Origin of the sequence: Bacillus hominis (genome assembly GCF_018332515.1) — a bacterium.
In the GTDB taxonomy this organism is placed as follows: Bacteria; Bacillota; Bacilli; order Bacillales; family Bacillaceae_G; genus Bacillus_A; species Bacillus_A hominis.
On record NZ_BOQD01000172.1, the window covers coordinates 1 to 46,211 of the forward strand.

Consider the following 46,211-nt stretch of genomic DNA (forward strand, 5'->3'; position numbering starts at 1 on the left):
TTAACGGGCAGTAAAACTCCCACCTCAAAATTCAGGTGGAGCAAAGAAGTTAGGTGGGAGATCAACTGCCCGTAAACGCCCGATTGGTGAGGGCTGATAATCAGTGGGGGATGAACAAACCCCCCACTGATTAAAGTTTCACTTTATACTTCTTCTCGACTCGTTCTTATACAAGAAAATAGTAATAATCGCAAGCACTATAATAACTCCCAAAGTAAATACTCTGTAGTTCGAGATAGTAGCAGTACCAATTAACAAGGCAGGTATAACAGCCGTAATTAAGCCACCAAACATACCGACAAACGATCCTACACTTTGTTTTACTATTTGAGTTTCTGATACCCAATCATAATAACCAAATCGATTATTAATAAAAATTCCCCATACTGCCGAAAATAATGAATATGTTATTGGTGTTATGACGATTAAAAGAGAACTCCAAACATCTAGTTTTAACCCTATTATCAGTAATACGGCACTAATGAGTGATGCAGGTATACTCAATGAAAGATTCATAAGAATTTTACTGTCATAAATCATCTTTGGCGCTATAGGCAACGACTTAATAATCCATACATTTTTTCCTTCTAAAGACAATGACACACATGTTGTACACGTCATCGAAATCGCTGCTGCAATAGCAAATGGCGCAACCTTCTGCAACAGGATCTCAATTCCAGGATACGCTATTAATTGACTTGGTCCTACTACAACTATAGCCAATGAGAAAGCTATGGCCATCACGACTCCCATTCCACTATTTATGACATACACTGTAGAAGAGAAGAAACGTTTCAGCTCTTTTTTATACAATGCGACCAATACACTTTCTTTTCTCAAACTATTAATCTCATAATTTGAAAGCATATGATAAGTGGTAATCCCTGTGTTTATTTGCTTATATTTTAACGAAAGTATTTTTACAAAAAGATAATACCAAATAACCGATATCCCAACGAATAGGACGAAAGCTACAATATCAGCATTAACAATTGCTTTTTGAAACATGTTAGCTAATGGATACACTTTAGTTAGTTGCTCTGAAACAATTGCACCAATCCCATTCATATCATTAAGGCTATATTGAGCATTTCCGTTTTTCAGCATGAAAAAACCGAATGTAATAATTACTATAAAACTTAAAACCGTAGTTATTTTATTCGTATTTTTAAATTTAGAAGCGATTGCCGTAATCATAGCTCCAAAGATCGCTGCGATTGTTGTTGGGATTAAAGACGCTATAAACATACTGATGAACCACATAAAGTAAAAAGAAACTGATGGCCTCTCATGTATGTCATAAACAACTCCCATTGGTAGCATGATTATGATTGAAAAGAGTGTATTCAGCAAATATAAATACAAAAACCTACTTGTAATAACAGTACTTACACGAATCGGTAATGACATTAAAAGATCGTAGTCCTTAAAAGCAAAAATTTCTCCATTTGCCTTAAATATAGTGAAAAACAACGTCAATACACTGCTAATAACTAGTGCATAAACTGGAATAATTTCGCTCATTCCTAGCTTCACCAACCCATATGCTGAGGCCCCACAATATAGCATTAACATGACACCAACTAAGGCAAGGGATGCTGTTAGCAAAATTTTATTCTGCTTCTTTTTCTTATCTTTTTCGTATTTAAAAGTATTTAAACCGAGCTGCGTTATCAACCGAATTTTCAAAAGACCTAAACTATTAATATTCATTAGCAAGCTCCTTCATAAAGAGCTCTTCCAATGAGCCTTCCTTTATTAAAGAATTTACTTCCCCTGAAAGTGCTAATTTCCCTCTATTAATCATGGCTATTTTATTACATAACTTCTCAGCCACATCTAAAACGTGCGTAGAAAAGAAAATCGCACTTCCCTTTTCACAAAGCTCTTTCATAATACCTTTCAATACTACGGCTGCCTTTGGATCAAGACCAACGAAAGGTTCATCTAAAACTAATAATTTCGGTTTATGCAAAACCGCCGATATAATCGCTACTTTTTGTTTCATACCGTGTGAATAAGAAGATATTAAGTCTCCCAAGTAAGGTGTAATCTCAAAAGCATCCCCATACTTCTGTATTTGTTCTTCCCGATCCCTCGCAGACACTTTAAACACATCAGCAACAAAGTTCAAATATTGAATTCCTGTTAATTGTTCATATAAATCTGGATTATCAGGAATGTACGCCATTACTTTCTTACATGCAATCGGATCCTTTTTTACTGAATGTCCATCAACAAAAATTTCGCCCTCTTCAAAATCTATAACTCCTACTAACGACTTAATTGTTGTACTTTTCCCCGCACCGTTATGTCCAATAAATCCAAAGATATCTCCTGCTTGAACAGTAATATTTAAATGATCTACTGCTTTCTTACCACCTTTATATGTCTTGCTAAAATTTATAATTTCTAACATGTGATTTCCCCCAAACCATCCCTCGGATTAAAAACGAAATATTCAGACTGAAAAACCTTTAATTTTACTCAGTAAGTTTTTTATCCTCACTGAGTATTAGAACCTGTTAACACATAAAAACTATAAATATTAAATTTGATTAGTGTAGTTCAATCGCTTATTGCTCACAATTGCATTTCTTTTTTATAAATAACATAAGAATATAAATTCGTTATGATAACAGCAACTACTATAATCCCAAGCATCATATAAGATCTCCAATCAGCCGGAGCGAAAACACTTATAATCATAATAATTCCTAAAACCACAAATACTTTTCCGCTAAATCGATGTGTTTTCCGCCATACTTCTTCATTGCTTAACGTCCAAGGATTACGCATTCCAACGAAAAAGTTTGGCTTACATTGCGGTAAATAATTACCCATTACTAAAAATAAAATACCCACTAATAATTCTGGAACCCGATTAATGAATAAGTTATATCCTAGTCCACTTGTAATAATATCTATATTCCCTACAAATAGTAGCAGGAGTATCCCGTTATTCATCATCATAAAAGCTTTAGAAAATTTTTCGTAATTTGCTTTCCTTGGATCAATCTTTGGTATCACATTTAGAAATATATATAACGCAATCATAATTCCAACCATAGAAATCATTCCGTAAAGTTTAGAAGAATAGCCATCTACCTTACCACCACTCCAATGTGTCGCGATTGTATCCGGCAAATGAGGCCAAGCAAACGCCCAAGCTAAACAAGTTGTAACAATTAATATAATTGCAAAAAGATGTTTTTTCACCTTTCCTGCACTCCCCTGTTTTTAATTCACTCATTCTATCCTAGTTCTTTTTATAAATAAAATATGACTTTATTGTTAATCTGAAGATACATATTCATCTGACTCCAACCACCATAAATTATATATTATTCTATTAAGATCCTATCTCTTTCTTATAAGCCACATAAGAATATCCCATCGTTAGTCCTACGGCACCAATAATAATTCCAACTATTAAGAAAGCTTTCCATGCTGCCGGTGCAAAAATACTTAAAATCATAATAACCCCTAGTACAACAAACACCTTTCCGCTAAAACGATGCGTCTTTCTCCACACTTCTTCGTTACTTAACGTCCACGGTGTTTTTATACCTACAAAGTAATTTGGTTTGCACTGTGGTAAATAGTTTCCCATGACTATAAATAAAAGACCAACAAGAACATACGGCGTACTATTCATCGGAATGTCATAACCTAATCCTACCCCGATTACAAGCACATTAACTAAAAATAACACTATTAACACGCTAGAAGTTATTATCATATAACTTCTAGAAAACTTATCATAATTCTTTTTCTTAGGATCAATTTTAGGAGTGACTGTTAATAAAACATAAGTGAAAATCATAATTCCAAGTAGCAACAGCATTGCATGAAACTTGGAAGCAAAACCATTCACACCTTCAGTGCCCCAATGAACTGCCATTGTATCTGGTAAATTTGGCCATGCATATGCCCAAGCTAGACCAGTTATAAAAATTAAAATAATTGCGACAAGATGCTTTTTCATTTCCCCTCTTCCCCCTTATTCGTAAACGTAAACACCCAAGTCAATAAATCTTGAAATACAGTTGTGTTCAATGAGTACACAACGAATTGCCCTTTCTTTTCATCTTGAATAAGTTCAGCATTTTTAAGCGCACTTAAATGATGTGAAATACTTGGCTTCGTCATATTGAATTGTTCGGCAATTTCCCCAGCGGTTAGATCGCCTTCTTTTAATAAATCTAAAATTTTTCGCCTTGTTGGGTCTGCTAATGCTTTGAATGCTTGATTCAATGTCTTTCTTCCTCTCACTAATTAGACATTTAGATATTTATCTAAATATTAAACTGATTACCGATATTTGTCAATTGTATCCAGCGCCCTTTTTACTTTTCACGCTTTTGACCTATACTGCTTACTAGCTTATATTTCAACATAATGAAAAGACTTGAAACACATGATACACTATAGTTACAATTGTTTTTTTGAGGAGGAATATACATATGTATAAAATTTTAATCGTTGAAGACGATCCAAATATTTCATCATTACTGCAATCTCACATTCAAAAGTACGGGTACGACGCTGTTGTTACTGAAAACTTTGATGATATTATGGAATCGTTTAACGCAGTGAAACCACATCTTGTTTTACTTGATGTAAACTTACCGAAATTCGATGGTTTCTACTGGTGCCGTCAAATTCGTCATGAATCTACTTGTCCGATTATTTTCATTTCGGCACGTGCTGGTGAAATGGAACAAATTATGGCGATTGAAAGTGGCGCGGATGATTACATTACGAAACCGTTCCACTACGACGTTGTAATGGCGAAAATTAAAGGGCAATTACGCCGTATTTATGGTGATTATGCACCAAATATTTCTGAACGTATCGTTGAAGTAGAAGGGCTAAAATTATTCCCTGAGCGTCCAGAAATTCATTTTGGATCTGAGCAAGTTCTTTTAACAAAGAAAGAAGCGATTTTAGCAGAAATGTTATTATCTAAATTTCCTCGTACAGCGAGTCGTGAAGATTTATTAGCTGCCCTTTGGGATGACGAAAGCTTCGTTGAAGAAAATACATTAAACGTAAATATTACGCGCCTTCGTAAAAAGTTTAATGAGCTTGGTATTGAGAACTCTATTGAAACAGTACGTGGACTTGGGTATCGTTTTAACACAACTTGGAGTGAATAAACATGAAGCTATTTTTACGTGATCATTTTGCATTTTTTCTACTATATGTATTAAACTTCGGAATTATTTTCGTTCTCTATGATGCAGTAGATGGATTTCAAAATAATAAGTTTTACTTCGTTGTTTTAAGCTTATACTTATTTATTTGCTTCCTCGCTTATCGTTACGTTCGCAATCGTAGAATGTACCATAGATTAAGTGAGCAGCCCGAAAAAATGGAAGACGCATTTATTGAAAGGGCGAGCGCTCCGATGCCTCATGGTGTAAATGAACTCGTACGTACGCAGTACCGTCTCTTCCAAAAAGAACTACAATCATATGAAGTAAAACAACAAGAACATCAATTATTCATTAACCATTGGGTGCATCAAATGAAGACACCTGTTTCCGTCATGCAACTTATGGTGCTCGAAATGGAAGATGAACATTTAATTCCAAAGTTTAAACAGGAATTAGATCGCCTGAACCAAGGGCTTGATATGGCTTTATACATGGCAAGATTAAATAACTTCCATGAAGACTTCCATGTCGAGACGATTTCATTAAAAGATACTGTAACAAAAAATATTAACGGCCTAAAAGAACTATTCATCCGTAATGGCGTCTTCCCTGTTTTAGAAGTTCATTCTGATTTAAAAGTTACTTCTGATGCGAAATGGTTAAAATTCATTATCTATCAGTTAATGACAAATGCTGTTCGTTACTCTGGTGAGCGCGGAAAGAAAGTATTCTTATCTGCTTATCGAAACGGAAAAGATATTATTTTAGAAGTTCGTGATGAAGGCGTAGGTATTCCGCAAGAAGATATTCGAAGAGTATTTGAACCATTTTACACTGGGAAAAATGGTCGTACATTCGGAGAGTCTACTGGTATGGGACTTTATATTGTAAGTAAAATTTGTGATTATTTAGGTCACTCTGTCAAACTAGATTCTGAAGTTGGTAAAGGAACGACGATTAAAATCATCTTCCACAACGCTGCAAATAATCAAGCAGAAAATACGGAGAAGGTGACCGAAGCATGATCGTAACATATGCTAGCAAAATGTATGAGAACTTACTCTCATACATTTTTTGCAATAAGACTACATATTGCCCTTGTAACGAGAGGTATGTATTATGACATTTTGGCAATTTGCATTTAAAAATGTAACGCGCAACTCGAGAGCTTATTTTGCCTATTTTTTAAGCAGTGCCTTTTCCATTGCTGTTTTCTTTTCGTTTGCCGTTTATTTATTCCATCCGAAATTACAAAACTTCACTATGATCTCTGAAGTTTCAGGATTAATGATATTTTCAGAAGTAGTAATTGTATTCTTCTCTTTCTTCTTTTTACTATATTCCATCGGTACCTTTTTAAAAGTTCGAAAAAAACAATTCGGGGTTTTAACCGTTTTAGGAATATCGAGAAAACAATTACACCGTCTCGTTTTCATGGAAAATATGTTAATCGGTATTTTATCCATCTTTTTCGGCATGCAATTTGGACTCGTTTTTTCACAATTTTTCTTATTAGTGACCGCGAAAATTACGCACGTACCAGGAATATATTTATATTGGCCCACAAATGCTTTCATTTTAACAACGATTGTATTTCTTAGTCTCTTTATCGCTGTATCTTCATTTACACCGATGCTAATTCGTACGAAAAAAACGGTACACCTTTTAAAAGCTAATGGTGGGAAACAAAAAGAAAGAAAACCATCCATATTTATCTCTCTATTTGGTGCTATCTGTTTATTAGGTGGTTATATTTTAGCTGCAAACCCTAAATATTTCGTCGCAATAAATCCACAAGTAGGCGTTATATATATGGTTTCAAGTATTTTTGTGATCCCGGCACTCGTTTCAATTGGAACGTATTTCTTCTTTTCACAAATTAGTTTCTTGCTCATTCATCTTTTGAAAAAGAGACGAAAGTTTTATATGAAGCGTATTAATATGCTTTGGATTTCAGACTTGGCTAGCCGCATTCGGTCAAATATTAATATGCTTTTCATTGTAGCTATGCTATCTACAATCGCATTTACGATGATTACATTTTTATATGGATTCGGGAAATTTATGAAACTTGATGTTGAACGAAACTCACCATTCACATTTTCTTATTTCTCATATGATGCCAATCCATTTACTACCCAGCACTTAGATTGGCTCGAAAAGCAACTAGAAGATGGGAAATTCTCTTACGATAAAATTAAAGTAGATTTATACGCTACACCTGTAGAAGCGGAAAATGGTACAGAAATTTATTATGACACATATGCCATAAAGCAAAGTGACTATAATAAGCTTGCTACGTCATTACAATTAACACAACTATTTATGAATGATAATGAAACATATGTATTATCTGGAGCGGCATATGTCCCATTGTTTAGTGCATTCGACCCAAATTACAATAGAACACATATTACACTCGCTAACATAAATTATAAGCTACAAGTAAAAGGGCTCGAAATACATAATCCGCTCCCTTCTACTTTTGCCTATGAAACGTTAGTATTAACTGATTCTGTCGTTAACAATTTGCCAAATAATACAAAACATATAACAGCCTATAATTACAACGTAGAAAATTGGGAGAGTACGTATGCCATTGCTGATGAATTGATAAAACGAGTTGATAAAGACCGTGCGAGCGTTGAGTACGAAGGAGCACTCATTCGAGTTTTCGAAGCAAGTAATTCCCTATACAGAATCAAATCAGGAAGTGCTTCTTACTTCCTAATTGGAACATTCCTCGGAATCATTTTCTTTATTGGAGCCGGCAGTGTACTGTACTTCCGAATGTATACAGATTTAACGAATGAGCAAGAAAAGTATGTAACGATTACGAAGATTGGCCTAACAGAATCAGAAATGAAACGTTCAGCGACCATTCAACTTGGGATCTTGTTTTTTGTTCCGTACATTATGGCTTCCATTCATACGATGTTTGCGACAAAGATGCTACAAGATTTTATAAATTTATCTTTGTTTGCTGAAATTACGGTTGTACTTGTGATTTTTGGAACGGTTGAGATTATCTTTTTCCTATTAATTCGTTCACTTTATATGCAAAAGTTATCGCAACATATTAAGTTTTAAATAATAAAAAGGTGAGCTTTATGAAAAAAGTATGAGGGAACCTCTCCCCGCACTCTTTTCACTTTAACTCTATTAGGAGGTTCAGGCGAATGACATTTTGGCAGTTTGCATTTAAAAACGTAACAAGGAACGCCAGAGCTTATTTCGCCTATTTTGTAAGCAGTGCGTTTTCCATTGCAATTTTTTTCTCATTTGCAGTTTACTTATTTCACCCTAAATTGCATACGACAGACGTGAATTATGCTCTAAGCATATTAATGACAATTTCAGAAGTTATCATTGTGTTCTTTTCATTTTTCTTTTTACTCTATTCAATTGGTACGTTTTTAAAAGTACGAAAAAAACAGTTTGGGATTTTAACTGTACTTGGTATATCTCAAAAACAATTAAAACGACTCATATTTATAGAAAATATGTTAATCGGTGTTCTTTCCATATTTTTTGGCATTCAACTTGGACTTGTTTTTTCACAGTTCTTTTTATTAGTTACCGCAAAAATTACACATGTACCTGGTTTATATTTATATTGGCCAACTGGAGCCATTGTTTTAACTACGATAATTTTTATCGGGCTCTTTATTCTCGTATCATCTTTCACACCGATGCTCATCCGTACGAGAAAAGCTGTACGACTTTTAAAAGAAGGAAAACAACATAAAGAAAAAAAAGCATCCGTACTTATTTCTCTCTTTGGCGCGATATGCTTACTATCTGGATATGCGTTAGCAGCAAATCCACTATATTTCATGTCTCTAGGCGACATAATTGGAGTTTTGTACGCCGTCTCTAGTATATTTGTCATTCCATCACTCATTGCAGCTGGAACATATTTTTTCTTTTCACAAATTAGCTTCTTGCTCATTCGCATATTAAAGACAAGAAGAAAGTTTTATATGAAACGTATCAATATGCTTTGGATTTCCGATTTAGCAACGCGTATTCGAACGAATATTAACATGCTCTTTATTGTAGCGATGCTATCGACGCTCGCTTTTACGATGATTACATTCTTATATGGATTCGGGAAATTTACAAAGTTTGAGGAAATTAGGCAAAACCCTTTCCCGTTTACGTATTTATCTCATACTGAAAATACGTTAGCTGATCAACATTTAAACTGGTTAGAGCAAAAATTTAATGAAGAGCACTTTACTTATACAAAATTTAAAACGGATATATATGAAGTATCTTCGGCAGAAGAGAACCCGCAGCTCTATTATGCCATTAAACAAAGTGACTATAATATACTTGCTAAGGCGTTAAACTGGGAACATCTCAACGTGAAGAATAATGAATCTTATATCCTTATTAAAGACATAGATGATCAATTCATTGGAACAATTTATGATAAAGAAAAGAAAAATACTCTTACGCTTTCTCAAAACTCTTTACAGCTACAAGTGAAAGAATATAAAAGTTATAACCCTTTCCCAAATAGTTTAATATCACACTTACTCGTACTATCTGATGAAAATGTAGAAGCATTATCAACTATTTCGAAACAAATGAGTGTATATAACTTTAACGTTCCGGATTGGGAGAAAGCATATAATATTGGCTCAGCGTTTATAACAAAAATCGATAACGACAATGCAGCGATTCAAGCAGAGCATCCACCGTTCCACGCAAGTGAAGCAAGTGACTCTCTATACAAGACAAAACTAAATGTTGCTTCATTTTTCTTAATTGGAACTTTCCTAGGTGTTATTTTCTTTATCGGCGCTGGCAGTGTTCTTTACTTCCGGATGTATACAGATTTAACAAATGAGCAAGAAAAGTATATAACGGTTACGAAAATTGGCTTAACAGAAGATGAGATGAAACAATCTGCTACCATTCAACTTGCGATTCTTTTCTTTGTTCCTTACATTATGGCATCGATTCATACGATGTTTGCGACAAAGATGTTGCAAGAAATATTGAATCTCTCATTATTCGCTGAGATTACGGTTGTACTTGTAATCTTTGGAACAGTTGAAATTCTATTTTTCCTTTTAATTCGTTCCTTTTATATGCAAAAATTATCACAACACATTAAGTTTTAAGAAATAGAAAGGTGATTATTATGGAAGAAGTATTACACATCAAAAACGTCTCAAAAGTGTATGAGGGGAAAGTCCCTCATACCGCTTTAAAAAATATAAATTTACACGTGGATAAAGGTGAATTCGTTGCGATCATGGGGCCGTCTGGAAGTGGTAAATCTACGTTTTTAAACGTTATTTCCACAATCGATTCACCTACTTCTGGAGAGGTCGTAATTAACGGAAAACAACCACATACATTCCGTAGAGAAAAATTAGCGATTTTTCGTCGCCAAGAATTAGGATTTGTTTTCCAAAACTTTAACTTACTCGATACGTTAACAATCGGTGAAAATATCGTGTTACCTTTAACGTTAGATAATGTTCCTTTAAAAGAAATGGATCAAAAACTCGATAATATCTCAAAAAAACTTGGAATTGATCACATTTTAAATAAGCGTATTTTTGAAGTTTCAGGAGGACAAGCACAGCGTACTGCTGTAGCACGTGCTGTTATTCATCACCCTTCTCTCTTACTAGCTGATGAACCGACAGGAAACTTGGACTCAAAGTCAGCTATTGATGTAATGGAATTATTTACGAAGCTAAACAAAGAAGAAGATGCAACAATTTTAATGGTTACGCACGATCCATTTGCAGCAAGTTATTGTAACCGTGTTATTTTCATTAAAGATGGCGAGCTTTACAATGAACTGCACCGCGGATTGTATCGTGAGAAATTTTATCAAGAAATATTAGATGTTCTAGCATTATTAGGAGGAAGACGTGGATGACATTTTGGCAATTTGCATTTAAAAATGTCTCGCGTAATTCGAAAGCATATTTCGCTTACTTTGTAAGTAGTGCGTTTTCTATTATGGTTTTCTTTTCATTTACTGTATACGCGTATCATCCGCGGTTACAAATTATGAATAAATTGCAGGAACAAGATCCGCTCATGAACTTAGCTGGCATGGCACAGTTTGTTATCGTTTTGTTCTCGTTCTTCTTTCTCTTATATTCTATCGGGACATTTTTAAATGTCCGGAAACAACAATTTGGCGTTTTAACTGTTCTCGGTATTTCACACAAACAATTAAAACGGCTTTTGTTTACTGAGAATATGATTATTGGAATACTAGCTATCTTTGCAGGTATTCAAGGCGGCCTTGTGTTTTCTAACTTTTTCTTACTCGTTACTTCTAAATTAACAAATGCAAAAGGCCTCTATTTATATTGGCCAACAGAAGCAATTATCGTTACAACAGTAACTTTTATTATTTTATTTTTCATCGTTTCTACATTTACACCGATGTTCATTCGTACTCGTAAAACAACTCGATTAATTAAAAATAATAAAAGTGAAAAAGACGAAAAAAGACCATCTATACTCATTTCATTATTTGCCTTAATTTGTTTAGGGCTATGCTATTATATCGCCGGTTACCCACAAGGCTACGTAACAGAAAAAAATGTACAAAACGGCTCTGTAAACCTTATTATTTTATCTATTTTACCGCTCGTAGTAGTCGGAACGTATTTATTCTTTTCACAAACATTTCTCCTCTTTATCTTTATCTTAAAGAAGCGGAGAAAGTTTTATATGAAACAAATAAACATGTTATGGATTTCAGATTTAGCTAGCCGTACGCGTAGTAATATTAATGTGCTCTTTATCGTTTCTATGTTGTCAGCACTTGCATTTACAATTATTATTGGGCTATTTGCTGCTAATAATAATACGAAAGCATCGACATTAGAACGATATCCTTTCCCCTTCACATATACGTCCGAAGATGAAAATCCATTTGAACAAAAGCACATTGCTACAATTGAAGCGGAGCTTACAAATGCTAATTTTCAATACAATAAGCATAAGGTTACAATGTTAAAAGATACCGCTTTAAAAGAAGACATTACTCTTATGAAAATGAGTGACTATAACACACTTGCGAAACAATTAAAGAGATCGGAAATAACCCTTGATTCTACACAAGTTTATATTATTTCTCAGTACTCGCCAGAACTCTTAAATCTTGTATCAAATCCATTTGCAAAACAAAATACAATTACACTCGGATCAAATAAAAAGGAATTTCATATTAAAGGATTTATTAATAAAGGGATCGAACCAGCCTATGCATTCCCACATATAATTGTTGTACAAGATTATGTATTTGATAATATGATTCCTCATATTGAAACGACTATAGTTTATAACTACTTCGTTGAGAACTGGGAAGATGCAAATGTTCCGACGAAAAATATATTAAAACATGTTAGTAATGATGCCGATAGCTTCTATAAGGCATATAAAGATACAGAATCGGCTCCTAACACCCCATTTAATATTCATATAGCTACTGATGATCTAAACTACAGTAAAGGAAATTCAATTGCTTTTTTCTTTATTTGGACATTTCTTGGCTTTATTTTCTTTATCGGGGCAGCCAGTGTTTTATACTTCCGTATGTATAACGACTTAACAACTGAAAAACAAAAGTACATTACAATTACAAAACTCGGCTTAACAGAATCAGAAATGTTTCGTTCCGCAACGATTCAATTAGGAATTTTATTTTTCATTCCTTATATCGTTGCTGGTATTCATACAATATTTGCGATTCAGTTTTTACAAAGCATGTTTTCTTTCTCTTTATTAAAAGAATTAATCATTATACTTACGTTGTTCGGGATTATCGAGATTATTTTCTTCTTCTTAATCCGTTCTCTGTACATTAATAAATTATCACAGCATATCAAGATATGAATAAAATGGCCTTGTGCGTATTGCACAAGGCCATTTTCAATAGTTTTTAATAATTAGCAGTATCCACCATAGCCGCCGCCATAGCCACCATAACCGCCGTAACCACAACCACCGCCTCCGCCGAAGCAGCTAGCACCGATGATAATTAATAAAATAAACAATACGATTAGAAGCGCAAAACCGCCTCCGCAACCACGTCTGCGGTCACAATCATCATGTCTGTGTTCACAATGTTCGCCCATTATTCTATTCCTCCTTTAGTATCATTCATAACAAGTTCAACTTGCTCTAAATGAGGGGATTCCATTTATATTATGTTTTCAGGGCAAATAGGAAGCTTGGCATTCCTAAAAACGGGCTTGTTTTGAGAAATAGGCTAAAAAAAACAGGAAATACCTTTAGCGAGGCACCTCCTGTTTTTTTTATAAATATGTTCAGTAAAAATATAAAGCAACATGCCATCTCACACAAAAAAAGAGGGAGTACTTCCCCCTCTTTACTTCCTATATATCATAATTAACTACATAATGCTGCATTTCTGTATTGTAGTAGCCTTCACTATATTCAATTACTTCGCCAACTTCATCGTAAGAATAGCGCATACGTTTTAATAATGCAGCGCCTTCTTTTTCACCTAACGCTTCTGCAACGAAACTAGGCGCAAATCCAACTGCGAATTCATCTCTGAAGTTTTCTAAATGTATACCTCGGTCCTCGACTAAATCGTAAAGCGATTGTAAATCAAAGTCCGATAAATCTGTACTTGCCATTTGCGCTGAGAAGTAGTGCGTATAATGAATATACGGCGCATCATTTAACGCATATAATCGTTCAATACGGAAACTCTCTTTACCGAATAATCGAAACGGCACTGTTCCTTCTTCATTATGAACCACTTCTGCCTTTAGCAATTTCTTTTGTACTTTATATCCTTCTTCCACTAACACTTCAGTAAATTTCTTACCCTTCGACAGTTTTGTCGCAGAAGTATTACGAATCACTTTCGTTCCTTTACCACTCTTCTTCTCCAAATATCCTTCTTGAGCGAGTTCTTTAATCGCATTACGAACTGTAATTTTGCTCACTTTGAACTCTTCCTCTAATTGTGGTTCAGAAGGAATATTCGTATGAATCGCATATACACCATGTAATATTCGATCACGAATAATATTTTTTATTTGTAAATATAATGGTCCTTTTTTTCTCGTTACGTTCACCGTTACACCCACTACCTTTCTACATCACCTACTGATGCCGTCATCGCCCGAAGTATATCTTTCTCTGATGACATTGGCGTATCACCGACGATTGTATGTGCAAGCATTCCAGCTGCTGACGCAAATGAAACAGCTTTCTCTGGTGCAAACTCTTCTATCTCGCCATGAATAATCCCGCTCGTATAAGCATCTCCAGCACCTATTCTATCATATACAGAAAACGTAAGTGTTTTTGCAAAAGTGAACGCCCCATCTTTACAAATAAATCCACGAAGTGAATGTGTATTATCGCTATTAATAGAGCGATGTGTACCAGCAATTGTAGCGATATGATACATTTCAGCGACCTTTGGAATGAGATCCATCAGTTGTGCTTCTCGCTCTGTCTCTTCTGTTTTCATTCCAAGAACGAACATTGCATCTTTTTCATTCATCATAACGATATTAGCAAGTCCAAGCATTTCTTCATAATGTGGTTTCGCCTGTTCATATCCATCTTCTCCCCAAAGCGACGGACGATAGTTGCAATCAAAAACGACGGTGCCTCCATTTTCTTTAACTGCTTTCGCTAAAGATTTCATATGATGACGCACAGTATCATTCATTGCAAGTGTAATTCCGCAAAAATGGACGATATCAATTTCCTTTGCGATTTCTTCAAATTGATACATCTCTTCACATGCCGTATTGAAACTACTTTCTAATCGATTCGAATATGTAACGCGGCTTGCCCGTGCGCCAAATCCATTTTCTAAAAAGTACATGCCAACATATTTACCGCCTCTTGAAATAAATGAAGGGCGAATACCTAATTTTTGAATGTGCGATACCGCAGCATCTCCAACCGAGTTTTCCGGTAAAGTTGAAACAAGAAACCCTTCATGCCCGAGATGAGAAAGGGCCGCTGCAACGTTCACACCTGTACCAGAAAATGAGTAATTTAGAGTGTTAGCTTGCGACAACAATTCATATCCTGGTACTTGCAGGCGCATCATTACTTCGCCGAATGCTGCAATTTTCTTACGCATATTGATCAACTAACTTCTTCACTACCGCTAATAATTCACTTACATCTTCTACTTTCGTATTACCAGTTTCTTTATCAATAATAGAAGAATACACATGCGGGATAACTTGCTCTACGTTTGCCTCTAACGCAATACGTACAATTGTTTCGAAGTTTTCTTTATCAATTCCGCCCGTTGGCTCTAATGCAAACCCTTCTTCCGCACAAGCTTTCACAACCGCGCGATATTCTTCTTCATGAGCTAAACCTTTCATTGGGAAGTATTTCAATGAATTTCCGCCCATATCACGTACAAGTGCGATTGCTGTTTTAATTGGAACGATTGCTTTTTCTTCCCCAGCCGCACTAATTGGTCCAGTAGAAATATTTACATAACCTACTTTTCCTGTTGGTGATACTAAACTATTAATCCAGCTATCTTTTCCGCCTAGATTTGCGCGCGTTGCTCCAACTGAAGGGAACACTTGGTTAATATGACTGCCAGGATAATGCTTCGAAATTTCAGCTACAACTGCTGCTTGGCGATTATCTCCTGCACCTAGTCCGATTGATACAGCGTCATCAATTTCTTTTCCGTATGCTTTCATCGCAATTACTGCTTCTTCTACTGTTGGATAATCTTTTGATAACACACCAACGACTACATAACCTTCTGCTGCTTCAAAAATATCTTTCGCATTTTCGATATCGTTCGCTAATACATTTAATGCTACGCGGCCTTTATAAAAACGTTTTTGAATGGTTGTCATTTTAGTTTCCCCCTACAATTTCTCTCATTTTTTCTTCAATAACATGTATATCATCACCTTGAAGTGGACGGGGATCGATATCAAAGAATCCTTGTCTTACTCCGTAATCACGTGTGTAAATTGCGATTTCCCCTTCGCGTAATGCTGTCACAACGTCTTTTGCTGATTTATTTAATTCTTGCTCGTTAATATGAATGCGTGCTCTAAAGATTGCTCTTCCTGCTTCATCTTGAACGATCGTTACATTTACACCGTTTAATTCTTTCAGCGGCATAAGTACTTGTAACAGCTCTTTTTCTTGCTGGCTCTTATCTTCTTTTACTCCGTACTCATCAAGCGCTTGAAGTAAACCGAAAGTCGTCTCTTTCCCAACTTTCATACTTCTTCCGATGCAATGTAATTGCACTTTCAGCCATTCAATATATTTTCGTTTACCGCCGACAATACCAGAAGTAGGTCCTTCAATCGCTTTTGAACCGCTATAAATGGCTAAATCTGAATACTTCACATATTTTTGAATATCTTCTTCAGCTGCTGCATCGACGATAAGTGGTATGTTATTTCGCTGCGCTACTTCCCATGCCTCTTCAACAGAAATCATATTTTTTTGCACTGCATGATGTGATTTCACATAAAGAATTGCCGCTGTATTTTCACCGATTGCATCTTCAATATGTTCTGCTTTCCCTTCATTTGCGTAGCCAACTTCTACAAGTTTCCCGCCGCCTAAATAAATCATCGTTTCAACAGGAGCACCGTATTGAACGTTATGACCTTTTAACATAATCACTTCGTTTTTCGCGATGACCTCTTGATGAAGTCTTTCACTTTTACGTCGATTTCCTTCTGTAACAATACCAGCGATAGAAAGCGCAATTCCGCTCGATGCTGAGTTCACAACGACCGCTGCCTCTGAATCTAGAATTCTCGCAATATGGTCTCCTGCTTTATCTACTAAATCTGCAATTTCCACATAATTTTGTCCACCATGCTTCATCGCATCCATAACTGTATCTGTCGGAGCAGATACACCTAAAATACTCATTCTACCGCTCGCATTAATAACTCTTTTTAATCCGTACTTAGCATTCAATGAATAACCCATTGATTACAACCCCCTTCGTATCAATTCTTCTTTCAGCAATGCGCTGATCCCCTTCTGAATCAATTAACGTAATCGGTTCATCTTTCACCGTAAATAAAGTTAAGTTTGCAATATCTCCTTCTTGAATACGACCAAGCTCTGGTTTTTTCAGCCACTCTGCCGCATTTTTCGTCACCGCATCAATTACCTCTTCTAGCGGATAACCTAAGTAAAGGAATTTCGAAAGAACGTGAGCCATACTATACACTGGACCGTGTATACGATTCTTCCGGTAAATATCTGTACTAATTGTATTAAAGGCAATACCATGACGCTTCGCTGCTTCTGCTACTTTAAAAGAAAAACTAGCATTACCGTGACCAACATCTAAATAAACACCGCGATTCACTGCATCTAGTAACACAGGTAGCGGTTTGCCTTCTTCATCAAATAAATTATTTTCTTTCCCGTTTAAGTAATGTGTAATCACATCATCTTTTTCTAAAAGAGGTACAACTTCCTCAATGCGAGGAGGCGCTGAACCGATATGTACCATAATCGGTAATGATGTTTCACGAGATAAAGAGCGCGCCACATGAAGTGGTTCAATTCCACTATCACAAACGACACTCTTACTCATTCTCGCTTTTAAACCAACGATTACATCTTTATACTTTTCTACTGCTTCTATTACTTTCTCTTTATCTATCCATTCCATATTGGATAATTCATCAATTCGTTTTAATCCAATTCGAGAAATATTTAAAAAGGCAAATAGATTTGTCTTTGCCTGCTCTCTACTTAAAACTAAATCTGCAATACGATCAGCACCACAGCTACCCGCATCAACAATTGTCGTTACCCCTTGCTTAACGCCAATTTCATCAACCTCATCGCCATACGGATCAAACTCTGGAAAAGCATGAACGTGCAAATCAATCCAACCACTCGATACGTAAGTACCTGAGTAATCAAGAACCTTTCCACCCTCGCCAGTACCAGCTTTCGTCACCTGTGCGATTTTATTATTTTCAACTACAATGTCAATCTCTTCCCCGTTCACACGTTTCACATTACGTAGTACGAATCGTTCTGTCATTGTATTTCCACCCTTTTCTATAAGAAGCCATAAGAATACGCTTACATTAAAGTTTCATTTTATATCTCTTTCACACGTTTAGCGTAACACAAAAAAAGAGAGAAGTAAATATAACGTTATAATGTTTAAAAGTAATTAAAAAGCTATCTACTTCAGATAGCTTTCTTCTCTATTCCTGAACCGTCACAATAACCCCATCCATATTGTTCCCTGAAATTTCATACTGCTTATTTGCTGGAACACTCACTTTCATATTCCCTAAAACTTTATAATAAGAAACCGTGTATTTCTTACCTTCTACTTCAGTTGAAATCTCTTTTTCCTCTTTTAAAAACTCTAAATATTCCTCTAGTGTGAAATTCTTTTTTTGCATAATAGCACTATGAGGTAAGCCGACATAACGAATGTGCCACGGCTCATATTGAATGCCTGTAATGTTACTTTTATTTTTCGGATAACGTAAAACAAATCCGTGCTTCCATACATTATCTTCAATCCATTTTCCTTCAGGCGCTTTCTCCATTTTCTTTTGAGTAGACCCAACGTCCAGTGATAATCCTAAATTATGTTCACTATATCCTGCTGGAAGTGCATAGTCAGAGCCCATTTTTTCATATAGCTGTCTTTGCTCTTGGAAATCTCTATAGCCACTACTAATCAAAAAATGGTTAACACTTTCTTTTCCAGCCGCATCGACAACGTTCAAAAACTTTTTTACAACATCCTTTGATAAGCGCAGATTTCTATCAAATATTACATAGCCTCTCACTAATTCACTATTATGATTTACATTTATAATATCAGACCTAATACTATCTTTTTTTACTGGATAATCTTTGTTAACTAATAATAAATCGCCCTTATAAATTTGTTCCTTCGTAATCTCTTTCTTCTCGGTGTTTGCCGCCTTTACTAGCTCATCTTTTCCGACAATTTTAACGTTGATTTCCTTTTGAAATAACGGTGATATATAAAAGCCTACACATACTGTGCATGCTGTAAAAAGAGAAATAAATACCCACTTTTTCATTTCTAGTTCCTCCTTAACGTAACTTACGTATAGAATAGAAAAAACTATTAAAATAAAAGGTGGGGTAAAGTTTAAATTTTTATTAAATTGTTAAGCTCTCTTCTTTTGGCAACCTCACTTCAAATATCGTTCTAATTACATTACTTTCAGCAGTGATTGTCCCATTATGCTGCTCGACAATATTTTTAGCGATAAATAGTCCAAGACCTGTTCCGCCTCGGTTCTCGGTTCTCGCTTTATCACCTGTATAAAACATATCAAAAAGATAAGGTAAATCTTCTTCTGGAATGCTATCTCCATAATTCATAATTTGTACGACAACTTCTCCATTATCAACATACCCATTCATATCAACAAATTGCCCATCATATCCGTAACGAACGGCATTTGTTAACAAGTTTTCAAATACTCTAGCTAACAATTTCCCATCACCGTGCATCGGTAAATGAGGATCCACATTCAATCTAGCTTCTAAATGATGTTTTTCTAATAACGGATACAATTCCTCCTCTAACTGTATAAGCAACTCACTTATATCAATCGGTTTTTTATCCAGCTTTAGCATGCCATAATTCATACGTGTAATTTCAAATAGCTCATCTATTAAGCTTTCGAGCCTTTGCGATTTCGTAAAGGCAATCGTAGAAAAATGTTTAATTTGTTCCTTCGTCAAATTCTCATCTTTAAGAATTAAATCTAAATATCCTAACACGGATGTTAATGGTGTTCTTAAATCATGAGCTAAATTCACAACGAGCTGATCTTTACTACTTTCAGCAAAGTCTCCTCGTTCCACTGCTTCTTTTAATTTTTCACTCGCAACATTTATTTCACGTGCGATATTTCCAAACTCATCATTTGATGAGACTTGAACTTGATTTGTAAAATCTCCGTTCGCCAAATGATGAATCCCGTTTGAAATCTCATCAAAATATTTTAAATACGGCCTAGTAAGGAAGAAGAAAAACATAATAGACAGAGGGATGAAAATAATTAAAAAGAAATTAATATCCCCAATTTGTCTTACCATTGAACGAAATTGAGCTAAAGGATCCTCATAACGAACTACTAATTTATAATAGATCCGTAATCCTTCATAAATTAAATACGTTACGCCAGCAGCTAGTATCATACTTAACGCAAATAGCATAACCATCTTCGAACGAAAGCTTCTCATCTTTTTAGCCATTGAAAGTATACCCTACTCCCCATACCGTTTTTATTAACTTATTCTTTCTTTTATCTTCTCCAAGTTTTTTCCGCAACGTACGAATATGTACCATAACTGTATTTCCACTTTCGTAATACCCTTCAGCCCATACTTGCTGAAAAATATTTTCCACACTGTACACTTTCTTCGGGTGACTTGCTAATAAATATAAAATATCGAATTCTTTTGGTGTTAACTCAATTTGCTCACCATACACATCTACCGTTCTGCGCTCAGGATCAATGGCGACTCCGCCTATTTCTAAAGCAGATTTATTCTCTGCTACTTTCGGTTGATTTAACGTAAGAAAACGGCGTAGTTGTGCATTTACACGCGCAACTAATTCAATTGGTGTGAAAGGCTTCGTCATATAATCATCCGCACCTAGTACTAGGCCTGTCACCTTATCGAAATCAGATGTTTTCGCGCTTAAGAAAATGATTGGCATATGATATTTCGCACGAATTTGACGCGTCACCTCATAACCATCCATTTTCGGCATCATAATATCTAAAACCACTAAGTCGATTGGCTGCGTTTGAATAATATGCATGGCTTCTTCTCCATCAGCTGCTTTAACGACGTGGTAACCCTCTTTTTCTAAATGTATCTCAATTAAGTCAGCAATTTCTGCCTCATCATCCGCTATTAAAATTGAAATGCGCTTCATTTTAGTCCCCCTACTTCATTCCGTTTTCATACGCTCGATTTTAAACTAGTCTATCCAATTTGTACAATAAGAAAAGGCTACTCATAAGAGTAACCTTTGTTATTTCATCTTTCAAACACAATCCGCTGCTTCGTTATTTCTTCCAATCTTCCGCGGTCAACTTCATACTCAGCATCAACACTTTGCGATACAATCACTTTCCCGCCCTCAAGCGTCACTTCCGGTGAAATAATATCCTTCTCCCAATGTCGACTAGAAGCAGATATATCGCCAGGAATCGTAAAGTTCGGCAATGAAGCGAGCGCAACGTTTTGTGCCCGTGATATCCCCATCTCTACCATACCACCACACCAAACTGGTATGGTATGCTCCATACAATAATTATGGATTTGCACCGATTCTGTTAATCCGCCGACTCGCCCTGGTTTAATATTAACGATGCGGCAACTACCAAGCGTAATCGCCACACGTGCATCTTCTAAACTATGGATACTTTCATCTAAACAAATCGGCGTTTCAATTTTCTTTTGCAACTCTGCATGATCAAGAAAATCGTAATCCGCTAGCGGTTGTTCAATCATCATTAATTGGAATTCATCTAGGCGTTTCAGACTCTCCGTATCCGCTAATGTATACGCTGAATTTGCATCAGCCATTAACGGGATATGTGGAAACTCTTTACGAATTTCTTTCAATAATTCGTAATCATGCTCTGGCTTTATTTTCACTTTAAAACGCTCGTATCCTTCTTCTACGTACTTCTCGATTTGTTTTAGCATAACCGGAATTGTATTAATCCCGATCACAACGCCGACTTCAATTTCAGACCTAGTTCCGCCAAGCAGTGTCGCAAGTGAGCTCTTTTCACGCTTCGCATATAAGTCCCAAACAGCCCCTTCAATTCCCGCCTTTGCCATTCGGTTTCTCTTTATATGCTGGAACAAAGATGGTACTTCATTAGGGTGAGAAATTTCAGCTTTCAATAAATCAGGTATTAAAAAATCCTGAAGTACATGCAGCGCTGTCTTCACCGTTTCTTCCGTATACCATGGCTCAGAAAAAGCAACGACTTCACCAAATCCAATGTACCCGTCCGTATCTTCTAATTCAATGACAATACTCTCACGCTTTTCATAAGTTCCGTAGCTTGCAGCAAACGGGATTACGAGTGGCATTTCCGTTATATAAAGTGTTGCCTTTTTTATCTCCACTTACATCTCCTCCAGTAATTGTCTTAACTCTCGTCTTAACAATTTTTTCGAAGCGTTTCGTGGTAATTCCTCTAAGAAACACGCTTTCTTCGGCACTTTATATTTCGCTAATTTCTCCTCGCAAAAATGAAGAATTTCTTCTTCTGTTACCTCTCCACTTTTCACAACAAAAGCAGCTGGTACTTGCCCCCAATTTTCGTCCTTCATACCGACAACACCAGCTTCCACTACCGCCGGATGAGAGAGTAACACTTCTTCAATTTGAGCTGGGTATATATTTTCTCCTCCAGAAATAATTAAATCACTGCGGCGATCTAATACGTATAAAAATCCTTCTTCATCTAAATAACCGAGGTCACCAGTATGCAGCCATCCATTTTGAATTGTCTCTCGCGTCGCATCTTCACGATTAAAGTAGCCACCTGTTACGTTCGGTCCTTTTACAACAATTTCTCCTTCAGCACGTGGCTGCACTACTACACCATCTTTTTCAATACGAAGCTGACATTGAAAGAGCGGCTTTCCAGCTGATCCTACTTTCGTTAACATATAATCTGCGGATAACGTACAAATTTGCGAAGACGTTTCTGTCATACCGTACGTTTGATACACAGGAATTCCTTTTTCTACACACGTTTCTAATAACGGTTTCGGTGCTGGACCTCCGCCAAGTAACATGCATCGTAAAGAAGATGGATATGTTTCATCTCCAAGTCGTTCTAATAAATCCGTTAACATTTTTGATACGACAGAAATAATCGTAACGCCCCTCGTTTGAAGTGCTTTATGGATAAATTCAGCATCATATTTCGGAACGAGTAAAATGCGCATACCGTACATAATATTTTTCATTAAAAGAGATAAACCGCCAACGTGGAACATCGGCATACAAGCTAACCAGCAATCATCATCACGAAGCCCTAAATTAAGCGAAGAACCGACTGCACTTGCCCAATGATTTCCGTACGTCAAAATAACGCCTTTCGGTTTTCCTGTCGTCCCAGACGTATAAATGATTGTTATCGCTTCTTCTAAAGAGAATTCTTCTTGTATAGATGCTTCCGCCTTCGGTCCATTCATCACTTCAGCAAATGAATATACAGGAACATCTTGAGCCTCAAACTCTTGATCCGTCACTAAACAAACAACTTCAGCATCATTCATTTGCCAAAGTAGCTCTTCTCTTGAAAGACGCGTATTTAAAAGAACAGCTACTGCCCCTATGTAAGATAGGGCGTGAATAACTGTAATCATCTCCATACCATTTTTCATCAGAACAGCCACCTTTTGCGCCCGCTTCACTCCTACATGCGAAAGTTGTTCACAAACAGATACTACTTTTCCATGCAGCTGCATAAAAGTAACTTTCTCCTCCTCAATTTCAATTGCAGTGCGATCAGGTGTTAAAAATGCACGTTGCATTAACCAGTTAGGCATCGTCTCCATCACTCATTCTCCTTTCATGAAAGAAAGAGACTTGATATGATATCAAGTCTCTTAGTTGTTTTGTTTCCGGTTTGATCTTTGGTTGCAACTCACATTGTGGGCGAGCCGCTTCCGCTTTTGATCACATCTAGCTACAGCAGCTAGAATGTTCGGTGGCTTCACTTCTTCCTACGAGGCAAAAAGCGCCTCTACGTCAGAAGCTCCATCCCCCTCACATTCTGAACGAGCCGCTTCCGCTTTTGATCACGGGAAACGAGGGAATTGACCGAAGTCCGGAGTGCGTTTTTCTTTGAACGCGTCGCGGCCTTCTTTTGCTTCGTCAGTTGTGTAGTACAATAACGTTGCGTCTCCAGCTAGTTGTTGAATACCAGCTAGACCGTCTGTGTCTGCGTTGAATGCAGCTTTTAGGAAACGAAGTGCCATTGGGCTGTTTGCTAAAATTTCTTGTGCCCATTGTACTGTTTCTGCTTCAAGCTCTTCTAATGGTACTACTGTGTTTACTAAGCCCATATCAAGCGCTTCTTGCGCGTTGTATTGACGGCATAGGTACCAAATTTCACGAGCTTTCTTGTGGCCTACCATACGAGCTAAGTAACCAGCTCCGTATCCACCGTCAAAGCTTCCTACTTTAGGACCTGTTTGTCCGAATACAGCGTTGTCTGCAGCGATTGTTAAGTCACATACGATATGAAGTACGTGTCCTCCACCGATTGCATAACCTGCTACCATTGCGATAACTGGTTTAGGAATTGCGCGAATTAGACGTTGTAAGTCTAATACGTTTAGACGTGGGATTTGGTCGTCACCTACATATCCACCATGACCGCGAACTTTTTGGTCGCCGCCAGAACAGAATGCACGTCCACCTTCACCTGTTAAAATGATAACGCCAACATTTGCATCATCACGAGCGTGTGCAAAAGCATTGATTAACTCCATTACCGTTTTTGGACGGAATGCGTTATGTACTTCAGGGCGGTTAATCGAAATCTTTGCGATACCATTGTATGTTGAATAAATAATATCTTCGTAATTGCCTTCTGTTACCCATTCAATAGCCATTACTATTACCTCCTTGTATATTTCTGATCTCCTCTATAAGTTTGGCTTCCTTCTTAGATGAAAAAAGCATCACTGCATAGTTTTTAGAAATCCCTTTACTATTGTATCAAACTTTTCCGGTTGTTCCACATGAATTGCATGGCCAGCACCATCAATTTTGACAAATTTCGCGTGCGAGACGCATTTTTCGATGTTTTTTAATATGTGAAAGAACTTTTCATCATATTCCCCGTTCATTAAAAGAACAGGCATATTAAACTGTTCTAGCTTATGCCACCAGGAAGGCTGGGCCCCTGTTCCCATGCCGCGAAGACTATTTGCAAGTCCTTTTGGATTATTAGCAAGTCGTTCTCTTCGCACCGCTTCTTTTACGTTTTTCGCTAAACGTTTTTGCGTTTCAAATAGCGGGATATTTTCCCACATCGATACAAAACTTCGGGTGCCTTCTTGCTCAATCTTATCGGCAAGTCGTTCATCTTTTTCCCTGCGTTCTTTTCGCTCTTCCTCACTCTCAAGTCCAGCTGTACAGTTTTCTAAAAGAAGAGAACGCACATATTCTGGATATAAGCATGTCATCGTAATCGCAAGTCTACCACCCATTGAATAGCCAAGTACATGTGCATTTTCAATATGAAGATGATCCAGTAGTTCTTTCATTTGCAGTGCCACATTTTGAATATCATAATGAGTCACATCTTCAGGACTTTCCGTTTTCCCATGTCCAACAATGTCTACTAGAATGACTTGAAACTGCTCGCTCCAAGAAGGAATAAAGGAACGCCACGTTTCCATACTTCCCGTAAAACCATGAAGAAGTAGAAGTGGTTCCCCGCTTCCAACTACTTCATATTCATACGATACACCTTGCAGCGTTACTTTCATCGTGATTCACCTTGTAAAGATGTAGTAATTACGTCCATCGTTTTGGCCCATAATGTACGGTGCAATGTTAAGTTTTCATCACGATTTGTACAAATTTCCACAACGTGTAAACCGTCTGTCGTCGTTCCTTTTTGTACCTCTTCTCGGAACTGCTCCCAGCCGTTTACACGGCTAAATGAACCACCATACATTTTGACAACATGCTCGTAATCAAGCCCAATTGGTGTTCCAAATAATGATTCGAAATGTTCTTTTTTCTCGTATTGTGGTAAGAATGAGAAAATACCTCCACCATCATTATTTACAACAACAATCGTTATATTTAATTCATGTAATTTTGCAGCTAATAATCCGTTTAAATCGTGATAAAATGATAAATCACCGATTACTAATACGAGCGGATCACAAATAATACTCGCTCCTAAAGCTGTTGAAATGATTCCATCAATACCATTTACACCGCGGTTTGCCATCACTTGAATTTTTTTATCAAATGTGAAGAAAAATGAATCTGTATCACGAATTGGCATACTATTACTCGCAAATAACGTTGCCCCTTCTGGTAATACGCGGACAATATCCGTAATAACTTTCCCTTCAAATGCAGTATCATATGTTTCCATCTCACGAAGCGTTTCCTTCGTTTTTTCGTTTATATGTTGCCACATTCCGAACCAATCATTCTTTTTCATAGCTGGTATTTTCTCTATTAATGCCCTGCAAAATTCAATGTCACCAGCTTGCACTACTTCTGTCGCAACAAGAGCTGGATCTCTCCATTGTCCAGATTCATCGACAACGATATGAACAGCTTTCGTTTGCTTTTTTATAAACTGTGTTAATGCTTTAGAGATAGGCATACCACCAAAGCGAATTAAAACTTCCGGTTTCCACGTTTCTTTTAACAGTTCATTTCGTAAAAATGTATCATAACAGTCGATCACCATCGTTTTATCGTGGTGTCCGCTACGAATATTAGAAAGTGGATCTGCTAATATTGGATATCCAGTTTTTTCAGCTAGTTCTATCGCCGCTGCTGCGAGTTCCGGATGACTATCATCTCCACAAATAATAAGCCCCTTTTCCATATGTGAAAGGCGCCCTACAAGAGAATCTACATATTCACTCGGCATCGTCACGTTCCCTTGCTGAACTACTCCTGTATATTCACCACGCCCTTTATCCCATAAACTTTCTAATAAGAAATCTGGAATTAATGGCTCGCGAACTGGAAAATTGAGATGAACAGGTCCTTGCGGCGCTAAACAAGCACTCGCTATCGTACGCTGCGTCGTCATACGCGCGTAATGATACATCGCTTCACTCGCCTCTGGAAGTGCCATCTCTGTAAATTGCTTCACAAAAGTACCGTATAAATTAAATTGATTCATCGCCTGTGGTGCACCCACATCTCTTAATTCATGCGGTCTATCCGCTGTTAAGACGATAAGTGGCACTCGTGAATGAAAAGCTTCACATACAGCTGGATAATAGTTCGCAGCTGCCGTTCCTGACGTACATAATAATGCAACAGGACGTTTTTTTGCTTTTGCAATACCGAGCGCAAAAAATCCCGCTGATCTTTCATCTACATGTAAATATGTGTTCATTCCTTCATGTTGTTCCATTAGTAAGGCAATCGGCGTTGACCGTGAGCCTGGACTAATGACAACATCACATACATCTAGACGCGTCAGTTCGTCTACGAACGCGCCTAAATAATATGATAATGCTTCTATATGATTGTTCATTTCATTAATTCCTCCAAAGCACCAAGCATCGGTCTAAACTTCAAACTTGTTTCTTCATATTCAAGCTGCGCTACTGAATCAATTACGATACCACAGCCGGCAAATAAGGATGCTTTCTCGCCATTTAATAATCCGCAACGAAGCGCAACCGCAAATTCACCATTTCCTTCATCATCTATAAAGCCAATTGGTGCACCATATAATCCTCTATCTAAAAGCTCTACATCACGGATTAATTTTAACGCTTCATGACGAGGTGTACCACCAAGAGCTGGCGTTGGATGTAATTCTTCTACCATCGCTAAAAGACTTACATCACCTTTTGCTTCTACTGGCGTATATAAATGGATTAAATTTTTCGTCGTTAATAAGCCTGGGCTCTTCGGAATATTAACAGATTCGCAATGCTCACTTAGCACGCCTCGAATCATGTTAACTACATAACCGTGTTCAGCCAAATTCTTTTCATCATGAAGAAGCGTCTCACCATTTTGTTTACTTTCTTCTATAGAATTGCCATGACCAATTGAACCAGCAAGGCACATCGATGTAAACTTCTCGCCTTCTTTTCGAATCAATCGCTCAGGTGTCGCTCCTAAGAAGCATGCTCCTTTATAATCAAAAGAAAATACGTAACAATCCGGTTGCCCAATGCGAAGTGCTTCTAAAACAAGAACCGAATCAATATGCTGATCCATCGTTAATTTTAGCTCCCTTGCTAATACAACCTTCTGCACGTTCCCTTGCTTCATTTCATCCTGCACTTTTCCAATCGCATTCATCCAGCCCTTCGGATCAACTTCTACTTTAGAAGTAACTGTTAATTTTGATCCTTCTAGCGCACATTTACTCTCTTGTAAAATTCTCTCTTCTACAGAAATAATTTCGTTATAAAGAGTTTCTGCACAATCTTCAGCTGAAACGAACTGATTAATGGTTAACCACGCTTTTTCATTTTTTACAGTTAATAAAAATGCTGGTAGTGAAAATGTGGTATCATCAAATTCTTTCCAAAGATCCGTTTTTTCTTTTTCTTGGTCAAATGAAAATCCACCAAATAAAAGAGGTCCTGTTCCAAATTCGTATCCTTCTCTTTGTACGAATGCTTTCCCTTTTACTTTATCCCACTCGTCACGGGCAGTTTGAAAGCGTTTGTGAGAAGAATTTGCTATAGTGAAAACAGAGCCAATTCCAGCAAATATTACATGCTGAGCTGGGTCTGCAAAATAACATCTATTTTCGAATGCGATCCTTTTTCCTGCTGCATAAAACAGAAGTGGATCCACCCAATCTATTTGTTTTACAAAACTAACTAATGTTTTTTCATCAGTCGCACGCTTAATAGCTGTAACAAGAACTTCTTGTAAGCCTTTTTGTTTAGTTTGAATCACAATTGTCTCCCCCCTATGGGCGAAAAATAGTCATAATTACGCTTGATTTTAAGATACACCTCAAAGGAAAGGCCTGTCAACGTTTAGCATTTCTGAGAAATTCACCTTCTCTTCCTAGAAAATAAACGTTGACACTAAATGATGCTTTTTCTACACTTAATTGTGTACAATATGTGACCTAAGGAGGATTCAACATGGAAATGAACGTCGAAACGAATTCCTCTCCTACAGCGCAAAAGCCAAGTAAACAAACAGGCTGGCGCATTTGGTGGAGTTTATTACGTCCCCATACATTAACAGCAGCTTTCGTTCCTGTTTTCATCGGAACAGCTTATGCAATGCAGGTCGGGGGTATAAATCAAATACATCTTCCTCTTTTCTTTATGATGCTTCTTGCTTGCCTTCTCATTCAAGCAGCAACGAACATGTTTAACGAATACTTTGATTATAAAAGAGGACTCGATCATGAAGGTTCAGTTGGAATTGGCGGCGCTATCGTCCGCGATGGCATTCAGCCAAAAACAGTGCTTAACTTAGCATTCGGATTTTTAGGCATCGCAACGCTATTAGGTGTTTATATTTGTATGAACTCTAGCTGGTGGCTTGCTGCAATCGGTCTTGTTTGTATGGCCGTTGCCTACCTTTACACAGGTGGCCCAATTCCAATTGCGTATACACCATTTGGAGAACTTACAGCAGGATTATTTATGGGTGTCATTATTATTGGTATTTCATTCTTTATTCAAACAGGAACAGTAACATCGGAAGTAATTTTATTATCTATTCCAAGCTCCATTTTAATTGGTGCGATTTTACTATCTAACAATATTCGTGACTTAGATGGCGATAAAGAAAATGGTCGTAAAACGCTAGCAATTCTCGTTGGACGCGAAAGAGCCGTTGGTGTTCTCGCTTCTATGTTTATCGTTGCCTACATTTGGACAATCGCTTTAATTATCGTTAACATCGTATCACCATGGATGCTTATCGTATTTTTAAGTGCTCCGAAAGCATTTAAAGCAACGAAGGGCTTTATCGGCAAAAGCATTCCAATGGAAATGGTACCTGCGATGATTTCAACAGCAAAAACAAATACAATTTTCGGTCTCCTAATGGGAATCGGATTATTACTTGGATATTTCCTATAAGAAAGAGCTGCTTATGCAGCTCTTTTTTCATGTACTAACTTCTCAGCCGAAATTCACCTCATAATTCCCACCCCCAACGCTCATACTATGTAAAGAAACTGAATTGTAGGAAGGTGGACGACCTATGTTAACTCCACAACAAATAAATCAATTTAAATCCGTTTTAGAAAAACAAAAACAAGAACTAGAGCAAACGATTCAAACACATGAAAATGAAGACCGTGCATCTGAACGCGATTCCGTTGGAGAATTATCTAGCTACGATAACCATCCGGCCGATATGGCAACAGAATTATATGAACGTGAAAAAGATTTCGGACTCATCGAACTTTGGCATAAACAGCTAGAAGATACGAAACATGCCCTGCAAAAAATTGAAGCTGGTACGTACGGTATTTGTGAAGTGTCTGGTGAGGAAATTCCATTTGAAAGATTAGAAGCAATGCCAACTGCTACAACATGCATTCAGCACGCGACAAATAAATTAAATATGGAAACGCGACCAGTTGAAGAAGAAGTGTTATCTCCTTCTTTCCACAAGCACGATGAAGATCATTCTGTTGAGTACGATGCGGAAGATGCTTGGCAAGATGTCGCAAATTACGGAACGTCCGAAACACCGTCTGATTTAGAAAGACAAGATTCAAAAAACTATAATGGCATGTACGTAAATAGTGAGGAAAACGTAGGCTACGTAGAGGATTTTGAAAACTTTATCGGTACGGATATGTATGGGAAAAATCCGCAAGTTTTCGCTACAGAAGAACATGAAGAATATGAACAAATGCTCGATGACTTTGAAGAACGCACCTTTAAGGGTGAATTATCTTCAGATGAGTCTGGTTCTAAAGCATAAAAAAAGCATTCCGAAATTCGGAATGCTTTTTTTCGCTAGCTAATTAGTTTTTTGTAACGTTAGCTGCTTGTGGTCCGCGGTTTCCATCAACGATTTCGAAAGAAACTTCTTGACCTTCTTCTAAAGTTTTGAAGCCGTCGCCTTGAATAGCTGAGAAATGTACGAATACGTCTTCTCCGCCTTCAACTTCGATGAAGCCAAAACCTTTTTCGCCGTTAAACCATTTAACTTTACCTGTTTGCATGTCATGTACCTCCTAAATAAAAATGAAACTATGAATCCACATGAAAAGGTGGATATAAAGGACATGAATGTATAACAAGCTTACAGCCTTTAATACAACGTGCTTTATTTCCGTACCACATTATGTAGCTCAATAGTGTTTTCACTATATCATGCTATATCGAAAACGTCAAATGAGAACACTTTCACCCTATCGTTTTTTATAATCCTAGTATAACCTTAAATTTTCATTCTATTTTTATTCAAAAAATTAACAAAAATACAGTATTCTAATTCCTTTGATTTCTGTACAATATAATTACTACATATGATGAGGTGAAAAAAATGCAAGCACATGAAATCGAATATAAATTATATGGCGATGATATGCAGTTTGTTGAAATTGAATTAGATCCAGAAGAAAGCGTTATCGCAGAAGCTGGCGCAATGATGATGATGGAAGATCATATCGAAATGGAAACGATTTTCGGTGATGGTTCTGGACCATCTGGTGGTCTATTCGGTAAATTAATGGGCGCAGGTAAACGTCTCGTTACAGGTGAAAGCATGTTTATGACTGTCTTTACAAATACGGGCCATGGCAAACGTCACGTATCATTCGCCGCTCCTTATCCTGGAAAAATTATTCCTGTTGATTTAACAGAATATCAAGGAAAAGTAGTCTGCCAAAAAGATGCATTTCTTTGTGCTGCAAAAGGTGTTTCTATCGGAATCGAATTTACAAAGAAAATTGGAACTGGTTTCTTCGGTGGTGAAGGTTTCATCATGCAGAAACTTGAAGGTGACGGACTCGCTTTCATGCACGCAGGCGGAACAGTATATAAGCGTGAATTGAAACCTGGTGAAAAACTTCGCATTGATACAGGTTGTCTCGTTGCAATGACAAAAGACGTTAATTATGATGTTCAATTCGTTGGAAAAGTAAAAACAGCTCTATTTGGCGGAGAAGGTTTATTCTTCGCTACGCTAGAAGGTCCTGGAACGGTTTGGATTCAGTCCTTAACACTTAGTCGCTTAGCAGCTCGTCTTACAAGCCCAGCAGCTCAAAGCAGCGGTGAAGGCAGCGTTTTAGGTGGACTTGGTCGTCTTTTAGATGGAAAAGAGTAAAAAGTGCCCTTATGGGGCGCTTTTTATTTAGGTGGACTATACAAACCATTTTGGATCATGTAGTATTCCATCGCTTTATTGAGCCATGCCTCTTCTTCCTCCGTATAAGGGGACGGCATCATATTATTATATTGTTCTTCTACACTCTCTAATTTACTTAAAGAGTACATTGCCTCTTCACCAACATACTTAAAGGTTGCTTTCATATGTTGGTCCACAAGATTTTGTACTTCTGGGTCATCGATTGGTTTTCCAAATAACCTTTTTACTTCTTTTGATAAGCGGACAAACTCTTTATCTAGTTCCATCATCCCTTCCTCAGGTTTATTATATAATTCCTCAATCATTTCCCTCGGTATGGATTCCTCGAGCCATAATCGTTGTTCGTTTTCTTTTTGGATGCTACTAATTAAACTTATTAATATGTCACTATCTACCTGTTCATCTTCCTCAAGCAATAAAATTGTTCGTTCAATTGCCTTCATGGAAACCTCAAGCTGTCTCTTTTTCTCTTCGAAAGCTCTTTTCTGATTTTGCAACGTTTCCTTTAAGCTCATATTTAAACTCGGCATACTAAACATACAACGTATTTCATCTAGACTATATCCCAAAATCTTCAAACTCACTATCTTTTGTAATGTTAAAATATCCTTCCCTCTATATGCGCGGTGGCCAGAGCTAATATTTTTTTCTGGATTAAGTAATCCAATCTCATCGTAATATTGCAGTGTACGTATCGATGTGCCCGTTCTCTTTGAAAACTCACCAATTGAATAAACTTCTTTTTTGCTCACCCTACACTCCTCCTAACAATATGTCTACAAAAATCATACTCCCTCACGTAACTGTAGGTTCAAGCCTTTTTTCAAAAAGAATGAATCAAGTCCCTCACTGCATATATTGAACTATACCTTTTCTTAAGGAGGGCTTTCTCGATGCGTACTCCTTTATCCTTTGATAAAGATACTGCCATATTATTAGCTTCTTGCTGCGATCTAACGTATGAACAATATAAACAAAATGGGATTTTTGAAATACCTGATGGATTTCAATATGTACAAGGCTTTCAAGGAAAAGCGATTCAAACGATGGAATGGTTTGGGTTCATATTAGAATCTGAAGATACAATTATTGTAGCTTTTAGGGGCACACAAACAGATACAGATTGGATTATCGATTCACTCGTCAACCAAAGGCCATACCCATACGCTTTAAATAGCGGAAATGTTCATAACGGCTTTCTTTCAATTTATGAATCTTGCCGGGATCCTATTATGGATATGCTCGTGTCATTACCAGCCCATAAGAAACTTCTTGCAACAGGCCATAGCTTAGGAGGTGCACTCGCTACACTACACATACTAGATGCACGTATAAATACTGCCTTCGCACAGTACGGTCTTTATACATTTGCCTCTCCAAAAGTTGGAGATATCGCCTTTCGAAATTATTATAAGCTGCAAGTAGCTAGTAGCTTTCGTTTTGTCAATTTATTTGATGTCGTTCCTCTTCTCCCTCCGCGCAATGTTAATTTTAATGATCAAAACTGGGAATATGCACACGTCCATCACAACATGACATTTACAAAAAATACAAAATCCATTACAAATAATCATGCCATTACAACATACAAAACATGTCTGACCTCTCATTTTTAACCAGTAAACAATTGGAAATTAAATATTTGTATACTATAATAATCTATGAAATTACTTTTGGATGAGGGGACCTTACATGTTAAAATTTATCTTTGCACTTTTTCTCATTGTAATTTTTTCGGTTACAGGTTTCTTTACATTTTCATACTTTGCGACAGGGGAATATGGCGGAACAGGTATAATATATACATTCATGCCTTACCTTTCTTAAGCAAAATAAATAAAACGAGCTTAATCTCATTAAGCTCGTTTTATTTTTCTAAGCAAGCGCATCCCTGTTTTAAAAGTGAATAAATAAAAGCCCCTTCAAAAGGGGCTTTCATCTAAAAAAGTTTAACAGTATTACCAATACCCCAAATTTCATTACTGTACTGCAAAATTGTTCGATCACTCGCAAAATGCCCAGATTGTGCAATGTTCAAAATCGACATTTCCAGCCATTTCTTCCTATTTTCATAGGCCCTTCCAACAGCTTCTTGTCTTTCAGCATATGGGCTAAAATCTCGAAGAACGAAGTATTCATCATTTTGAATAACGAGGGAATCATAAATCGCTTCAAATTCAGCTCCCGACTGTGCAAAGAAACCATTCGTTAACTGATCGACTACTTTTTTAATGTGCATATTGTGATGATAATAGTCACTTGCACGATATCCGCCATTTTGGTAATAATGAAGAACCTCATCCGCCGTTAAGCCGAAAATGAAGCAGGCATCATCACCGACCCGATCTTTTATTTCAATATTAGCTCCGTCTAACGTTCCGAGTGTAATTGCACCATTCATCATGAATTTCATGTTACCTGTTCCTGACGCTTCTTTACTCGCAGTTGAAATTTGTTCACTTACATCTGCCGCTGGGAATACATCTTCCGCTAAAGAAACTCGGTAGTTTTCTAGAAAGATAACTTTCATAAATTGACTTACGTACGGATCGGTATTTACTTTTCTTGCAAGCTCATTTATTAATTTAATAATTTTCTTCGCATAATAATAGCCAGGTGATGCTTTCGCTCCAAAAATAAAAGTACGCGGGTAAAATGAAAAACTAGTATCCTCTTTTAAACGGTTATACAAGTACAAAATATGAAGAACATTTAATAACTGTCGTTTATAGGCATGTAGCCTTTTCACTTGCACATCAAAAATAGAATTTGGATCAATCGTGATCCCCATTTTATTATGAATGCGCTCCGCTAAAATAATCTTACGCTCTTGTTTTACCCCTGCAAGCTTTTCTTGAAAACTACCATTTTGATAAAATGCTTGTAAAGCTTGCAATTTAATCGGCTCTTTCTTCCATTCTTCTCCAATCGCTTCCGAAATAAGATTCGTCAGCTGCGGATTCGCCTTCATTAGCCAGCGCCTATGAGCAATTCCATTCGTTTTATTATTAAACTTATCTGGATAAAATTCATAGAACAATCGCATTTCACGCTGCTTTAAAATTTCTGTATGAATTTTCGCCACACCGTTAACGCTATGGCTACCAACAATCGCTAAATGAGCCATTTTCACAAGGTCATGCGCAATAATGGCCATATCCTCAATACGCTTCCAATCGTACGAATAACGGTTCCAAAGCTCATGACAGAAACGTTCATTAATTTCTTCAATAATCATATAAATTCTCGGTAATAACGGTTTAAAAATGTGAATTGGCCATTTCTCAAGCGCTTCTGATAACGTCGTATGATTCGTATAGGAAATCGTCTGCGTTGTTATGCGCCAAGCTTCTTCCCATGTCAATTTTTCTTCGTCTAATAAAATACGCATAAGTTCTGGAATTGCTAGAACCGGATGTGTATCGTTTATATGAATCGCGATTTTTTCATGTAACTGACGAAGACTACCGTGTCTCTCCCTATGCATACGAACGATATTTTGCAAACTTGCTGATACGAGGAAATACTGTTGTTTTAAACGAAGTATTTTCCCCTCATCATGCGTATCATCTGGATATAAAAACTCCGATACGGCCTCTGTTTCACGCTTATATTTCAAAATATCTTTACAATTTTGCGGAAAGGGAACTGGCTCCGCATTCCAAAGCCGAAGCGTATTCACAGTACTTGTTTCATACCCTACAACTGGAACGTCGTATGGTACTGCCATAATAACTTCTGCATTTGTATGCCTGAACTCTAAACGTCCATCAATTTCTAGTGGTTCAACGTTGCCAAAATAACTTACTTCTACGGCTTGGTCATACCTTCTTACTTCCCAAACGTTTTCATGAAGAAGCCACTGTTCTGGAAATTCTACTTGATAGCCATCAACAATTTTTTGATCAAACAGACCATGCTTATAACGAATACCACAGCCATGTCCTGGTAAGTTTAAAGAAGCGAGTGAATCGAGGAAACAGGCTGCTAAACGTCCAAGCCCACCATTACCAAGGCCAGCATCTGCTTCAATCTCTTCTAACTCTTGCAAAGAAATTCCAAGTTCAAAAAGTCCTTTTTCGCATACATCTCGAATGCCTAAATTTAATATGTTACTGCCAAGCAAACGTCCAAGTAAAAACTCAATGGATAAATAATACATTTGCTTTTGATCTCCAGAACGATAACTTTCATTCGTTGCAATCCATTGACTATTCATATACTCACGTACCATATGACCGAGCGTATTATACTGATCACGAGTTGTAGAATCTTTGAAACTTTTCCCATACATCGTTTCTAATTTTTCTAGAAAAGCGGATTTGAAGCTTTCAACATGAGTAAACATTTTTTCACCACCTGAATGTTATTCCATGAGACTTTTATACAATTTCTTGTATGCAAGAGCCGATTTTCCCCAGCTATAATCTTCAGTCATCGCTTGCTTTACAAGCCTATCCCATACTGGTTTATCTTGATAAAACTCAATTGCACGAAGAATCGTATGTAACATGTCATGCGCATTAAAATTCGTAAAGCTAAAGCCATTCCCAATTCCAGTTTCCTCATCGTAAGAATGTACAGTGTCATTTAATCCGCCTGTTTCTCTTACAATTGGAATCGTGCCATATGCGAGCGCAATAAGTTGTCCAAGTCCACACGGTTCAAACAACGATGGCATTAAAAATAAATCGCTTCCCGCGTACACTTGGTGCGCTAACGCTTCATTAAATCCAATATATACTTTTACCTTTTCTGGATACTCGTATGCCATCCATTCAAAGAACTGCTCGTATTCAGAATCGCCTGACCCCAAAATAATACATTGCACATCTTCTTCCATTATTTCACGGAATACAGTACGTACTAGATCAAGCCCCTTTTGCTTTGTTAATCGTGTTACCATCGAAATAACTGGTGTATCTTCTTTTTCTGGTAAACCAAAATAACGCTGCAATGCGCGTTTATTTTCATTCTTTTCATCTAGCGACTCTGCACTATACTGAGCCGTAATATATGGATCTGTTTCTGGATTATATACGCTCGTATCAATTCCATTTACAATGCCACTAAGCTTATCATTATACTTTCGTAGCAATCCATCTAACTTCTCACCGAAAAACTCATATTGAATCTCTTCTTTATATGTCGGGCTAACCGCTGTAATTTGGTCAGATGCGATAATACCGCCTTTCATAAAGTTCACGTTTCCATAAAACTCAAGCTGTTCACTATGAAAATATTCATGACCAAGATCCAGTAAGTCATACATCACTTCAGGAGGAAATACACCTTGGAACTGCAAGTTATGAATCGTATATACCGTTTTAATATGCTCATATAACGGGTTATCTTGATACTTTTCACGAAGTAAGAAATTCACCATAGCTGTATGCCAATCATGGCTATGAAGAACATCTACTTCGAAATCGAGATGCGGAATACACTCTAAAACTGCTTTTGAAAAATAAGAAAAACGCTCCCCATCATCATAATGGCCATATAGAGAATCTCTCTTAAAATAATATTCATTATCTATTAAGTAATACGTAATCCCATCCTGCTCACCTTTTAAAATCCCGCAATATTGGTTTCTCCATCCAAGAGGAACGTTAATTACTTTGTGAAGCGTACATCCTTCTCTTAACTCTTTCGGGATAAGACTGTAGTTTGGAAGTATAATGCGAACATTCACTCCTAATTTTTTTAATTCCTTTGGGAGCGCTCCTGCTACATCGGCTAAACCTCCGGATTTAATAAACGGTACACATTCTGATACTGCAAATAAAATATTCACCTGTTGTCCCACTGCACGAAAAGCGTATACATCATAAATCGCTCTTCTTACAGCTTCCTCCCTTCAAGTTTTCATATAGAGTAAAACCTTAATTAGTGGGGGTTTTCTAAATCCCCCACTAATTATGCACCTGCTATTTACGAATAACTGTTGATTGTACTATTTTGTACACTACCTTTTTCTACAACATATGGCTCATCAGCACTTCCTTTTAACACTACGCCGTCGCCAAGTTTCACATCTTTATCAATAATAACACCGTCTATTATGCAATTATCTCCAATTTGGCTCTTTTGCATAATAATACTATTACGAACAATTGAACCTTTTCCAATTTTAACAGAACGGGAGACAACACTATTTTCCACTTTACCTTCAATAATACTGCCGTTTGCAATCATCGTATTTTTCACTACTGCACCCTTCATATAACGAGTTGGTGGCTCATCTTTTACTTTCGTAAAGATTGGTACTTCTTTCTTAAATAATTGCTTCCAAATAGAAGGCTGCAAAATTTCTAGAGTATGTTTATAGTAGCTTTCAATCGAATCAATAATAGCTACATATCCTGTATGTTCGTACGTAGCAATATGCAGTGATTTTCCGCGCTTTTCTCTCACTACATCAAATAAACTGTATTGCTCCACATCTTTATATGTCTCAAATAAATCTAACAATAATTGTTTCTTTAACACGTATGTTTGAAGCGAAACCCCTTCATGACAAACTTCAGTAATATCAGCTTCCGTATGTATATGTCGCTCTAACACCGCTTGAAAATTTAATGCTGTTACGAGATGGCTATTCGTAATAACAACGTATTCTTCTCTAGCTCTTAGAAAATAATCAATATGTCTTCTAAAATGTGCAAAAGATCCAAATTCATCTTGATCACATTGGCAGTTCGGTGGGAATAAAAACAGTCCATCACGCTTTCTATCTAAATCCCACTGTTGTCCTGAACCGACATGATCCATTAAAGAACGATTTTTATGACTTGTAAAAACCGCCACGCTATGAATGTTAGAATTCACCATATTTGAAAGCATGAAATCAATGAGTCGGTAACGGCCTCCAAACGGTAACGCCGCTAATGAACGATGCCCTGTTACTTTCTTTAAGGAAGGAAAACTTCCCGTTGCATTAATAATTCCTAACATTTTTTCTCCCATTCATTTCATCCCCCTTTTCTATTTCCCTTCAGCAATTAGTACTACGTCATCAACATTTTTTTCTGGGCGAATTATTGTCCCATCTTCAATAACCATTTCCGATCCAACAATCGCTCGTTCAATCACAACGTTTTTACCAATCTTTGCCCCAGGCATAACGACAGAATCGATCACCATACTACCTTCTTCCACCGTCACTCCTTGGAATAAAACAGAATGCTTCACGTCCCCTTCAATGACGCACCCTTCATTAATAAGTGACTCTTCTACTTTTGCCTGTTCTGCAATATATTGAGGTGGCTCATTTGGGTTCACAGAATAAATGCGCCAATTACGATCATTTAAATTCAACGATGTTTCATCGCGAAGTAAATCCATATTCGCTTCCCATAAGCTTTTCACCGTTCCAACATCTTTCCAATATCCTTCAAACGGATACGCCATCAACTTCTTCCCTTCATCTAATAAAAGCGGAAGTACATCTTTTCCGAAGTCATTACTAGATTCAGGGTTTCTTGCATCCATCTCTAAATATTCTTTTAAAATAGCCCAGTTAAAAATATAAATTCCCATTGATGCAAGATTACTTCTTGGAAATTGCGGTTTCTCCTCAAATTCAACAACTTCCATCTCTTCATTTGTATTCATGATGCCAAAGCGACTCGCTTCATCCCAAGGCACTTCAATAACAGAAATTGAAACATCTGCTTCTTTCTCAACATGGTAATCTAGCATTTTACTGTAATCCATTTTATAAATATGATCGCCTGATAAAATAAGGACATATTCTGGTTCATACTGACTTAAATAGTTTAGATTTTGATAAATAGCACTTGCCGTACCCGTATACCACTTCACACCTGAAGACTCCGCATAAGGGGGTAACACAGTAACTCCACCGTTTACACGATCAAGATCCCAAGCATTTCCGATTCCAATATAATTATGAAGTTCTAACGGTTGATATTGTGTTAAAATCCCCACCGTTTCAATACCGGAGTTTGCACAGTTACTTAACGTAAAATCAATAATGCGATATTTACCACCAAATGGAACAGCTGGCTTGGCTAAATTTTTTGTTAATGCACTTAAACGACTACCTTTTCCCCCTGCTAGTAACATTGCTACGCACTTTTGTTTTTGAGCCATCTTGTTTTTTACTCCCCTTTCTCGTCTTCACTGGTCGTAATATGGATACGCCAAATGGTGGAATTGTAATTTCTACATGTGCCGCTTGATTATGATATGGCTCTAGAACCGTCTTGAGACGTTTCTTATTAACTTGCCCCGATCCGCCATATTGCGCCGAGTCACTGTTTAAAATTTCGTTATAATACTCGAAATCTGGTACACCTATTTTATAGTTTTCATATGTAGCTTTCGTAAAATTACATACGACAACTAACGCATCTTCCTGCTTATCCCCTTGGCGGATAAACGAGAAAATACTTTGCTCATTATTATTAGCATCAATCCACTGAAATCCTTCAGGCGAGTGATCTAACTGCCAAAGTGGTTTTGAGCGCTTATACAATGCTATGAGCTCTTTAAAGTAATCATGCATATAACGATGCATTTCAAAGTCATGTAAATTCCAATCTAAATCTTCAAGGTCTTTCCACTCATCAAATTGCCCGAATTCTCCACCCATAAAGAGTAATTTCTTACCTGGATGAGTAAAGAAATATCCATATAATAAACGAAGTTGGGCGAACTTATCCCAGTAATCTCCCGGCATTTTATTTAATAACGACTTTTTCCCATGAACGACTTCATCATGAGAAAGCGGCAATATAAAGTTTTCAGAGTGAGTATATAGTAAAGAGAATGTCATTTTCTCATGAATGTATTTCCGGTACTCTGGTGCACATTCCATATATTTCAGCACGTCATTCATCCAACCCATATTCCATTTATAATTGAACCCAAGTCCACCCTCGTATGTTGGAGCTGTTACAAGTGGCCAAGCTGTTGAATCTTCTGCTGTCATAAGAAACTCTTCATCTTCTGCAAACACAGCTTCATTTAACTCTCGTAAGAAAGAAACAGCGTGTTCATTACTTTGCTCTTTTCCTTCTTTATTCCAGTACAGCATATTCGCAACTGCATCTACCCTGAAACCATCAATATGGAAATACCTCATCCAAAATAACGCATTTGAAATTAAGAAATTACGTACTTCTCTTTTCCCTAAATCAAAATTAACAGTTCCCCATACTTGGTTTTCTTGTACATCTATATCTTTATATTCATAAGTCGGTGTCCCATCAAACAAATATAAACCGTGAGCATCTTTACAAAAATGCCCCGGCACCCAATCTAAAATGACACCGATTCCATATTTATGACATTCATCGACAAAATACATCAAATCATGTGGCGTGCCGAATCTACTTGTAGCTGCATAATATCCCGTTCCTTGATATCCCCAAGAACGATCATATGGATGCTCAACAAGCGGCATAATTTCAATATGTGTAAATTGATGTTCCACCACATACGGAATGAGCTCCTCGGCCATTTCTCTGTAAGAGTACAGAGCACCATCTTCTTTCTTTTTCCAAGAACCGAAATGTAATTCATAAACTGTCATCGCTTCTTTATAAATCGATTTTTTCTTTCTCTTACGAATCCAGTTTTTATCATCCCATTCATATCCCTCTATATCAAAAACTACAGATGCCGTATTTGGTCTTACTTCTGCATATACTGCGTAAGGATCTGCTTTTAAAATAACGCCACCGTCCATCGTTTCAATCGCATACTTGTATATCTCATTCTCTTCAATATGCGGTACAAACAAGGACCAAATCCCCTCTTCTGTCACTTGTAGCATCTTATGTTGCTCATAATCCCATTCATTAAAATCCCCAACAACACTCATTGCTTTCGCATGAGGAGCCCATACTGTGAATCGTACACCTCGTATCCCATCTTCCGTCACAATATGTGCCCCAAAGATGTTATAACTGTCATAGTACTTTTCTGTATGAAACTCATCTCGTTTCACTTCTTCGCAATTTATTACATCCAATATGTTCACCTCACTAAGATGACAGAAATTTTTTACTCTTTATTATTTCTGCGAAAAACTGAAATATCCTTGTTATTTTTTTAAAAATATACGTTTTTTTCTTTAATTTGGCTTAAAATATTCAAATTTACTGTGTAAAATATCGAATTTTGACGAATATTCATTGCAAACGCTTCATTTCTCCTTACTATTTTCACCTTTCATTGTTGCTCAATATTTACTTTATTGATTTCTCCCTGTTTTTCACACTATTTTCCTCGTAAAATTCAAACAAATAATCTGTCATAAAAAAATGTTTCTCAACATTTTTTGTGACAAAATTTATTGAAATGTAAAATTCATAAGCATATACTTATTCTCAATAAAGAACAATAAACTTTGCAATTACAATTCATAAGATAAGAACCAGATGCAACAAAATCACAAACACCTGTAGAAAAATCAAAAAGCGGGACACTGACAGATATTTTAAAGAAATTAGGACTAACACCGAAAAAATAACATATAAAAGCACTCTATTCAAAAATAGAGTGCTTTTTTCTATAAACGACCCTTATCCAGCAAAAGGGGTATATTGGGGATATACAAGGGAAACCGGAAAAGGAATTTATATTAAATTATATAAAAATTCAGAGGTAGGAAGCAGTTTCCCGCCTCTGAATTATTTAGCAATTATTATAGTACTGGTGCCATTGTTTCTTTTAATACTTTTACAGAATGAGCGAATTTCGCTTTCTCTTCTTCGTTTAATTCAAGTTCTACGATTTCACGCACACCTTCGCGATTAATAACAGCTGGAACGCCTACGTAAGCATCTTTTTCACCATATTGCCCTTCAAGGTATGCAGATACAGTTAATACGCTGTTCTCGTTGCTTAAGATCGCTTTAGTTACACGAAGTAGTGACATACCGATTCCGTAGTAAGTTGCGCCTTTACGTTCGATAATGTGGTAAGCTGCATCGCGTACATTTTCAAAGATCTTATCTAAATCTTCTTGGTTATACTGTTCGTTGTTCGCTAAGATTGTTTCTAGTTTTTGTACACCTACAGTAGCGTGGCTCCATACTGGAAGTTCAGTATCACCGTGCTCACCAACGATGTAAGCATGAACGTTACGTGGATCTACATCTAAGTAGTCCCCTAACATGTAACGGAAACGAGCAGAGTCTAGAGTTGTACCAGAACCAATTACGCGCTCTTTTGGTAAGCCAGATTCTTTCCAAGTTACGTAAGTTAAAATATCAACTGGGTTTGTTGCGATTAAGAAGATTCCATCGAATCCGCTATCCATAATACCGCGAACGATTTGTTTAAAGATCTTTGTATTTTTCTCAACTAAGTCTAAACGAGTTTCACCTGGCTTTTGTGGTAATCCAGCAGTGATAACTACTAAATCTGCATCTTTACAATCTGCATAGCTACCGCTCCAAACTTTTGTTGGTGATGGAGAGAATGGTACCGCATGGCTTAAGTCCATTGCTTCCCCTTCTGCTTTTGCTTCATTTACATCTACAAGTACGAATTCTTCTGCTACACCTTGGTTGATCATTGAGTAAGCGTAACTACAACCTACAGCTCCTGTTCCTACTAATACTACACGATTGATACCTTTTTTCATGTTAATTTCCCCTCTCTATTGTTCACATATATTATTTATTATTGTTTAAGTAATTAATTAAAATACTAATTTAATGTTGTTTAACTTCTTTACATACATATTGTAGCACGGATTATTGTGAATTACTTCACAAATTATGACCTATTTGTGAACTTTTTCACATAGAGTGTAAAGTTATTGGCGTGAGTGTGAAATCCATCCCAATCCACACGTTTTACCCAGTTTGTGAAAGCTTTTTCTTAACGTTTTCTTAGTAAGTGAAATTATATCGGCGACCGAAACCCTAATTATATCGACTTACCGACAAAATCCAAAAATGATAGTAATATAAAGAAGCTGTCTCCAATAGATTACCCATTTAGAGACAACTTCTTCTATCTATATTATTTATTTTCCGCAGTAGCCTCTAATACAGCAGCTTTTACCTACTTCTCACCGTTTAATTTTTGTAAATCCGCAGCCGTTCCTGTTACAACAACTCCAATAACTTTTACATCTTGCTCACTTGGTTTTGTTTTCTTCCCTCTCAGGTAATCATATATACGTTTATATTCTTCATAATACTTTCCCTTTCGATCCAATTAATTTAACAGCTTCAATCGAAATTTCTTCAATACATTTTTGCCTCCTTGCTAAATCACGATGCCTATTAATCGCTACTTGAAATAACCATGTTTTTATATAAGTAATTTTCATATTAGGTATAGATAATAGCGCTTTATGTATCGTATTTTGAACGATATCCTCTGCTTCTGCTGGCGCTATCCCAATTTTAAGCAAGTATCTATAAATACTTTTAGATGTTTCTATAATAATCTTTTCATACTCCATCGCTCTCTCCTTTCTATTAGTTAGACGATTGAAATAGAAAAAAGTATACAACATTTCATAAAAAAAGCGGACTATCCAAAGTCCGCTTTTACACAACAAAAAAGAGATAGCATAATCTGCTATCTCTTTTAGTATGACCCGTACGGGATTCGAACCCGTGTTACCGCCGTGAAAGGGCGGTGTCTTAACCACTTGACCAACGGGCCAAAATCTGGCAGAGAAGAAGGGATTCGAACCCTCGCACCGCGTTCGCGATCTACTCCCTTAGCAGGGGAGCCCCTTGAGCCACTTGGGTACTTCTCTATAATATGGCTCCGCAGGTAGGACTCGAACCTACGACCGATCGGTTAACAGCCGATAGCTCTACCACTGAGCTACTGCGGAATAATTATGGTGGGCCTAAATGGACTCGAACCATCGACCTCACGCTTATCAGGCGTGCGCTCTAACCAGCTGAGCTATAGGCCCATAATAGATAAGCGGGTGAAGAGAATCGAACTCTCGACCAGAGCTTGGAAGGCTCTTGTTTTACCACTAAACTACACCCGCATTAAATTAAAAATGGTGAGCCATGAAGGATTCGAACCTTCGACCCTCTGATTAAAAGTCAGATGCTCTACCAACTGAGCTAATGGCTCATTTTGAAAGTGGTGCCGGCTAGAGGACTTGAACCCCCAACCTACTGATTACAAGTCAGTTGCTCTACCAATTGAGCTAAGCCGGCTTGCGACTTCAAAATGGTGGCTCGGGACGGAATCGAACCGCCGACACGAGGATTTTCAGTCCTCTGCTCTACCGACTGAGCTACCGAGCCTTTATGTAAAAAAAATGGCGGTCCCGACCGGGGTCGAACCGGCGATCTCCTGCGTGACAGGCAGGCATGTTAACCACTACACCACGGGACCATTTGGTTGCGGGGACAGGATTTGAACCTGCGACCTTCGGGTTATGAGCCCGACGAGCTACCGTACTGCTCCACCCCGCGATGATATAATATTTAATTTAGAAAAAATGGAGGAGGTAGAGGGATTCGAACCCCCGCGCGACTCTCGCCGCCTGTCGGTTTTCAAGACCGATCCCTTCAGCCGAACTTGGGTATACCTCCGAGATATGAACTTTGAGTGGTGGACCTTGTAGGACTCGAACCTACGACCGGACGGTTATGAGCCGTCTGCTCTAACCAGCTGAGCTAAAGGTCCTTTATGGTAGCGGCGGAGGGGATCGAACCCCCGACCTCACGGGTATGAACCGTACGCTCTAGCCAGCTGAGCTACACCGCCATAAGTGATATTCAAATAAGTGGAGCCTAGCGGGATCGAACCGCTGACCTCCTGCGTGCAAGGCAGGCGCTCTCCCAGCTGAGCTAAGGCCCCATATGTTGAAATATCGGGAAGACAGGATTTGAACCTGCGACCCCCTGGTCCCAAACCAGGTGCTCTACCAAGCTGAGCCACTTCCCGTTAAGAAAAAACGCGCCCGAGAGGAG

General features: G+C 37.3%; 40 protein-coding genes, 15 tRNA genes and 1 pseudogene. 11 read left to right on the forward strand and 45 right to left on the reverse strand.

Features of this window, described 5'->3' with window-relative positions:
• Window positions 1–138: 138 nt before the first annotated feature.
• The 5 genes from KI356_RS17250 to KI356_RS17270 form a co-directional block, all read right to left on the reverse strand.
• Window positions 139–1,713 carry a permease-like membrane multi-spanning protein gene (locus KI356_RS17250; protein WP_212935996.1) on the reverse strand — a complete coding sequence of 525 codons (1,575 nt, stop codon included), beginning with the start codon at window positions 1,711–1,713 and terminating at the stop codon, window positions 139–141.
• Window positions 1,703–2,419, reverse strand: a complete 717-nt coding sequence (locus tag KI356_RS17255; protein WP_002123394.1) for an ABC transporter ATP-binding protein — start codon at window positions 2,417–2,419, stop codon at window positions 1,703–1,705. Before KI356_RS17255 ends, KI356_RS17250 begins: the two co-directional genes overlap by 11 nt.
• Before the next feature lie 164 nt (window positions 2,420–2,583).
• Window positions 2,584–3,219, reverse strand: coding sequence for an SdpI family protein (locus KI356_RS17260; protein ID WP_212935997.1), 636 nt, complete (start codon window positions 3,217–3,219; stop codon window positions 2,584–2,586).
• Between the two features lie 133 nt (window positions 3,220–3,352).
• On the reverse strand, window positions 3,353–3,988 hold the full coding sequence (locus tag KI356_RS17265; protein ID WP_212935998.1) for an SdpI family protein: 636 nt from the start codon (window positions 3,986–3,988) through the stop codon (window positions 3,353–3,355).
• On the reverse strand, window positions 3,985–4,257 hold the full coding sequence (locus KI356_RS17270) for an autorepressor SdpR family transcription factor (RefSeq protein ID WP_002067754.1): 273 nt from the start codon (window positions 4,255–4,257) through the stop codon (window positions 3,985–3,987). Before KI356_RS17270 ends, KI356_RS17265 begins: the two co-directional genes overlap by 4 nt.
• A gap of 209 nt (window positions 4,258–4,466) precedes the next feature.
• On the opposite strand from KI356_RS17270, the gene KI356_RS17275 reads away from it, so the two are divergent.
• The 6 genes from KI356_RS17275 to KI356_RS17300 all read left to right on the forward strand — a co-directional run bounded on the left by KI356_RS17275 (window position 4,467) and on the right by KI356_RS17300 (window position 13,046).
• Window positions 4,467–5,162 carry a response regulator transcription factor gene (locus KI356_RS17275; RefSeq protein ID WP_002123400.1) on the forward strand — a complete coding sequence of 232 codons (696 nt, stop codon included), beginning with the start codon at window positions 4,467–4,469 and terminating at the stop codon, window positions 5,160–5,162.
• A gap of 2 nt (window positions 5,163–5,164) precedes the next feature.
• Window positions 5,165–6,187, forward strand: a complete 1,023-nt coding sequence (locus KI356_RS17280; protein WP_128282893.1) for a sensor histidine kinase — start codon at window positions 5,165–5,167, stop codon at window positions 6,185–6,187.
• Between the two features lie 94 nt (window positions 6,188–6,281).
• Window positions 6,282–8,252 (forward strand): FtsX-like permease family protein, encoded by a 1,971-nt coding sequence (locus KI356_RS17285; RefSeq protein WP_212935999.1) that lies wholly within the window; start codon window positions 6,282–6,284, stop codon window positions 8,250–8,252.
• An 89-nt stretch (window positions 8,253–8,341) separates the two neighbouring features.
• Complete coding sequence (locus tag KI356_RS17290; protein ID WP_128282891.1) at window positions 8,342–10,297, forward strand: FtsX-like permease family protein; 1,956 nt, start codon at window positions 8,342–8,344, stop codon at window positions 10,295–10,297.
• A 20-nt stretch (window positions 10,298–10,317) separates the two neighbouring features.
• Entirely contained in the window at window positions 10,318–11,070 is a 753-nt protein-coding gene (locus KI356_RS17295) for an ABC transporter ATP-binding protein (RefSeq protein ID WP_002123407.1), read from the forward strand.
• Entirely contained in the window at window positions 11,067–13,046 is a 1,980-nt protein-coding gene (locus KI356_RS17300; protein ID WP_212936000.1) for an FtsX-like permease family protein, read from the forward strand. Before KI356_RS17295 ends, KI356_RS17300 begins: the two co-directional genes overlap by 4 nt.
• A 53-nt stretch (window positions 13,047–13,099) precedes the next feature.
• Here KI356_RS17300 and KI356_RS17305 read toward each other — a convergent pair whose 3' ends face one another.
• The 15 genes from KI356_RS17305 to KI356_RS17375 form a co-directional block, all read right to left on the reverse strand.
• A complete protein-coding gene (locus KI356_RS17305) occupies window positions 13,100–13,288 on the reverse strand; it encodes a YjcZ family sporulation protein (RefSeq protein ID WP_128282889.1) in 189 nt (62 codons plus the stop codon).
• 261 nt (window positions 13,289–13,549) lie between these two features.
• Window positions 13,550–14,275, reverse strand: coding sequence for a GntR family transcriptional regulator (locus tag KI356_RS17310; RefSeq protein WP_128282888.1), 726 nt, complete (start codon window positions 14,273–14,275; stop codon window positions 13,550–13,552).
• On the reverse strand, window positions 14,275–15,291 hold the full coding sequence (locus tag KI356_RS17315; RefSeq protein WP_212936001.1) for a sugar kinase: 1,017 nt from the start codon (window positions 15,289–15,291) through the stop codon (window positions 14,275–14,277). The genes KI356_RS17310 and KI356_RS17315 overlap by 1 nt, the downstream gene beginning before the upstream one ends.
• Window positions 15,284–16,039 (reverse strand): 2-dehydro-3-deoxy-phosphogluconate aldolase, encoded by a 756-nt coding sequence (dagF, locus tag KI356_RS17320; protein ID WP_212936002.1) that lies wholly within the window; start codon window positions 16,037–16,039, stop codon window positions 15,284–15,286. Before dagF ends, KI356_RS17315 begins: the two co-directional genes overlap by 8 nt.
• Window position 16,040: 1 nt before the next feature.
• Window positions 16,041–17,144 carry a DgaE family pyridoxal phosphate-dependent ammonia lyase gene (locus tag KI356_RS17325; protein WP_212936003.1) on the reverse strand — a complete coding sequence of 368 codons (1,104 nt, stop codon included), beginning with the start codon at window positions 17,142–17,144 and terminating at the stop codon, window positions 16,041–16,043.
• Window positions 17,122–18,222 carry an amidohydrolase/deacetylase family metallohydrolase gene (locus KI356_RS17330; RefSeq protein ID WP_212936004.1) on the reverse strand — a complete coding sequence of 367 codons (1,101 nt, stop codon included), beginning with the start codon at window positions 18,220–18,222 and terminating at the stop codon, window positions 17,122–17,124. The genes KI356_RS17325 and KI356_RS17330 overlap by 23 nt, the downstream gene beginning before the upstream one ends.
• 169 nt (window positions 18,223–18,391) lie before the next feature.
• Window positions 18,392–19,252: a M15 family metallopeptidase gene (locus KI356_RS17335; protein ID WP_212936005.1), complete on the reverse strand. Its 861-nt coding sequence runs from the start codon at window positions 19,250–19,252 to the stop codon at window positions 18,392–18,394.
• 82 nt (window positions 19,253–19,334) lie between these two features.
• Complete coding sequence (locus tag KI356_RS17340; RefSeq protein WP_212936006.1) at window positions 19,335–20,441, reverse strand: sensor histidine kinase; 1,107 nt, start codon at window positions 20,439–20,441, stop codon at window positions 19,335–19,337.
• Window positions 20,434–21,132: a response regulator transcription factor gene (locus KI356_RS17345; RefSeq protein WP_212936007.1), complete on the reverse strand. Its 699-nt coding sequence runs from the start codon at window positions 21,130–21,132 to the stop codon at window positions 20,434–20,436. Before KI356_RS17345 ends, KI356_RS17340 begins: the two co-directional genes overlap by 8 nt.
• A 104-nt stretch (window positions 21,133–21,236) precedes the next feature.
• Window positions 21,237–22,343, reverse strand: a complete 1,107-nt coding sequence (gene menC, locus KI356_RS17350; RefSeq protein WP_212936008.1) for an o-succinylbenzoate synthase — start codon at window positions 22,341–22,343, stop codon at window positions 21,237–21,239.
• Window positions 22,344–23,789 carry an o-succinylbenzoate--CoA ligase gene (locus KI356_RS17355; RefSeq protein ID WP_212936009.1) on the reverse strand — a complete coding sequence of 482 codons (1,446 nt, stop codon included), beginning with the start codon at window positions 23,787–23,789 and terminating at the stop codon, window positions 22,344–22,346. It abuts the gene before it with no gap.
• A gap of 243 nt (window positions 23,790–24,032) precedes the next feature.
• Window positions 24,033–24,851: a 1,4-dihydroxy-2-naphthoyl-CoA synthase gene (menB, locus tag KI356_RS17360; protein ID WP_000963893.1), complete on the reverse strand. Its 819-nt coding sequence runs from the start codon at window positions 24,849–24,851 to the stop codon at window positions 24,033–24,035.
• Window positions 24,852–24,920: 69 nt separating this feature from the next.
• Window positions 24,921–25,733, reverse strand: a complete 813-nt coding sequence (menH, locus tag KI356_RS17365; protein WP_212936010.1) for a 2-succinyl-6-hydroxy-2,4-cyclohexadiene-1-carboxylate synthase — start codon at window positions 25,731–25,733, stop codon at window positions 24,921–24,923.
• Complete coding sequence (menD, locus tag KI356_RS17370) at window positions 25,730–27,484, reverse strand: 2-succinyl-5-enolpyruvyl-6-hydroxy-3-cyclohexene-1-carboxylic-acid synthase (RefSeq protein WP_212936011.1); 1,755 nt, start codon at window positions 27,482–27,484, stop codon at window positions 25,730–25,732. Before menD ends, menH begins: the two co-directional genes overlap by 4 nt.
• Entirely contained in the window at window positions 27,481–28,875 is a 1,395-nt protein-coding gene (locus tag KI356_RS17375) for an isochorismate synthase (RefSeq protein WP_128282876.1), read from the reverse strand. Before KI356_RS17375 ends, menD begins: the two co-directional genes overlap by 4 nt.
• 194 nt (window positions 28,876–29,069) lie before the next feature.
• Here KI356_RS17375 and KI356_RS17380 point away from each other — a divergent pair, with 194 nt between their 5' ends.
• Both KI356_RS17380 and KI356_RS17385 read left to right on the forward strand, forming a co-directional pair.
• Entirely contained in the window at window positions 29,070–30,023 is a 954-nt protein-coding gene (locus tag KI356_RS17380) for a 1,4-dihydroxy-2-naphthoate polyprenyltransferase (protein ID WP_128282875.1), read from the forward strand.
• Window positions 30,024–30,147: 124 nt separating this feature from the next.
• Window positions 30,148–30,879, forward strand: coding sequence for a yteA family sporulation protein (locus KI356_RS17385; RefSeq protein WP_128282874.1), 732 nt, complete (start codon window positions 30,148–30,150; stop codon window positions 30,877–30,879).
• 43 nt (window positions 30,880–30,922) lie between these two features.
• Here the strand turns inward: KI356_RS17385 and cspD are convergent, their stop codons facing one another.
• Complete coding sequence (gene cspD, locus KI356_RS17390) at window positions 30,923–31,123, reverse strand: cold-shock protein CspD (protein WP_001193051.1); 201 nt, start codon at window positions 31,121–31,123, stop codon at window positions 30,923–30,925.
• Window positions 31,124–31,446: 323 nt separating this feature from the next.
• Here cspD and KI356_RS17395 point away from each other — a divergent pair, with 323 nt between their 5' ends.
• Entirely contained in the window at window positions 31,447–32,229 is a 783-nt protein-coding gene (locus tag KI356_RS17395; RefSeq protein WP_128282873.1) for a TIGR00266 family protein, read from the forward strand.
• A 23-nt stretch (window positions 32,230–32,252) separates the two neighbouring features.
• Here the strand turns inward: KI356_RS17395 and KI356_RS17400 are convergent, their stop codons facing one another.
• Complete coding sequence (locus KI356_RS17400; protein ID WP_212936012.1) at window positions 32,253–33,023, reverse strand: MerR family transcriptional regulator; 771 nt, start codon at window positions 33,021–33,023, stop codon at window positions 32,253–32,255.
• 141 nt (window positions 33,024–33,164) lie between these two features.
• Here KI356_RS17400 and KI356_RS17405 point away from each other — a divergent pair, with 141 nt between their 5' ends.
• Both KI356_RS17405 and KI356_RS28415 read left to right on the forward strand, forming a co-directional pair.
• Window positions 33,165–33,887, forward strand: coding sequence for a lipase family protein (locus KI356_RS17405; protein ID WP_128282871.1), 723 nt, complete (start codon window positions 33,165–33,167; stop codon window positions 33,885–33,887).
• Between the two features lie 76 nt (window positions 33,888–33,963).
• Window positions 33,964–34,098 (forward strand): hypothetical protein, encoded by a 135-nt coding sequence (locus tag KI356_RS28415; protein WP_265176555.1) that lies wholly within the window; start codon window positions 33,964–33,966, stop codon window positions 34,096–34,098.
• Window positions 34,099–34,210: 112 nt separating this feature from the next.
• Here the strand turns inward: KI356_RS28415 and glgP are convergent, their stop codons facing one another.
• From glgP to KI356_RS17520, 23 genes and pseudogenes are all read right to left on the reverse strand, one after another.
• Window positions 34,211–36,619 carry a glycogen phosphorylase gene (glgP, locus tag KI356_RS17410; RefSeq protein WP_212936013.1) on the reverse strand — a complete coding sequence of 803 codons (2,409 nt, stop codon included), beginning with the start codon at window positions 36,617–36,619 and terminating at the stop codon, window positions 34,211–34,213.
• Window positions 36,620–36,637: 18 nt separating this feature from the next.
• The gene (gene glgA, locus KI356_RS17415; protein ID WP_128282869.1) at window positions 36,638–38,068 is read right to left on the reverse strand and encodes a glycogen synthase GlgA; all 1,431 of its coding nucleotides are present in this window, start codon (window positions 38,066–38,068) and stop codon (window positions 36,638–36,640) included.
• A 137-nt stretch (window positions 38,069–38,205) separates the two neighbouring features.
• Window positions 38,206–39,240, reverse strand: a complete 1,035-nt coding sequence (gene glgD, locus KI356_RS17420; RefSeq protein ID WP_212936014.1) for a glucose-1-phosphate adenylyltransferase subunit GlgD — start codon at window positions 39,238–39,240, stop codon at window positions 38,206–38,208.
• Between the two features lie 18 nt (window positions 39,241–39,258).
• Window positions 39,259–40,389 (reverse strand): glucose-1-phosphate adenylyltransferase, encoded by a 1,131-nt coding sequence (gene glgC / locus KI356_RS17425; RefSeq protein ID WP_070145297.1) that lies wholly within the window; start codon window positions 40,387–40,389, stop codon window positions 39,259–39,261.
• Window positions 40,337–42,274, reverse strand: coding sequence for a 1,4-alpha-glucan branching protein GlgB (gene glgB, locus KI356_RS17430; protein ID WP_128282867.1), 1,938 nt, complete (start codon window positions 42,272–42,274; stop codon window positions 40,337–40,339). The genes glgC and glgB overlap by 53 nt, the downstream gene beginning before the upstream one ends.
• A gap of 675 nt (window positions 42,275–42,949) precedes the next feature.
• A complete protein-coding gene (locus KI356_RS17435) occupies window positions 42,950–43,894 on the reverse strand; it encodes an L-lactate dehydrogenase (protein WP_128282866.1) in 945 nt (314 codons plus the stop codon).
• A 425-nt stretch (window positions 43,895–44,319) separates the two neighbouring features.
• Window positions 44,320–44,475: pseudogene (locus KI356_RS17440) on the reverse strand (anti sigma factor C-terminal domain-containing protein); the annotation flags it as partial.
• On the reverse strand, window positions 44,450–44,779 hold the full coding sequence (locus KI356_RS17445) for an RNA polymerase sigma factor (RefSeq protein WP_307856635.1): 330 nt from the start codon (window positions 44,777–44,779) through the stop codon (window positions 44,450–44,452). The pseudogene KI356_RS17440 and the gene KI356_RS17445, both read right to left, overlap by 26 nt.
• Window positions 44,780–44,859: 80 nt before the next feature.
• Window positions 44,860–44,931: transfer RNA gene (locus KI356_RS17450), tRNA-Glu, on the reverse strand.
• Between the two features lie 6 nt (window positions 44,932–44,937).
• A tRNA-Ser gene (locus tag KI356_RS17455) sits at window positions 44,938–45,028 on the reverse strand.
• A 6-nt stretch (window positions 45,029–45,034) separates the two neighbouring features.
• Window positions 45,035–45,109, reverse strand: a tRNA-Asn gene (locus KI356_RS17460).
• A 7-nt stretch (window positions 45,110–45,116) separates the two neighbouring features.
• A tRNA-Ile gene (locus tag KI356_RS17465) sits at window positions 45,117–45,193 on the reverse strand.
• Window positions 45,194–45,203: 10 nt separating this feature from the next.
• A tRNA-Gly gene (locus KI356_RS17470) sits at window positions 45,204–45,274 on the reverse strand.
• Between the two features lie 13 nt (window positions 45,275–45,287).
• A tRNA-Lys gene (locus KI356_RS17475) sits at window positions 45,288–45,363 on the reverse strand.
• 10 nt (window positions 45,364–45,373) lie between these two features.
• A tRNA-Thr gene (locus KI356_RS17480) sits at window positions 45,374–45,449 on the reverse strand.
• Window positions 45,450–45,463: 14 nt separating this feature from the next.
• Window positions 45,464–45,539: transfer RNA gene (locus KI356_RS17485), tRNA-Phe, on the reverse strand.
• A gap of 15 nt (window positions 45,540–45,554) precedes the next feature.
• Window positions 45,555–45,630: transfer RNA gene (locus tag KI356_RS17490), tRNA-Asp, on the reverse strand.
• Between the two features lie 3 nt (window positions 45,631–45,633).
• Window positions 45,634–45,710 (reverse strand) — tRNA-Met (locus KI356_RS17495).
• A 27-nt stretch (window positions 45,711–45,737) separates the two neighbouring features.
• A tRNA-Ser gene (locus KI356_RS17500) sits at window positions 45,738–45,830 on the reverse strand.
• A 17-nt stretch (window positions 45,831–45,847) separates the two neighbouring features.
• Window positions 45,848–45,924 (reverse strand) — tRNA-Ile (locus tag KI356_RS17505).
• 4 nt (window positions 45,925–45,928) lie between these two features.
• Window positions 45,929–46,005: transfer RNA gene (locus tag KI356_RS17510), tRNA-Met, on the reverse strand.
• Between the two features lie 20 nt (window positions 46,006–46,025).
• Window positions 46,026–46,098 (reverse strand) — tRNA-Ala (locus KI356_RS17515).
• Between the two features lie 13 nt (window positions 46,099–46,111).
• Window positions 46,112–46,185 (reverse strand) — tRNA-Pro (locus KI356_RS17520).
• Window positions 46,186–46,211 lie beyond the last annotated feature (26 nt).

Bases quoted from the DNA above. Each gene is read 5' to 3' on its own strand.
- KI356_RS17250 (WP_212935996.1), bottom strand. From the start codon at position 1,713: ATGAATATTAATAGTTTAGGTCTTTTGAAAATTCGGTTGATAACGCAG.
- KI356_RS17255 (WP_002123394.1), bottom strand. From the start codon at position 2,419: ATGTTAGAAATTATAAATTTTAGCAAGACATATAAAGGTGGTAAGAAA.
- KI356_RS17265 (WP_212935998.1), bottom strand. From the start codon at position 3,988: ATGAAAAAGCATCTTGTCGCAATTATTTTAATTTTTATAACTGGTCTA.
- KI356_RS17275 (WP_002123400.1), top strand. From the start codon at position 4,467: ATGTATAAAATTTTAATCGTTGAAGACGATCCAAATATTTCATCATTA.
- KI356_RS17280 (WP_128282893.1), top strand. From the start codon at position 5,165: ATGAAGCTATTTTTACGTGATCATTTTGCATTTTTTCTACTATATGTA.
- KI356_RS17285 (WP_212935999.1), top strand. From the start codon at position 6,282: ATGACATTTTGGCAATTTGCATTTAAAAATGTAACGCGCAACTCGAGA.
- KI356_RS17290 (WP_128282891.1), top strand. From the start codon at position 8,342: ATGACATTTTGGCAGTTTGCATTTAAAAACGTAACAAGGAACGCCAGA.
- KI356_RS17295 (WP_002123407.1), top strand. From the start codon at position 10,318: ATGGAAGAAGTATTACACATCAAAAACGTCTCAAAAGTGTATGAGGGG.
- KI356_RS17300 (WP_212936000.1), top strand. From the start codon at position 11,067: ATGACATTTTGGCAATTTGCATTTAAAAATGTCTCGCGTAATTCGAAA.
- KI356_RS17305 (WP_128282889.1), bottom strand. From the start codon at position 13,288: ATGGGCGAACATTGTGAACACAGACATGATGATTGTGACCGCAGACGT.
- KI356_RS17315 (WP_212936001.1), bottom strand. From the start codon at position 15,291: ATGCGTAAGAAAATTGCAGCATTCGGCGAAGTAATGATGCGCCTGCAA.
- dagF (WP_212936002.1), bottom strand. From the start codon at position 16,039: ATGACAACCATTCAAAAACGTTTTTATAAAGGCCGCGTAGCATTAAAT.
- KI356_RS17325 (WP_212936003.1), bottom strand. From the start codon at position 17,144: ATGGGTTATTCATTGAATGCTAAGTACGGATTAAAAAGAGTTATTAAT.
- KI356_RS17330 (WP_212936004.1), bottom strand. From the start codon at position 18,222: ATGACAGAACGATTCGTACTACGTAATGTGAAACGTGTGAACGGGGAA.
- KI356_RS17335 (WP_212936005.1), bottom strand. From the start codon at position 19,252: ATGAAAAAGTGGGTATTTATTTCTCTTTTTACAGCATGCACAGTATGT.
- KI356_RS17340 (WP_212936006.1), bottom strand. From the start codon at position 20,441: ATGGCTAAAAAGATGAGAAGCTTTCGTTCGAAGATGGTTATGCTATTT.
- KI356_RS17345 (WP_212936007.1), bottom strand. From the start codon at position 21,132: ATGAAGCGCATTTCAATTTTAATAGCGGATGATGAGGCAGAAATTGCT.
- KI356_RS17355 (WP_212936009.1), bottom strand. From the start codon at position 23,789: ATGGAGACGATGCCTAACTGGTTAATGCAACGTGCATTTTTAACACCT.
- menB (WP_000963893.1), bottom strand. From the start codon at position 24,851: ATGGCTATTGAATGGGTAACAGAAGGCAATTACGAAGATATTATTTAT.
- menH (WP_212936010.1), bottom strand. From the start codon at position 25,733: ATGAAAGTAACGCTGCAAGGTGTATCGTATGAATATGAAGTAGTTGGA.
- menD (WP_212936011.1), bottom strand. From the start codon at position 27,484: ATGAACAATCATATAGAAGCATTATCATATTATTTAGGCGCGTTCGTA.
- KI356_RS17380 (WP_128282875.1), top strand. From the start codon at position 29,070: ATGGAAATGAACGTCGAAACGAATTCCTCTCCTACAGCGCAAAAGCCA.
- KI356_RS17385 (WP_128282874.1), top strand. From the start codon at position 30,148: ATGTTAACTCCACAACAAATAAATCAATTTAAATCCGTTTTAGAAAAA.
- cspD (WP_001193051.1), bottom strand. From the start codon at position 31,123: ATGCAAACAGGTAAAGTTAAATGGTTTAACGGCGAAAAAGGTTTTGGC.
- KI356_RS17395 (WP_128282873.1), top strand. From the start codon at position 31,447: ATGCAAGCACATGAAATCGAATATAAATTATATGGCGATGATATGCAG.
- KI356_RS17405 (WP_128282871.1), top strand. From the start codon at position 33,165: ATGCGTACTCCTTTATCCTTTGATAAAGATACTGCCATATTATTAGCT.
- KI356_RS28415 (WP_265176555.1), top strand. From the start codon at position 33,964: ATGTTAAAATTTATCTTTGCACTTTTTCTCATTGTAATTTTTTCGGTT.
- glgP (WP_212936013.1), bottom strand. From the start codon at position 36,619: ATGTTTACTCATGTTGAAAGCTTCAAATCCGCTTTTCTAGAAAAATTA.
- glgD (WP_212936014.1), bottom strand. From the start codon at position 39,240: ATGGGAGAAAAAATGTTAGGAATTATTAATGCAACGGGAAGTTTTCCT.
- glgC (WP_070145297.1), bottom strand. From the start codon at position 40,389: ATGGCTCAAAAACAAAAGTGCGTAGCAATGTTACTAGCAGGGGGAAAA.
- KI356_RS17435 (WP_128282866.1), bottom strand. From the start codon at position 43,894: ATGAAAAAAGGTATCAATCGTGTAGTATTAGTAGGAACAGGAGCTGTA.
- KI356_RS17445 (WP_307856635.1), bottom strand. From the start codon at position 44,779: ATGTTGTATACTTTTTTCTATTTCAATCGTCTAACTAATAGAAAGGAG.